Origin of the sequence: Calidithermus timidus DSM 17022, assembly GCF_000373205.1 — a bacterium.
GTDB classification, from domain to species: Bacteria; Deinococcota; Deinococci; order Deinococcales; family Thermaceae; genus Calidithermus; species Calidithermus timidus.
In genome coordinates this window covers 282,025-337,116 of the sequence record NZ_KB890687.1, presented here as the reverse complement: position 1 = coordinate 337,116, position 55,092 = coordinate 282,025, and the positions used below count along the sequence as shown (strand labels likewise).

The following is a 55,092-nucleotide window of genomic DNA, read 5'->3' as shown; positions in this document are numbered from 1 at the left end:
GGCTGGGCCAGGATCAAGGGCAAGATTGCCCGGATGGGGCGGGCGGTGCTGTGAGTTGATGGCCGTGGGGTCGTATGCGAAACGCTTGACCCTCGACAAACCGCGGGCTACAAGCTCAGGGTCTACCGCTAACCCGTTCGAGAAACTCCGCGTAAACCCACCGCAGCACCTCTTCGGCCACCGGCTGCACCACCAGGTGGCCGGGTTTTAGGGGGATGACCCAGTGCAAGCTGTCGCCCAGCTTCTTCTTGTCGCGGGCCATGTAGGGCCACAGCTCATCCCAGCTCAGGGGGGGCGGGGGAGGGGGCTCTAGCCAGCGCAGTAGCCCCTCAACCGAGACCGTCAGATCGGCGCCGCCGTGGGCCTTGCCCAGCAGGGCTGCATAGAGCAGGCCGTAGGCAACGGCGGCCCCGTGAGAAAGGGTGTGGCGGGTGGCGGCCTCGAGGGCGTGGCCCAGGGTATGGCCCAAGTTGAGCTTCCTGCGCTCGCCTTTCTCGTAGGGGTCGGCTTCGACGACGCGGATCTTCACCGAAACGGCCCGCTCGAGGTACTCCTCGAGCCCCGGCCACTCCGGGTGCAGGGACTCCAGCCGCATCAGCGCCTCGTCCGCGGCGATGATCCCGTGCTTGAAAGCCTCCACCAGCCCCTCGCGGAAGAGGGGAGGGGGCAAGGTGGAGAGGCTCTCGAGGTCGAGGTACACGGCTTTGGGCGGGTAGAAGCTGCCCACCAGGTTCTTACCCTCAGGCAGGTTGATCCCGGTCTTGCCGCCCACGCTGGCGTCCACCATGGCCAAGGTGGTGGTGGGGAAGCTCACGCAGGCGATGCCGCGCAGGTAGCTCGAGGCCACGAAGCCCCCTAAGTCGGTGAGGGTGCCACCCCCGACCACGTACAGCATGCCGTCGCGGGGAAGCCCCTGCTGCGCCAGCCAGGAAAGTACCTGGCCGTAGCATTCGAGTTTCTTGGCCTCCTCACCCCCTTCCACCCCCATGCGGTGGGGAATCTGCAAGGCTTCAGCCAGCTTCAGGGCGTAGCCCTCCACTGCCCGGTCGTACAGCAGGGCCTTGGGGCCTGGGGGGGCATCCTGTCGGGCCTGGGTCAAGAGCCCCCGGCCCAGGTAGACGGGGTAAGCAGGGGGTTGATCAACGGTCAGCTTCCGCATACTCCCACAGTTTCTCGATGATCTCTTCCACCACGTCGTGGACGTCGCGCCCGTCGGTGGAGGCGTGGATGGTGGCCTGGCGGTAAATATCCCGCCGCTGGTCCATGAGTTGCTGGATGCGGGTCAGGGGGTCGGCGCCTATGAGCAGGGGGCGCTGTCCGGGGCGGCGGCTCACGCGCTCGAGGATGGTCTGGGGGCTGGCCCACAGCGCGATCACCGGCCCACGGGCCAGCAGTCGCTCGCGGTTTTGGGGCTGGGTGAAGGTGCCCCCGCCCAGGGAGAGCACCAGGTAGTCCTTCTGCACCAGCTCGGCTACCGCCGCGCTTTCCAAGCGCCGGAAGGTCTCCTCGCCCAGATGGGTGAAGATGTCGGGGATCGACAGCCCGGTCTCGCGCTCGATATAGCCGTCGAGGTCGATGAAGTGCAGCATCAGCGCTCGAGCCAGCTCACGCCCGATGCGGCTCTTGCCCACCCCCATGAAGCCGGTCAGGGCGACCCAGGTGACGGGCCGCTCGATCTTTAGGATGTGGGGCTGGCTCATCCCGCACCCATCAGTAGCTCCGCACCCGCTCTTTGTAGCGCTCCACCCGCTCGATGAGCTCGTCTAGGGTGTCCCCGCCGAACTTCTCCAGGTAAGCCTGGGCCAGTACGATGCCCACCACCGCCTCGAGGATCACGCTGGCAGCGGGCACGGCGGTGGTGTCGCTGCGCTCGCGAGCGGCGTCGGCGGGCTCATGGGTCACCACGTCCACGGTGGGCAGGGGCCTCATCAGGGTGGCGATGGGCTTCAAGGCCGCCCGCACCACCAGCTCCTCGCCGTTGGTCATGCCGCCCTCGAGGCCCCCCGCTCGGTTGGTCTTGCGGTAATAGCCCCGCCCCTCTTCCCAGTAGATCGGGTCGTGCACCTCGGAGCCGGGCTTCATGGCGTTGTCGAAGCCACTGCCGATCTCCACCCCCTTGATAGCCGGGATGCTCATGGCCATGTGGGCGATGCGCCCGTCCAGCTTGCGCTCCCAGTGCATCTGCGAGCCCAGCCCCGGCACCAGACCCCTGAAGCGGGCCTCGATGACGCCGCCCAGGGTGTTCCCGGTGGCCTTGGCCTCGTCCACCCGGCGGATCACCTCGGCTTCGCTGGCGGGATCGGTCATGCGCACCGGGCTTTCCTCGATGCGCTCCTTGAGGCTCCAGTCGAAGGGGGTTGCGCTCCACACCCCGGCCATCCCGCTCACATAGCCCACGCTCTCCACCCCGAAAAACCACAGCAGCTTGTGAGCGATGGCCCCCACCGCCACCCGGGTGGCGGTTTCGCGGGCCGAGGCGCGCTCGAGCACGTCCCGCAAATCCTTGTGAGCGTACTTGATGCCCCCCGGCAGGTCGGCGTGGCCGGGCCGGGCCGCGGTGAGGGCCTTCTTGCGCGGCTCGTTGCCCGCAGCCGGGTCCATGATCTCGCTCCAGTTGCGCCAGTCGGCGTTCTTGATCACCAGCGTCACCGGGGCTCCGGTGGTGCGTCCCATCCTCACCCCGCTCAGAAGCTCGACCGTGTCCGTCTCGATCACCATCCGCCGCCCGCGCCCGTAGCCCCCCTGCCGCTTTCTCAGCCAGGGATTGATGTCCTCCACGGTCAGGGGCAGCCTCGAGGGCAGGCCCTCCACGATCGCGGTGAGCTGAGGCCCGTGGGATTCGCCCGCAGTCAGAAAACGCATGCCAAGAGCTTAACACACCAAAAAGCGAGCGAGGACAGGCCGCCAGCCTGTCCTCGCTCAACGCGCCGATTAGCGGGCGTCGCTGACGATGTTGGCGGTGATGATGATCAGAAGCTCCTCGTTGCGAACGCTGTTGGAGCTCTGCTTGAAGAGCAGGCCGAGCAAAGGAATATCCCCCAAGATAGGCACCTTGTTTTCCTGGTTGACGGTGGTCTGTTGGACCACGCCCCCAATCACCACGGTCTGCCCGTCTTTGATGCGCAACTTGGTGCGGTCGGAACGCTGCACCACCTCGATGCTGTTGGCGATAGGGCCCTGGCGGGGCTGCTCCCCGGTCTGGGTGAAGACATCGAGGGTAATCTGCCCGTCGGCGGTGATTTGGGGGATCACCCGCACCAGCAGGCCCACGTCGAACTCGCGGGTGGGCTCGCCCTGCACCTGCGGGGTGACGATGAGCTTCGAGCCCGACTTGACCTCGAAGTTGGGGTAGTTATCCTCGACGATTTGGGTCACGTCGCTCAGGCGGCGGGCCAGGCTCTGCTGCTCGAGGATGTCGAGTACCGCGCGGATGTTGAGCGCAGCCAGACTCTTGGAGGCGTCGAAGATCAGGTTCAGTGCTCCGTCGATGATGCTGCCGATGAGGTTTCCCCCGCTCAGGGTCTCCCAATTGATGCCGAAGCTGTTGACCACGCTGCTGTCGACCGACTGGATGCGCACCTTGAGCTGCACCTGCTTGACCGGGACGTCCAACTCACGAATGAGGGCTTCCACGCGGGCCATCTGCTCGGGGGTAGCGGTGACGATGAGGGTGTTGGTGCGCACGTCGGCGGTGAAGAAGGCCGTGCCTTTGGCCTGGGGCTGAGCCTGTCCGGCTTGGCCCTGCCCCTGGGCTTGTTGCCCACCAGCCCCGCCCTCGAGCGCCGAGCTGAGCACCTCCGCCATAGCCTCAGCGCGAGCGTGAGCCAGCTTGAAGTTACGGGTCACAGTGTCTACCTGGGCCTGGGGACGGTCGATCTGGGCCAGCAGCGCGGCGACTTCGGAGTGCTGCTTTTCGGTGGCGGTGATCAGCAGCGTAGGTTGGCCGGGCGCGATGGTGACGCGGATGCCGGGGATTTCGGCTTCCAGGAAGGTTTTGAGCGCGGTGGGGTTCCCGCTGACAGCGTAGCTGCGGCGCACGGTAGGCTCGGCGGTGGGGGTAGGCTGCTGAGTGACTTTGGGCGTGTAGCGAGAGACCACCTCGGGAGAGGCTACCACCATGACGTTGTTTTCCAGCAGGATGTAGTCGAGCTTGCCGTCGCCGTAGGTGTTGATCAGCAAGTCCCAGACCTGGCGGAAAGGCTTTTTCTCCAGCGACACCTTGACCAGGGTGTTGGGGATGTCCCGTAAGAGGGGGGTTAGGCCGACGCTGGTAGCGGTACTGCGCAAGGCATCCTCCAGCGGGATGCCGTTGGGGGCGATCAGGTCCACCGGCTGGTCGAAGCGGGCGTCCCTAGGGAGAGTGCCCGCCAGAGCCAGGCTCAACAACAAAACGATAAGGAACAGGATTCGTTGCATAAGGTATCACCGCCTCTTAGGGACTCACCAGTTCGAGCGTAAGGCTTTCTGAGCCCAGCACCAAGAGGGCTTCGCGGGCTGTTAAGGTTTTAAGAAGGACCTCGCTCTCGGGGAAATTGCGCCCTACCGGCAGCACGAAGAAGCCGTTCTTGCCCTGGAAGATTCCCACGCTGGTCGGCCCCAGCACTACCCCGACTAGCCGCAGATTCTGCTCCTGCACGAAGCGGGTCAGGGCCGGGGTAGTTGCAGTCGGTGTCTTGACAACGGGAGTGGTGGGGGTGGCCTTGGGCTCGAGGGTGGGGTTGGGCTGGCCCTGCTGGCTCACGGGGGGGAGGTTCGAGCTGGTGGCGAGGTTGGCCTCACCGGGCTGGGCCACTTGCGGCTGCGAGGGCTGGGAGGCTTGGGCGGTGGGAACTTCGCGCTCGAGCGGGCTAAGCCGTAAGGGAAGGGCTCCACCGCTCAGGCTTGGAGCAGGTGCGGGCACGCTGCCTCCGGTGCGGGGATTGGCGGCAGGAAGCCTGGCCTGACTGCCGCTGGGGGTGGCGGCGGTAGCCGTAGGCCGCGGCGTGCTCGTGGGTGCCGTCACCCGGATGTTGGGCGAGGGAAGGGCTGTCTGAGGCTGGCTGACCTGCACCCTGGGACCGCTGGGAATTGCCCGGGCTGGAGGCGGGGTCTGGGCCACAGCCACCGGTGTTGTGGGTTGCGGGCTGGGTGGGGCTTCCACCGGGAAGAGCGGGACGAAGGGGTTCGGTGGAGCCTGCACCTGAAGTCGGCCGGGAGCGGTGGGTCCGGGGCTGGCCTGGGCGGGCTGGGTCGCGCGCTCCTCGGCTTCGGGGGTCTGGCTCGAGCCGCCGGGGGCGGCTTCGCCTTTGAGGAAGGGCAGGGCCACGACCTCGAGCGGGCGCGCAGGCACGGCCCCCTCCGGTGCGGTGGTGGGTGCAACCCCGCTCTCCACAGGCTGACCCATCTGGTTGGCCACCAGGTACCACACCGCCACCAGGACCGCAAACAACAGACCAGCCAGGGCTATCTTGGTGGATTGGGGGAGCTTGCGGAGGGTGTTGCCGAGCTGGCTCATGGCTGCCCTCCCTGTGGTGCTGCGCTCTGACCGGTGTAGACGTAGACGGTCATGGTCATGCTGCTGTTGATGGCGGGGTTGCTGCTCTCGGCACCCACGGTGAGGTTGAGGCCCGAGATGGTGGCGAAGCGTTGCAGGTTCTCGAGCTGCTTGAGGAAGGTGAAGAGCTCAGGAAAGGGCGACTCAACCTGCATGGCCAGGTTGATGGTGCGCACCCCTGCGACCTCGCTGCCTCCGGTCGTGCGCCCGATGCTCTTGAGCGTGACCCCACTGCGGCGGGCTAGCTGGGTGAGGAGGGTGAGCACCTGGGAGAGGTCTTCCTGAGGGGGAAGCTCGCGGAGGAAGCGCTGGCGCTGGAGCTCGAGGTCGACGATGGTTGCCCGCAGTTGGGGTAGCGCCCGCTCGGCGGCCCGTCCGCGATCGCGCTGCACCGAAAGCTCGGCGATCTGGCTTTGCAAGGTGGCGATCTGCGACTGCATGGGCTGAATCAGGAAGATGTATAGCCCGATGCCTAGCAGCACGGAGATCACGATGACGATGATGGCCCATTCGCGTTGTCCGAGCCTAGCGAGCACCTTGCTCACCTCCCCCAGTGTTGCCGCTGCTGGGTGCTGGTTGAGGCACCTGGGTGTTGTCCACCAGCCCTATGACGGCTGAGAAGGTGTAGACCCCCCGCTGCTGATCCAGCGAGGTGTCGCGGAAGTTGATGCCGAAACGGGGTGAGGACTCGAAGGCATCCACGAAGCGGATCAGCTCGCGCTCGTTGAGGGCTTCGCCGCGCAGGTCGAACTCCACTCGAGCGCTCTTGCCGTCATAGGTCCCTGTGCGGGCAGCGTTTTGAGCTTCGCTGGGGGTCAGCAACTTGGTGCCGATGCTCTTGAGGTTAACCCCGAAAGCGCTGCCGCTAGGGGCGCTATTGCTGCGGGGGATCTGGTTGATGACAGCGGCCAGGTAGTCCGACCAGTTGACCTTGCTCTGGTCGAGTTGGGCCTTGATCGCGATCACCTGTTGCAGCTCGGTGCGCTGCTGCTCGAGGCGGCGTTGTTCGGCGATGAAGCGCTGAAGCGAGTTGACCTCGATCTGAAGCTGCTCCTGCTCCCTCTGCAAGGCGTTGCGTTGCGAGAGGGTGGAGAAGTAGAGGTAAGCCACGATACCCAGGCTCAGCCCGGCGAAGCCGATGGCGGCCAGCCGCCACCACCCCGGCTCTACCCGGCGACGCAGGGTCTTGGGTAGCAGGTTGAGCTTAATCAATTGAACCCACCCCCCGCATGGCTAGACCTACCGGCACGACGAACTCGGGCCCGAGGCCGCGCAGGTAGTCTGGATCGAAGCGGCTCTTATCATAGGAAAGATTTTTCCAGGGATCCACCACTTCCAGCGGGATGCCCAAGGTATCGGCCAGCAGCGGCACCAGGCTGCGCAGCTTGCTGCCCCCCCCGGCTACGAAGCCCTGATCGATGCCCAGGTCGCCGACTTGCACCCGGAAGAACTCGAGGCTGCGCCGCAACTCGGTGGTGAGCTCGACGAGCACCGGGCGGATGGCGTCGTACATGCGTGCCGGGTTGAAGCGCTCGCGCTCGGCGTCGAAGTCGAGGAGCAAGTCCTCGTCTTCGGTAGGGATGGTGGCCAGGCCGTAGTTCTTCTTTGCCTCCTCTGCGGCAGTGCCGTCGAGGTTGAAGGCTTTGGCGATGGCCGCGGTGAAGTCCTTGCCTGAGAGGTTGATCACACGGTTGAGCAACAGGCGCTCTCCGCGGGTTAGCACCAGCGCGCTGGACTCGGCTCCGATCTCGAAGTACAGCGTCACCAGCTCGCGCCCCCCGTCACCCACGAGCTGCGGTTCGAGCACCCGCAGCCCGGCAAAGGGCTTGACGTCGATGATCAGGGGCTCGAGGCTCGCGGCCTTGAGGGTCTCGACCAGACTGGCCACGGTCTCTTGCCGGGCTGCCCCTACCACCACGTCCATCTGCTCACCTTCCGCTACGCTGTCGAGGGGGTCCAAAGGGGCGAAGTCCATCACCACTTCGTCGATGGGGAAGGGGATGTAACGCTCCGCCTCCCAGCGCACGGCCTCCTCGAGCTGCTTGGCGGCCATCTTGGGTACCTGGAGGGTACGGGTGATGACCGCCGAGTTGCTCACCGCCGTAACCACGTAGCGCTTGCGGGTCCTGATCTCCGCCAGCATCTCGCGCAGCTCGTTGGCCAGGGCCTGTGGGTCGGCGATATTGCCCTCTTGGAAGATCCCTGGAGGGGTTGGCCGGATGGATAAGCCCCGCAGCGTAGGGGGTGTCCCCGATAACTCTACCAGCTTGAGGTTGGCCGAACCGATCTCGAGGCCGAGGGCCTCGACCCGTGGCTTCAACAAGCTGCTAAAGAACTCACGCACACTGCCCCCTTTCGATAAACATCGGTCCCCAGGACGGATTTCATTATAACATTGGTGAAATTCCTGAGGCCTTCTGCTTGCATAAGTGTAACGTAAGCCGCTGTGCTGAGAATGGTCAAATGAACTCCCGGACAGATCTCGTCCGAGAGCCAAATTTGAGCCGTTGAACTGGCCAAACTAAAGAACAAGTTAACGAACCTGGCGTTACAGCGCGGCGGCCACCGCCCGGGCAAAGGCTTCGGTGCTGGCCTCACCCCCCAGGTCGGGGGTGCGGGGGCCACTCTCCAGCACCCGGTCCACCGCGCGCTCGAGGCGCCGGGCGGCCTCGTGCTCGCCCAGGTGATCGAGCATCATGGCCGCGGAGAGGATGGTGGCGGCGGGGTTGGCGATGCCCTTGCCCGCGATGTCCGGCGCGCTGCCGTGTACCGGTTCGAAGATGGCGTGCTTCAGGCCGATGTTGCCGCTGGCCGCAATGCCCAGCCCGCCCACCAGCCCGGCGGTGAGGTCGGAGATGATGTCGCCGAAGAGGTTGGTGGTCACCAGCACGTCGAAGCGCTCGGGGCGAGTAACCAGCTGCATGGCGCAGTTATCGATGATGATGTCTTGGGTCCTGACCTCGGGGTAATTCTTGGCCTGCTCGAGCACGGTGTTGAGGAACAGCCCCTGGGTCAGGGGGAGCACGTTGGCCTTGTGGGCTACGTGAAGCTGCTTGCGCGGGCGGGTCATGGCCAGCTTGAGCGCGTACTCCCCGATGCGCGAGCTGGCTTTGCGGGTGATCACGGTGTCGGCAATGGCCAGCTCCCCGCCCAGGTAGCTGCGCTCCTGCTCGACGTAGAGCCCTTCGGTGTTCTCGCGCACAACGATGAGGTCGACGCCTTGGCGGGCGCCGGGAACCGGGTGGTACTTGGCCGGGCGCACGTTGGCGAAGAGGTCCAGGCGTTTACGCAGGTAACGGATGGCTCCGAAAAAGCCCGGCACCTTCTTGTTGGGGCTGCTGGCTGCGCCAAAGAGCGTGGCGTCGCTGGACGAGATCTTCTCCACGGTCTCCTCGGGGACTGAGGTTCCGATTCTCTCAAAGGTTTCCCAACCGGCCTCGGCCTCGATGAAGTCGAACTTCAAGCCGGTAGCCTCGAGCGCGATGCGGGCGGCTGGAATTACCTCGTGTCCGATGCCATCGCCTTCGATCAAGCAGATTTTGTAGGTGCGGCTCATTCAAATCACCGGACGCCATTCTACGCCCTTTCGCGTCCGATACCGCATGGGCTCCCCGGCCTGCCTAGGGTCTCAATCTGCATCGAAGCGGATATCGATGCTCCAATCCTGCCGCTGTCGCTTGGCCCTTAGTCCGAGCTCGAGCACCAGCGCCGCAATCCCGATGATCAGATAAACGTCGCCCAGGCTGAGTACGCTCTTGGCCCAGTAAACGGGGAGGATATCCCCTAAATAGTAGAAGGGCGTGTCCGGGCTCATGAGCGAATGCACCGCGTCCGAGCGGGCTGCGAGCCGGAGAGCCATGCCCTCGCGGGCTTCGGGCGGGACGGCCTCGAGCCACACCGGCATGTGCCCCCGGTTCGCCACGATGACCAGCGTATTGAGCGCGAAGCCCAGCCAGACGAACCACAGGCTGCGAAGGCGCAGGTTCGCCAGCAGGCCATAGCTCACGCACGCCAGCACGCCCGCCTTGGCCAGCGGCCCCCCCACCTCGGGGCTAAGCCAGCCCTGGCGGGTCGAGAACCCGACAAAGCCTTCCAGAAGGGCCCCCAGTACGAAGGCCCAAAATGCCCTTAGCTCAACTCTTTTGAAGTCACCGAAGCGGACTCCGAACGCGAGAGCGAGGGCAATTCCGACAAGGGCACTGGCGAGGTATAGCTGCGTAGGAAAACCTCCCGATCTTTCCAGATGGGATCTTGCAACCAGATCTCCTTAAAGAGCTTAACCAGTTCCGGGTCGAACTGGTCTCCGGCGAGGTCCTCGAGTTCTTGCATCGCCCGCTCGGGTGATTTAGGCGAAGAGTAGGAGCGCCCCGCCGTCATGGCTTCGTAGGCATCCGCGATGCAGACGATGCGAGCCCACAATGGGATGGCATCCCCTGCCCGCCCCTCGGGATACCCGCGCCCATCCCAGCGCTCGTGGTGATAGAGCACGATGGGCAAAACTTCCTTGAAGTAACGGGCCGCCGGCTTGAGAATCTCGACCCCTCGAGTGGTGTGGCTTTTGATGAGTTCGAATTCCTGACTGGTCAGCCGGACGGGCTTGAGCAGCACATCATCGGGAATGCCCACCTTGCCGATGTCGTGAATGCGAGCCCCGTAGGCAATTTTGCGCCGATCGGCTTCGTCAAGCCCTTTGGCTTTGGCCAGATCCACCGAAATGGCGGAAACCCGCTCGGAGTGCAGGCGCGTGAAGGTGTCCTTGGCATCGAGTGCCTGCACCAAGGTATCGATGGTAGCATTGAAGGAATCCTCGAGCTTTACTTTCTCATCCCAATAGAAGCGAGAAAAGTACAACAGCACCATGAAGACAAGAACTGTAAACCCTCCCCAGTCGCCGACCAGCGGTTTGGTGTATGCGCTTGCCAGGAAGAGGGCTATTGGGGCTAACAGGAGATAACTGGCTGAAAGCCAACTTACATTAGTAGCCCATATTTTACGTATAGCAACATTGGATGAAAGATGAATTGCGTAAACGACTAGACTCACATTCGCGATGAAATAGACCAATGAGGCCCCAATCATTGGGATTAATGAAGCGATACCACCCAAACTTAGCGCACTCAGAAGGTGCCATGCTAGAGCACTTAAACCAGCAGATAGACCAAACTGGAGACGGTTGAAAAGGTCTTTATACCATGGATTGAATTCATCCAATTTCTTGTAGCGGAATACTGCTGCCAGGATGGGGGGAATCCAGGCCGGGAAGAGCACGACGCTTGCAAGGTGGATAACAAAGGAGTGGGAAATGCTGGCAAAAAACGGAAGTTGAATACTTATTCTCGATGACCAGATGAGTAACGACCCCCAAAACAGCAGATCGATGACTCGAGGTGCATTTTCATGAGGGAGTAATGTGAGGCCATAGAACAACCCGACTAGCGCAATGACTAGGCTGAAAATATAGACGAGCACTCGACGAGGAGGCAAAGCCGGTGGCTGCATATAGCTTTCACTGTAAGGGTAAAACAAAAATTAAGGGGTGCAAGTTTCACAACTTGCACCCCTATGGCGATTATAAACTCACGACCACTCAAGGCCAGCGCCAGCAGCGAGACCGAGGGCTACGAGGCTAGCAACCAGAGCGAAGATTTTGTAGGCGAGCTTTTTCATGGTGATCCTCCTTTGAGGAAGCTGGATTTATTCCGGCTCCTTTTTCTTGAGAGGATCATAAGAGGGCAAAGACGCCCAGTCAAGATATATACCGGGTCTATAGATCGTGCCAAAACAGCGTTCTGGACACGCTTCTCTTCGCCTGGGCATTTATAAACACCCAGACCGTAACCTACAGTCAGCGGGTCGGGTGTGACATTTGAACATCGAAGGAGTATTGGGGGCACTACACTCGCAATGAGGACCCACTGCCCCGTAATCGTTACGGGCGTATCTTACTGCGTTCTTCCAATAAAAAGGAAGAGGGCAGGCCTTTTTGTTGTCTCAGGCGGCTCAGAAGCAAACTGTAGGCTGCTTTGCGCTTGGGGTTGGGATCGAGCAAGATGCGTAACTGGGCCTCGAGCAATACCGCTTTACGGTGCAGGCCGTGAATCCAGGAATAGTGAGTCTGGCTCAGTAGCAACCCCCCTCGGTAGCCTTCGGCGATGAAGCGCGGGTCGTTGGGGGTTGAGGCGCCGCCTAGGTGCAGGACCTTCCTGGGGACGAGCAGCACCTGGAAACCTTTGCGGCGGGCGCGAATACTCCACTCCATGTCCTCGTTGTAGAAGAAGAAACGCTCATCCATACCGCCTAGCTCTGGCAGGCGGTCGCGCCTGAGCACGATCAAGGCGCCGGAAATCCATGTGACGGGCCTGGGCTTATGGAGCTTGAAGTAGTGAGGAGCGTATAGCGGGCCAAAGGATTGGGGGTGGCCTTGGGGGGTTATGAGAACCGGGCCTGCCATCACGGCCTTGGGATGGGCAGTCAAAGCTGCAACGAGGGCCTCGAGGTCGCCAGCTTCCAGGTAGACGTCGCTGTTCATGATGGCGACGTAGTCCCCCACTGCCACCTCGAGACCCCGGTTCGCCGCATACGCATACCCCCGGTTGGGGACGCTAAGGGTTTGGAGGCCCGGCCACCGCTGCGCTAGCTCGAGGCTCCCATCCGACGAAGCGGCGTCTACTACCACCCGCTGGGCATGAGGGTAATGCGCCTGCAGGCGCTCGAGGCACTCCGGCAGTACCTGGCTCGAGTTGTGTGAGATGACGAGGATCGAAAGCTCCACCTGGCTCAGCTTAACGAAAAGAGCGGGCCAGAAACCCCAGCCCGCGTTTGGTGGGCGCGATTGGACTCGAACCAACGACCCCTACCGTGTCAAGGTAGTGCTCTAGCCATCTGAGCTACGCGCCCGCATACTCTACAAGTTTACCGCAGAAGAAGGAGGGGTTGGCCTCGATCTCCGGGGCTCCGTTCAAATCAGAGGGCCCGAACCCGGGCAGGGGTTGGAGTCCCTCTTTTGGAGGCGCCGGCCGGATTCGAACCGGCGAATCGAGGTTTTGCAGACCTCTGCCTTACCACTTGGCTACGGCGCCCTGTCGTCCCGTGGTTGCCCTGATCAAGGCGCTCAGGGACCGGCATCCGATACCCTAGCACAGGGATTACGGGGTGTCAACGAACGGGCTGTGGGTTGAAGTCCGAGAGACTCGAGCTGCCTTCAAAAGCCGCCGGACTCCACCTTTTTCATGGAAAAGCCGCCGTATACTGCAACCGTGCGTGAACTTTTCGTCAAGACCCCAAGAGGGTATCGTTGGCCCTTTTCCAGGGGGTTGCTGACGGAGACCCTGATGAACGCTGGCATGGGGATGGAAGCCGCGATGTCGGTGGCCCATACCGTCGAGGAGCGGCTGAAGGCCCGTAAGAAGGCGGAGATCTCTGCTTCAGCCCTCAAACGTCTGGTGGTCAGCGAGGTCGAGCGGGCCTTTGGGGCTGAACTGGCGGCGAAACTGCGCAAGCAGACCCATACCTTCGAGGACATCTTGGTCAATGAAGGCTATCGACGGCGGCCCTTCTCCAAGGGAGTTCTGGCGCGTAGCCTCGAGGACGCCGGCTTTGCGCTCAAAGAGGCCTATACGCTGGCCAAGGCCCTGGAAACCGACATGCGCCAGGAAGGACTCACCGAGATCACCGCGGAGGAATTGGAGCGGCGAGTGCTGCGCGAAGTAGAGCGCCGCTATGGCCGCTCGGCCCGCAGGCGCTACATGGGGCGGCACAACCTGGCGGGCGAACTCTTCGTGGAAGAGGCCGAAGGGGAGCCCAGGGTACCCTTTTCCAAGGGGGTGGTGGCCCAGTCCATGATGGAAGCGGGCCTGGCTCCCGACGCGGCTTACCGCCTGGCCCGCATCTTGGAGGGGCGTTTACGCGAGGAAGGGAACGGGGTGGTAAGCCGCTCGAGGTTGCGCGAGATGGTGATGTTGCTGCTTGCCGACGAGGCCGGTGAGGACATCGCGCTGCGTTACCAGACCTTGCGCGCGATCAAGCGCACGGTCCGGCCCATTCACCTGCTCATTGGTGGGGTCACCGGAACGGGGAAGAGCCTGCTGGCTTCGGCCCTGAGCTACCGCCTGGGCATCACTCGCTTAATCTCTACCGACACCATCCGTGAGATTTTGCGGGCCACGGTGCCCGCCGACTTGGTACCCACCCTGCACACCAGCAGCTTCGACGCCTGGAGCGCCCTGGCCCTGCCCAAGCAAGCCCAGCCCGACGATTCGCTGATCCTACAGGGCTTCCGCGACCAGGTAGCGCGGGTAGCGGTGGGGCTGCGGGCCATCCAGGAGCGCGGGGCCCAGGAGCGCACCTCGCTGGTGGTCGAGGGTGTTCACGTGGTTCCGGGTTACCTCTCGCACCCCTGGCAGAGTGAGGTGATTCAGATCCCGCTGATGCTGGTGGTGAACGACGAGAACATTCACCGCGACCGCTTCATCCTGCGCGAGAAGGAGACCCAGGGCAAACGTCCGCGCACCGACTACCTGCGGCATTTTCACGAGATTCGCATGATCCAGAACCACCTCATCGAGCTCGCTGGCAACGCCCGCATCCCGGTGATTCCCGGTGAGGACTTGGATCAAGCCATCGAGAAATGCCTCGAGGTCATCGTGCAGCGCATGCAGGAAGCCTATCACCAGGCCATACCGGGGATCCGCTGAAAGTGAGGGTGGCTTGAAGACGGTGCTTGGAGGGTTGGCCCTGTGGTTGTTGCTGACGGTGGGTATGGCCCAGCCGGATGCCTACTCGCTGCGCTTCGAGCAGGCCTGGAGGCTGATTCACGAGCGCTACTGGGACAGCAACCATCGCGGCGTGGACTGGAATGCAGTGGGGGAGAAATACCGTGCGCGGTTACCCCAAATCGCCAGCTGGGACGAACTGTATGCGCTCATCTCCGCTATGTACGACGAGATCGGCGACCAGCACACCGACTTCTTGAGCCCTGAAGAGGCGCGGCGCTACTTGGCGGGAGCCCAGTGCTATCCGCTGCCCTTTGAGGGGGAAGCCCCCTCGAGCTCACCCTCGTCCGCCGCGCCTTCGCCCACAGCCAAACCCACCAAGCCTGAAAAGCCCACGGCCAGGCCGGAGGAGGCGGCACCGGCACCGGCCTTCCCTCCCTCCAGGGTGGAATATACGGAGCGCATCGTGGTGTTCCGGCTGAGCAACCTGGTGGACGCCAGCGGCCCGCAGATGCTGCGACAGGCCATCGGACGCTATGACGCCCAGGCCATCGGCTACGTGCTCGACCTGCGGGGTAATCCCGGTGGCCTGGCCATCCGGATGGCCGAGGTGGCGGGCTATTTCATGCGCGGGGTACCTTGGCGTTTGGTGACCAGGGCTTTTGGGGTCTCACCCCTGCCCACCACCCCCCTCTTCGGTCAGCCCCTCACCCACAAACCGCTGGTGGTCCTGATCGACGCAGAGGTCAACTCGGCAGCCGAGGGGTTGGCCGGGGCGCTCAAGAACGCCAGGCGGGCTTACCTCATCGGCACCCGCACCGCGGGAAATACCGAAATCCTGCTGCCGTACTGCTTCTCCGATGGCGCCGTAGCCCTGGTGGCCTCGGGGGTGCTGGCTCCCTTCAGTGGCCCCACCTGGGAAGGCCGGGGCGTGGAGCCCGATTGGGTGGTCGAGAAGGATCCGCTGGCAGCGGCGATGGAGTACCTCAAGCGCTTGCGCTGATTGCCAAAGCCCGGGGGCTGCCGTAGGCTCTGTTCGGCATGATCGCGGTCGAGGATTTCTTCGTGGCATTGGCGCTGGCGGGGTTGGGCTTCGCCGTGGTGCGCTTCACACGGCTCAATTGGGGCGTGGCTGGGGCCTGGCTCAACCTGCTGTGGTTCGTCTACCAGACCTCCTTCGGCTCAGGCTGGATAGGCTACCACCATGGGTTGGGGGTAGCCTTTGTGCTGGCAGCGGGATGGGGGCAATATGGGCTGGCTTGGGCCTTGATACCCTGGCCCTTGCTGATCTATTTACGCCTCGAGCTCGGCACTTACTGGCCCTACCTACCTAACATGGCCGAGGGGATGCTGCTGGGGGCGGCGGCCTACTTGCTCACCGGTTGGGCGAAAAGGTCGCCGTAGAGGTCGCGACGACGCTCGGAGAGCACGGGAAACTGCTGGCGAAGCCGTTTGGGCAGGGTGGGGTCGAGTTCGACCACCAGTAGCCCTTCCCTCTCGAGCCGCCCCAGTACCTCACCCAGTGGGCCTACCGCCAGGCTGGGGGCCCCGAAGGGGGGCTCGGCGTGGTTGACCGCTAGCAGATAGGCCTGGTTCTCGGCGGCCCTGGCCCGCGTCAGCAGCTCCCAGGCCGCGGCCCGCTCGGCGGGCCAGGCCGAGGGCACCAGGAAGAGGTCGGCGCCCTGTACCGCGTAACCCCGGTACAGCTCGGGGAAGCGCAGGTCGAAGCAGATGCTCAGCCCGGCGGTGAAGCCGCCGAGCTCGAGCGCCACCGGCTTTTCGCCAGGAATCATGGTGTGCGGTTCGTCGAAGGCGGGGATGAGGTGCAGCTTGGTGTAGACCGCACGCTCGCCCTCGGGCGCGAGCACCCGCAGGCGGTTGGCATGGCGTTCACCCGCCTGCTCGAGCACCCCGCAGGCTATGGTTACCCCGCTGCGGCGGGCGAAGTCCTGGAGCTGGGCCAGCACCCAGGGGGTCTTGGGGGCATCGGCGTAGCGGTAGCCGGAAGGGAACAGCTCGGGCAGCAGGGCCAAGTCGGCACCCTGGGCGTGGGCTTGCTCGAGCCAGCCCAAGGCAGCCTCGAGGGTTGCTTCTGGAGTTTGGCGGGTGGCCAGATGGACGAGTGCGCTTTTCAAGGCGTGCTCCTTTGCCTCAGGTATAGCAGATAGGGTAAGGCCAAACCCAGCGCCAGGCCACCCACGTACCCCAGGAAGTGCCCGACGAAGAACTGGGTGAACGCCAGCAGGCCGCCCACCCAGGCATACAAGGGCAGCACGAAGGGTCGCTGCCCCTGCGGGTACTGCACGATGGCTGCGCCCAGCATCACGCCCAGCCCCAACCCCACCAGCGGGGGACTGGAGCGCAGGAAGTAGCCCACCGCGAAAGCCGCCACGCCAAGCAGCGAGAGGGTTTGGGCAAAGCGGTGGGGCGACATGGGGCCCGCCTCAGGACTTGATGAACAGCTTGACCACGAGCTGCGACAGGATTAGGCCCACCCCGCCCCAGGCGACCTGGGGCTCACCCCCGGCGAAGCCCATCAGGGTACAGAACACCCCGGCGGCCAGAAACCACAGCGCGTACTTGGGATTGACCGTGAGGCCCAGGCCCAGCGCCACCAAAAAGCCCGAGGTGGCGGGGGAGAGGCTGCTGCCTACCAACACCACGCCGATCAACAGGGCCAACGTGATGGCGAGGCCGACGATGTAGGCTCCAGGAAAGGGCTCTTTGCTGGTTTTCTCCTTCGACTCCATGCCCAGTAGTCTACGCGATCCGGGTGAAAGGGGGTGTGGGGGATGGGTGGCTTGTGGCCTGAGCTCGAGGGCCAAGGCCTCCTGCGCCCGCGGCGTCTAGTACCCCGCATCTCAACTCAGCAACACCTGCCTGAGCGCTTGCAGCGAGGGTTCGACGGTCGTCACCTGGGTCTCCCGCTGCCACAGCGTCTCGAGCGCTTCCTCCTTGGGTACGGCGATGCCCAGGGCGCTGGATACAGCGTCGGGGAACTTGGCGGGGTGGGCGCAGGCCAGCGTGATAAGCGGGGTGCGGTCGCCGGTCTGGGCGCGGTAGCGGGCCAGGGCCTCCAGGCCCACCGCGGTGTGGGGGCAGGCCAGGTAGCCGTAGGTCCGGTGGGTCTCGCGCATGCGCTCGAGGGTGGCCTCGTCTGAGACGGTGGTGCCCCAGAACCACGCCCGCATGCGCTCGGGGCCGAGCAGGTGTAGCAGGCGCTCGAAGTTGCTGGGTGAGCCCACGTCCATGGCGTTGGAGACGGTGGCGATGGTGGGGTGGAACTCGTAGGCTTCCACCTTGCCAGCCAGGAAGTCGGGGAAGAAGTGGTTGGCGTTGTGGGCGGCGAGGAAGCGGTGCACGGGCTGGCCCATCAAAGCGGCCAGAACCCCGCCGGTGAGGTTGCCCAGATTGCCACTGGGAACGCAGAAGTTCACCTGGTTTGGATCGAGGCCGCGCTGCGCAAGCTGCCGGACGGCCCAGAGGTAGTACAGCGATTGCGGCAGCAGCCGCCCGATGTTGATGGAGTTGGCGCTGCTGAGGGGCAGGTGGGCCAGTTCGCGGTCTACAAAGGCTTCCTTGACCATGCGCTGGCAGTCGTCGAAGCTGCCCCGCACCGCCAGCGCCCGCACGCCGGGTCGGCGCACGATGAGCTGGCGCTCCTGCACGTCGCTGACCTTGCCCAGCGGGTAGAGCAGCACCACCTCGATGTTGTCTTGGCCGGCGAAGCCGTCGGCCACGGCGCTGCCGGTGTCGCCGGAGGTGGCGACCAGGATGATGCGCCGCTCGCCGCGCTGGCGCAGAAAGTGCTGCATCAGGCGCGCCATGGTGCGGGCTGCGAAGTCCTTGAAGGAGAGGGTGGGACCGTGGAAGAGCTCGAGCACGAAGAGGTCTTCGCTGAGCTGTACTAGGGGGCAGGGGAAGTCGAGGGCGTCGTGCAGGATAGACTCGAGCGCGCTCAGGGGGACCTCAGGCTCGAGCCAGCGGCGCAGGACGCTTACCCCGAGTTCGGGCAGGGAGTCGGCGCTCAGCCAGTTGGTGGGGTCGAGGGATGGAATGCCGTCGGGGACGTACAAACCCCCATCGGGGGCCAGGCCCTTGAGCAGGGCATCCTCGAAACGCACAGGGGTCTTGCGGGGGTCGCGGGTGCTGTGGTAGCGGATCATCTTCAGGCTTCTTCCAGCGCCTCAACCCGAGTACCGGGCAGGGGCAGGGCATTGGGGATGGGCAGGTGGCCGGGCTGGCCCGCCACCAGGCGGTAGAGGTCCCCCAGCACGGCACTGGCGGTGACGTGACCGCCCGCCCCCGCGCCGGAGAACACCAGCTCGCCCGCCTCTTGGGTGCGGCAGAGCAGGGCGTTGCGCACGCTGCCCATGAGGGCCAGGGGGTGGTTAGCGGGCAGGCGCACCGGGCGCACCTTGCCCACCCAGCGCCCGCCTTCGGGGAAGAGGCTTGCGACCAGCCGGATCACCTGGCCGTTGGCGCGAGCTTCGTTGAGCAATTCGGGGGTGAGGTGCTCGATGCCGCGGGTGTTGGCCCGGACCTCCTCCCAGGCGAAGTCGGGGTCTACGGTGAGCCTCGAGAGCACCGTGAGCTTGTGGGCCGCGTCGAAACCGCCCACGTCGAGCGTGGGGTCAGCCTCGGCGTAGCCCTTGTCCTGGGCTTCCTTGAGGGCCTGGGGGTAGGGGATGCCCGCCTCGAGGCGGTTCAGGATGTAGTTGCAGGTGCCGTTGAGGATGCCGTGCAGCTCGAGCAGGCGGTTTCCCCACAGGCTCTGTAGTGCGCCGATTACCGGGGTTCCGGCCATCACGCTGGCTTCGTAGTACAAGAGGCCATCCTCGGCATAGCCCCTCAGCTCGCGCCAGCGCTCGGCCAGCAGGGCCTTGTTGGCGGTGATCACCGGGGTGTCGGCCTCGAGGGCTCTCAGCACCAAGTCTCCTGCTAGCTTGCTTCCTCCCATCACCTCGATCAGCACGTCGGCCTCGGCTACAGCGCCGGGATCGGTGGTCAGCAGGTGAGGGGGGATGCCGGGGCGGGGTTTGCCGGCGTCGCGCACCAGCACCGAGACCAGCTCGGGCCGGTAGCCGAGGGCCTCGAGGCGCTTTTGGTGAGCCTCCAGCAACTCGACCAGGGAACCACCCACGGTTCCAGCACCCAAGAGGGCTATGCGTAGCGTCTCCACGGGGGGATTATATCGGTGTGGATGTCCGGGATGCCCTGGAGGGCTACGCGCGCGAACAGGGTCTGCTCAGCGCCTGGGCCGCGCTCGAGCTGCCCGAGCGCATACGGCGGCGTTACCGGGATTGGATCGAACAGGGGGGCCACGCCGGGATGGATTACCTGGGTCGGCGGCTGGAGGAGCGGCTCGAGCCCTCCCGTCGCTTCGCCTGGGCGCGCAGCGTTCTGGTGTTGGCTGCCGCGCACGCCTACCCCGACCCCGGCCTCCCCGATGGCGGCCTGCGGCTGGGGCGGGTGGCCCGCTACGCTTGGGTGCGCGATTACCACGAACTGCTCCGGCCCCACCTGGCCGCGCTGGAAAGCCTGGCCCGGCAGTCCGGCGTTCAGGCTAAAGGCTATGTCGATCACGGGCCGCTGTCCGAGCGCAGCTATGCTGCTTTGGGTGGGTTGGGCTGGATCGGCAAGAACGGCATGTGGATGCGGATGGAGGAAGGCAGCTACCTGACGCTGGCCGTCTTGCTCACCGAGCTCGAGGCCCCACCCGCCTCGCTTCACCCCAACCGCTGCGGTCGCTGCGCCCGCTGCCATCGCGCCTGCCCGACCCAGGCTCTGCCCGGTGATGGCACCCTGGACGCCCGGCGCTGCATCAGCTACTGGACCATCGAGCACCGGGGGCCGATCCCACAGGCGCTGTGGGCTGGCATGGGCGATTGGCTGCTGGGTTGCGACGTCTGCCAGGAGGTGTGCCCCTGGAACCGCAGGGCCGCGCTCTTCTGGCGGGGCTTTACCCCCGAGCCCGAGTTGGCCCACCCCGACCTGTGGGCTTTCCTGGAGCTCTCGAGCCGGGCTTTCGCCCGCCGCTTCGAGGGCACGGTGTACACGCGCCCAGGCCGCGCTGCGCTGGCCCGCAATGCGCTCATCGTGCTCTTTAACACGGGGGATGACGCCTACTTGCCCTACTTCCGCCGTGCACTGCAGGACGTCAACCCGGTGGTCCGGGCCACGGCGGCGGCGGCGATGGTGCGCCTGGGAAGGGCCGCCGAGGCCGAAGCTGCCCTGCGCGATCCCAGCGCGACGGTGGCGAGCTACGTGCGGGAGGCGCTGGAAGGGATGCCGGACACGGGCCACACCCTACTGAAGGTTGACCGCGCCCCTCACCCCGGATAACGCCCCAGCCGGATTACCTCGGCCACGATGGGCGGCAGCTCCCAGGCGGTGAGGTCGAAGATGACCTGGCCGAAGTCGTAGGGCACCTTGAGGAAGCGGATGTTGAGCCGGCCCTCGAGGTCTTCTTCCAGGATCAACACGTCGGCACCGGGTTCACCGCCAAGGGTCAGGCCCACCGAACCCGGGTCGATCACCAGGCCGTCGCCTACGCGCCGATAGAAGGGGATGTGTCGCCCGGCGAACACGCCCCAGCGGGTGCGCAGCTTGCCGAACACCTCCAGGATGTCACGCACGTTGGCCTCGGTGTCGAGCTTGGCCTCCGGGTCGTCGGGGAGGCCGTGCAGTGCGGTGAGGCGGCCCCCTTTGAGCTCGATGCGTTGGCGGGGGCGCAGGCTGCGCAGGAATTGCAGCTCCCGCTTGCTGAGCTGTTCGCTGGTCCAGGCCAGGATCGAGTCGGCGACACCCTCGCGCTGCATGCCCATCATGGCGAAGGCCACCTTGAGGTCGGCAGAACCAGGGACGCAGGGAATGCCTTCTTTGTCGAGCCGACGCAGCACCTGGCGGGGATGGGGCCCGTAACCTACCAGATCCCCCACCGCCCACACCTGATCTACGCTTTCGTGGCGCGCGGCCTGCAAAGCGGCCTCGAGCGCGGGCAGGTTGGCGTGTATCTCGGCGAGGATGGCCAGACGCATCGCTGTACATTTTTCCATGAATCGCTTTTGGCGGTACGGTTATTCACAGGGGTGCCACGCAACTCACGAGGGGGGCTGGGTATACTTCAAGCCGTGCGCTTCGTCGCGGCTGGCCTGGCCTTAGCCCTTACCCTCCCCCCGTTCCCTTTGGGTTTCCTAGCCCCTGTGCCCCTGGCTTTTTTCCTACTTCAGGGGGGTTTTAGGGTGGGTTTTCTGGCGGGGCTGGGCTTCTGGGCTTTGCATCTGATCTGGCTGCCGCAGAGCTTTACCCTCAATTTTGGACCCTGGGGGGCAGTGCCCTTCATCCCTTTGATCCTGGTCAAGGCTGCGCTGTGGGGGCTTGTGTTTGGCTTCACCGTGCGGCGGCCCCTGGCCAGGGTGGGCGGCTGGCTGCTGTTGGACTACTGGACCACCCTCACCGAGGTCAAGTTCCCCTGGGGCTTCCTGGGCTACAGCATGGTCGATGCGCCAGGGCGGGTACTGGGGGCGCTGGGCGGGGTATTCCTGCTGACTTTGATCGTGCTGTTGATGGCCTGGGCCATCGCCCGCAGGCAGTACTGGGCCCTAGCGGCCTGGGCTTTTTTCTGGGTCATGCCCTTGCCCGTTCAGCAGCCCGATCACCAGGCCCTGCTGGTGCAGGGTAACGTAGACCCGCTGCGTAAGCGGATGGGCCTGCCCGACGACGAGCTTTACCTGCGCCTGACCCAACGGGGCCTGGCCGAGTATCCCGAGGCCCGCCTGGTGGTGTGGCCAGAGACGGCGGTTTACCAGTTCCCCCAGGGTCTCGAGGCCGTTCTGGGCTGGCGCGACCTGGTGGCCGGCTTCAACGACGGACCGGCCAATGAGATGCGCCTGTGGCGCGAAGGGCGGGTGGTCGCTACCCATCTCAAGACCCGCCTTACCCCCTTTGGGGAAGCCTACCCCTGGCGCAGGGCCTTGGATGGGGTCTACAACTTTTTCGCGGAGGCCTTCTTTGGGCCAGGCAGCCACTTTGGGGATCGGGAGGCGGGGCAGCGCCCGGTGGTGCTCGAGCGCTACGGAGCCTACATCTGCTACGAGTCGGTGTTCCCTGCTGTGGCCCGCGACCTGGTGGGCCAGGGCGCCCAGGTGCTGGTGCTGGGCACCAACGACGCCTGGTTCGGCCCCAGCTTCGGGGCCGAGCAGCACTTTCAGATGGGCCGGATGCGGGCAGTGGAGACCGGGCGCTGGCTGCTCAGGGTGGGCAACGATGGGGTGACGGCCTCGGTTGACCCCTGGGGGCGGGTGGTGAAACGCCTGCAGCAGCACGTCGAGGGGGTTTTACTCGCCCCTTACGCGCTGCGCGAGGGCCAGACCCTCTACGTTCGCCTGGGGGACTGGGTTGTCGCGCTGGCGGCGGTGCTAATGGCTATTGGCTTGCGCATGCGGCCAAGAATGCGTATCATCTGAAGTCGCTGGGCTTGTGGGCCGAGCCAATACGCCGGGATGGCGGAATCGGTAGACGCACTCGACTCAAAATCGAGCGGTTAACAGCCATGGGGGTTCGAGTCCCCCTCCCGGCACCAGAATGAGCGAGGCCCCTGGGCTCGATGGAGGAAGCTAGTGGAAATCTTGCATACCCTGTTCGTCATCGGCTACGTGCTGATAGCCGCCCTTTTGGTCTATCTGGTGCTCAACCAGGAGCCCAAAACCACCGGGGCGGGCGATCTGCTGGGCGGAAGCGGCGACCTGTTTAGCGCCAGGGGAGTCACCGGTGGGCTTTACCGGCTGACCGTGGTGCTGGGGGCAGTTTTTGTCCTAGGTGCGCTGGTCTTGGGAATTTGGAGAATTTGATCGGGAACGCTCTGTGAGAGGGGGTGCCCACGGGCACCCCCTTTTCTCCACCAAAAGGTGGATCAAGCCCTCATTCTGCCAACCGAGCCTGTGGCCGCACAGCCTTGACATACGGCAGCCAGGCCGATAGCGTTGAACCAAGTCCAATCCCTTGCGCCTTACTCAAGTCATGGTGCTTGGGTTTTTTTGGACTGTCGCTTTGGAGGCTCAGATGAGAAGAATCCTGGTGCTAAGCATGCTGGCTTTAGCGGGGTTGGCCCTGGCCCAGCCCAAGGTGTTCAAGGGGGTAGAAGCGGGCAAGGCGGGTGGCAATTACCGCGTCACCGCCATCTCCGATCCCCGCACCTTCAACCCCTTTGTGGCGCGGGAAACCTCGTCTACGGACGTCATAGGGCTCTTCCTACCCTACCTGACTGGCTACAATCCCTACGACCTCAAGCCCGAGGGCTACCTGGCTCAGTCCTGGGAAGTGCGCAATAACGGCCTGACCGTGATCTTCAAGCTGCGTCAGGGGGCTAAGTGGTCTGACGGGCAGCCCATCGACGCCGACGACGTGATCTTCAGCGCCACCGCCCACGCCGACCCCAAGGTCAACTCCAACTCGCGCAGCAGCTTTATCCTGGATGGTCAGCCCATCAAGTGGAGCAAGGTGGATCAGTACACCGTGCGGGCCGACTTCCCCAAGCCCTACGCCCCGTCCCTGATCCAGGGCTGGTACATCGCGCCCGAGCACATCTTCGGTGAGGCCTACAAAGCGGGCAAGATCGCTGAATTGTGGACCCTCGATACTCCCGTCAACCGCATCATCTCGGGCGGCCCCTTCATGCTCGAGTCCTACTCCAAGGGCGAGCGCGTGGTGCTCAGACGCAACCCCAACTACTGGGGGGTGGACGACAAGAACAGCCCGGTAGCCTACCTCGAGCGCTACACCTTCACCACCGTCTCCGACCTCAACGCCTCGCTGGCCAAGTTCCTGGCGGGTGAGTCCGACCTGTACGCCGCCGCCAACGCCGACCAGGTAGCCCAGATCCTCGAGCGCATCCGCTCGGGCGGCCTCAAGGGCGAGATCTTCCCCAACGCCGACGTGACCACGGGCACCAACTTCATCGTCTTCAACTGGAACCACAAGGATGCCAACAAGGCCAAGCTCTTCCGCCAGGTGAAGTTCCGTCGGGCCATGGCCCACCTGATGGACAAGAAGTCCATGATCGAGGTGGCCCTGGGCGGCTTGGGCCAACCCCAGTGGAGCCCCATCTCCATTCCCGTAAAGCAGTTCTTCACCGACGACGTGGCCAAGTACGACTACAGCCCACAGAAAGCCGCCGCGCTGCTGGCCGAGCTGGGCTTCCGCAAGAAGAACGCCCAAGGCTTCTTGGTCGACGCTGCGGGCAAGGTGCTGGAGTTCAACCTCGTCACCAACCAGGGCAACAACATCCGCGAGAAGATCGCCCAGATCTTTGCCGAAGACGCTCGGAAAATCGGCATTAAGGTCAACTACCGTCCCATCGACTTCAACGAGCTCGTGCGCCAGCTCACCCAGCCCGCCGCCGACGGCACCCGCGACTTTGACGCTATCCTCATCGGCCTGACCGGCGGCATCGAGCCGGCCTTTAGCCGCAACGTCTGGCAGCTCAACGGCAGCCTGCACGCTTGGAACCTGGGCGTGGGCGGTCAGGCCCCCAAGCAGATTGAGTCCTTCGAGGTGCTCATCGATAAGCTGATGACCCAGGGGGCCACCACCCTCGACCCGGCCAAGCGCCGCGAGATCTACGTGCAGTTCCAGAAGGTGGTGGCGGAGAATGTGCCGCTGATCTACACGGTGGCTCCGGCTTACAACCCGGCCCGCAACGCCCGTATCGGTGGCTTGTTCCCTAAGGGGCAGATCAACTCCATCGTGGGCCAGTACCCCTACATCGAGACGGTGTTCGCCAAGGAGTAGCCCTCCTTCGGCGCGGGGGGCGGCAGGTGCCGCCCCCCAAAGCCTAGAGCCATGTGGAACTACATCGCCCGCCGTCTTTTGCAACTCATCCCTACCTTCGTAGGGGCTACGATCCTGGCTTTTGTGATCATTCAGATTGCCCCAGGAGACGCGATTACCCGCTTTGAGCTCGATCCAACGGTCGACCGCGAGCAGATCGAGCGCTTGCGGCAGCAGTTCGGCCTCGATCAGCCCATCCCTGCGCAGTACGCCAAGTGGCTCAGCGGTGTGCTCTTCCACGGCTATCTGGGGATTTCGTTGGACTACCGTTCGGACGTGTGGAGCGTCATCCGGCAGCCCATCCTCAACTCGATGGTGCTGGTGGGGCTCTCCACGTTGCTGATCTACCTCGTGGCCATTCCCATCGGGGTCTACTCCGCCGTGCGTAAGTACTCCCTGGGAGACCGCACCCTGACCTTCCTGGCCTTCTTCGGCCTGGCCATCCCCAACTTCTTCTTCGCGCTCATCATGCTCTACTTCGCCATCTGGGTCAACGATCACGCGGGGATGAGGCTTCTGCCCATCGGGGGTATGACCGATCAGTTCTTGGGCGGGGTGCCCCGGCAGGAGGCCCCCTGGATCGCCCGCACACTCGACGTGTTGTGGCACTCGATCCTGCCGGTCATCGTGGTGGCGACTTCGGGCATGGCCGGCTTGGTGCGCATCATGCGGGGGCAGATGCTCGAGGTGCTCTCGCAGGACTACGTGCGCACCGCGCGGGCCAAGGGGGTCGCTGAGCGCATGGTGATCTACAAGCATGCCCTGCGCAACGCGGTGATCCCTCTGGTGGCGGGGATCGGGGGGCTGCTGCCTGGCCTCATCGGTGGGGCGGGATTGGTAGAGGTGGTGATGGCCTGGCCCGGCATCACGCCGGCCTTCTTGCAAGCGGTCTCGGCTATCGACATCTACGTGATCATGGGACTCATCACCATCAGCACCTTTCTGCTCATCGTCGGCAACCTGCTCTCCGATCTGCTCTTGGCCTGGGTAGACCCCAGGATTCGCTATAACTAGGGGCGGCCATGACGCGCAAGATCGAAGCTAGATCGCAAGGAGCGCTTCAGAGCCGCAGCTTCTTCCAGGAGGCCTGGATCCGTTTTCGCCGCCACCCTTTAGCCCGTTTGGGTGGTGGGGTGCTGCTGGTGCTGTACCTAGGTGCCCTCTTCGCCGACTTCCTGGCGCCCTACCCGGAGACCAAGAGTTTTCGCGAGCTCACTTTTTCTCCGCCCACGGTGGTTCACTGGCGTGATGAGAACGGCCGGTTGACCCGCCCTTACGTCTGCACCGTCGAGCGTAAACGCAACCTCGAGACCTTCAAGCTCGAGTTCGTCCAGGACTGTACTCAGAAGTACACCATCTACTTCTTTGTCCAGGGCGAGCCTTACAGGTTCTTAGGTTTCATCCCCGCCAATCTGCGCCTGATGGGCGGGGAGTGGTTGCAAAACGAGCAGGCCCACCTGTTCCTGTGGGGCACCGATGACTTTGGTCGCGACCTGTGGGGGCGCATCTGGTACGGAGCGCGGGTAAGCCTCACCATAGGCATCTTCGCCACTGCGCTGGCCCTGTTGATCGGGGTGTTCATGGGCAGCCTCTCGGGCTTTTTCGCCGGGAAGCCCTTGACGCTGAGCATCGGGCTGCTCAACCCCGCCTACCGGGAGTTCGTCTCCAGGAACCCCTTGCCCAGCTTGCTCAAGACCCTCCTGTGGCTGGCTTTGTGGGGGGGGCTGGCCTGGCTGGTGTGGGTCATGCTCAGCGGCTTCTGGGCCACCACCCGTGGTTTTGAGGCCGTGGTCTTCGGGATTGTGGGAGTGGGTATTCTCCTGGCGATTGCCTACGCCATCCTCTTCCCCCTGATCAAGATCGATCTCGACACCCTCATCATGCGCACGACCGAGATCCTGGCGGCCATCCCCGACTTGTTCCTGCTCATCACCCTCTCGGTGCTCATCCCCCAGGGGATCCCCCCGGCCATGCGTTTTTACCTGGTGGTCTGCATCCTCTCCTTCGTCAACTGGGGTGGTTTGGCCCGGGTCATGCGCGGGCAAATCCTCCAGCTTCGGGAGATGGAATACGCCCAGGCCGCTCAGGCTATGGGGGCCTCGGATAGTCGGGTGATCGCCTTGCACATTCTGCCCGGAACCTTCACCTTCCTCATCGTCAGCGTTACCCTGGCCATCCCCGGCTTCATCCTGGCGGAGTCGGGCCTGTCGTTCATCGGGCTGGGTATTCAGGAGCCGGCTTCCTCCTGGGGCCTGCTGCTCTCCAAGGCCCAGGCCCAGGGCATCACTGCCTTCGTGGACCGCCCCTGGCTGCTGATCCCTGGTCTGTTCATCTTCATCGCCATCCTCTCCTTCAACTTCATGGGCGATGGTCTGCGAGATGCGCTCGATCCCAGGGCCAAACGCTAGCACCTTAGCGATTACCCCTCTGCCTTGTGGTGGAGGGGTGATCGGATGCTCGGTGGATGCTACGGCTGGAAAAAGCCTTGTTTATGGGCTTCAGGCTTTATTTTTGCTCCACCATGGCGTATAACCTATGCAGAGTTCCATGCGGTAGAATGCCGCTGTTACACTCAAGGAGTTCGGATGGACGAAAAAAGGCTGCTCGAGGTCAAGGACCTGAAGGTCCACTTCTTCACCGATGACGGCGTGGTCAAAGCCGTAGATGGCGTTTCCTTCCACATCGACAAGGGCGAGACCCTGGCCGTGGTGGGCGAGTCGGGCTCGGGCAAGAGCGTGACCAGTCTGGCCATCATGCGCCTGATCCCCAACCCGCCCGGGCGCATCGTGGGCGGGGAGATGCTGTTTCGGGGGAAGGATGGGCAGGTCAAGGACCTGGCCAAGCAAGACGAGGCCGCCATGCGCAAGATCCGTGGCAACGACATCGCCATGATCTTTCAGGAGCCCATGACTTCTTTGAACCCCGTATATACCGTGGGCGACCAGATCGCCGAGGCTATCATGCTGCACCAGGGCAAGAGCAGGAGGGAAGCCCTCGAGCTCTCCGCCGAGATGCTCGACCTGGTGGGCATCCCCGAGCCTCGCAAGCGCCTGTCCAACTACCCCCACCAGATGTCGGGCGGGATGCGCCAGCGGGTCATGATCGCCATGGCCCTCTCCTGCAACCCCTCCCTCCTCATCGCCGACGAGCCCACCACCGCGCTCGACGTGACCATCCAGGCGCAGATCCTCGAGCTGATGTACAAGCTGCAAGAAGAGATCGGCATGAGCATTCTGTTCATCACCCACAACCTGGGCGTGGTGGCCGAGATGGCCGACCGGGTAGTGGTGATGTACGCGGGGCGGGCGGTGGAAGAAGCCGACGTGACGGCTACTTTCAAGCGCTCCAAGCACCCTTACACCATGGGCCTGCTCAACTCAGTCCCCCGCTTAGACCTGGCCGCCGAGCACCGCCAACGCCTGGAAGCCATTCCCGGCAACGTGCCCAACCCCTTGCACCTGCCCGCGGGCTGCGCTTTCCATCCCCGCTGCAAGTACTTCCAGGAGGGTCGCTGCGATACCGATATCCCGGTGCTGCAGGATACCGGCGGCGGGCATATGGTGCGCTGCGTGCGCTGGGCCGAGATTCAGGCTGAACTGGGGGTGAGGGCATGAGCGTGCCGACTCCCACTGCCGTCGCCACCAGCCTGGTCGAGGTGCAAAACCTGAAGAAGTGGTTCCCCATCCGCGGCGGCATCCTGAGCCGGGTGGTGGCCAACGTCAAGGCCGTCAACGACGTGAGCTTCGACGTGAAGAAGGGGGAGGTGCTGGGCCTGGTGGGCGAATCGGGCTCGGGCAAGACCACCGTAGGCCGCACCATCTTGCGCCTGATCGAGCCCACCTCCGGCACGATCAAGTTCGACGGCCACGACATCACCCACCTGCCCAAACCCCAACTGCGGGCCTACCGCCGGAAGATGCAGATCATCTTCCAGGACCCCTTCGCCTCCTTGAACCCCCGCATGACGGTGGGGGACATCATCGCTGAGCCGCTGGTGATCCACAACCTCGAGGGCTCTGCCCAGGCCCGCACCGAGCGGGTGGCCGAGCTCCTGCAGATGGTGGGCCTCAACCCCGACCACATCCGCCGCTACCCCCACGAGTTCTCCGGAGGACAGCGCCAGCGCATCGGCATCGCCCGCGCCCTGGCGGTGCGCCCCGAGTTCATCGTGGCCGACGAGCCGGTCTCGGCGCTGGACGTGTCGATCCAGGCCCAGGTGGTCAACCTCTTGCAAGACCTCAAGGAGCAGCTGGGCCTGACCGTGCTCTTCATCGCCCACGACCTGGCGGTGGTGGAATACATCTCCGATCGCATCGCGGTGATGTACCTGGGCAAGGTGATGGAGCTGGCGACCTCCAAAGACCTCTACCGCTCACCCAAACACCCCTACACCGAGGCCCTGCTCTCGGCCATCCCCGTGCCCGATCCCACCGTCAAGCGCGAGCGCATCGTGCTGCAGGGCGATATTCCCAGCCCCATCAACCCCCCCTCGGGCTGCGTGTTCCGCACCCGCTGCCGCTACGCCATCAAGGAGTGCGCCGAGGTGGTGCCCGAGCTGCGCGAAGTCGCGCCCGGCCACTTCAAGGCCTGCATCCGCGACGACATCCTGTAAAGCTCATTGGCCGATACGCAAGACGCTGTGTGGGGCGGGCTCGAGCCCGCCCCACACTTTGCTTTGGGGCTGAAACTCGGAAGCTTTCTCATCGGGTCTTACTGCTGAGGTGTTTTACTTAGCTCATGAAAAAGCAGCTATTGGCCGCGCTGGCGCTGGCCCTTGGGGTAGCCGTCGCGCAGGAAGCCACCGTCTACCGCGCTTTCGCCGAGGTGCGCCTGCCGGTGACGCTACCGGCAGGTAGCTGGACCTGGGAACCTTCGCAGGTCGTGTTGCGCAACCTGATCGCGGGAACCCTCGAGCTCGGCGGCGTAGAGGAACTCTCCCGCCAGGTGCAGCTATTGCCTCAGAGCAGCCCCCTGGCCGCGTACAGGGGCAAGAGGGTGCAGTTCTACTGGGAGGGGCGGTGGCGCGAGGCCACCGTGCTAGACCCCGACCGCCCGATCTTCGAGTACGAGGGTCGCTACCTCACCGCCCTGCCCGGCCTCATCGCCTATCCCGATCCCGACGGCTTGCGGCCTGGGCCTGCGGCCCGCGTCAGCTTCAGCTACCGGGGTAGTGGCCCGGCCTCTTTGAGCTACCTCAGCCGGGGGCTCACCTGGAAGCTTTACTACACCCTCGAGGGAAGCAACCTTACCGGCTGGGCCGCCCTGGAAAACAATCTGGGGCAGGTGCTGGAGTTCAAACAACTCGAGCTCGTCGCCGGCAGCGTGCCGGTGCTCGAGGGCGGCTTCGACCAGCCGGTTCCGAGCACCCTCGAGTCGCGTGCGGCGGCGCTAGAGAAGGCCGGGGCGGAGTTCGTGGGCGAAGTCGGGGGCACTTACCGCTACCGGCTGCCTGGCGCGCTCACCCTCCAGCCCGGACAGACCGAATTGCCCTTCCTTCAGGCCAGGGTGCAGCCTACTTATATCTGGCGCTGGCAGTCGGGCTTTAGCAGCGCCCCCGAGATCCGCTTCGAGCGCGGTTATCGCTTCGCGGCCCCCGAGAATTTGGCAGGCGGATTGGTCAGCGTTCGTGACCGGGGTGTGTTCGTGGGCCAGTCCTTTGTGCAGGAGACCGCCAAGGGCGGCCCGGTAACCCTCTCGCTGGGCCCCGACCCCGAGGGCAGGGCCCAGCGCAGGATCGAGGTGCTGGCGCAAAACCGCTTCCGGGTGAGCACCACGGTTAAGAACCCCAAGCAATATGGCCTCGAGGTGGAGTTGAGCGAGTCCTTCCCCCAACCCTTTACCCTCGAAATCAGCGGTGCCGAGCGCACCCCTGAGGGCTACCGGGCCCGCTTCACCCTGGCCCCAGGGGCCAGCCGGGTGCTGACCTACACGGTCACCTTGCCGCGCTGAGGCAGAGACGAAGGGCGTTTTGCGGCGATGTGGGACGTATTTGCCTTAGATTGATACCGTGCAGCCCGACATCCTCTACCAACTGCGCTTCATCTCCAACCTGAGCGAAGGCCCTCTGGGCAGGCCGCTGTTCGTGCTCACCGATATCGAGCGCTCCGAAGGCGATAAGGAGCCGCCCAAATATCGCCCCCGCCTGGCCATGTGGGACGGCGGCCTCAAGATCCTGACCCAAGGGGAGGCCCGCAACCCGCAGTGGAAGGGTGAGTACTACTACTTCACCCGCAAGGTGGATAAGGCCAACCAGCTCTTCCGGCTTCCCGTGAACGGGGGAGAGGCCGAGCAGATCACCTGGTTCAAAGCGGGCGTAAGCGGCTACAAGCTGAGCCCGGACGGCTCGAAGATTGCCCTGCTAAGCGCGGGCGACCGCGAGCCACCCAAGGCCGACCAGCCCAGGAGCTTCGAGTCCTGGCCCTTCAAATTCGAGCAGCGGGGGCTTTTGGAGGACACCCCAGCGGCTTTGTGGTTGTGGGAGGGAGGCAGCCTGCGGCAACTGCATCAGCCGCCTCTGGAGATCAGCGAGCTGGCTTGGAGTCCCGATGGCCAGAAGCTTTATTTCGTGTCCTCGAGCAACCTTCGCGAGCGCCTGGAGGGCAAGCAGCGGGTCTACACCCTCGACCTGCAGGGGCGGGTGCAGGAGTGCTTCGGTGGAGAAGGGCCGATCAGCGGCCTCGAGCCCACCCCCGACGGCAAGGGCCTGGTCTACCTCACCCACGCCTATGAGCGTGGCCTCGCCACCGATGCCCGCCTGACCTACCGGCCCCTGGAGGGCGAGCCTAGGACGCTGGCCCAGGGCAATTTCACCAACAGTATCAACTCCGATTGCCGCTATGGCACCTATGCCCAGACCCCCAAGTTCGGTCCCGACGGTCTGATCTACCTCGTAGAGACCAAGGAGGGTCACGCCCGGCTGCGCAGGGTATCGCTGGAAGGTGAGGTCGGCAAGGTTCATGGCGTGGGGGAAAGCGTGCTGGCCTTTGCCTTCTGCGGACGCGAGCTTTACACCCTCACCGAAGCCGCCACCCTCCCTCCGCGCCTGAGCCGTCCTGGGGAGGTGCTGTTTGACCCCAACGCCGAGGTCCCGCTCTCCCTGAGCAATCCCGAGCCAGTGGTTTACCGTGCGCCTGAGGGCCATCCGGTGCCCGGTTGGGTGCTCCTGCCCGAGGGCGAAGGCCCCCACCCGGTGATCCTCTACATTCACGGTGGTCCCCACACTGCCTTTGGCAGCGCGGTGATGCTGGCCCACCACCTCTTCCGCGAGGCGGGGTTCGCCGTGGCCTACTGCAACCCCAGGGGCTCGAGCAGCTATGGCGAGGCCTTCGCCGACTTGGGACACCAATGGGGGGAGATCGACCAGGCCGACCTGCTGGGCTTCCTGGATACGGTGCTGGAGCGCTTCCCTCAACTCGACCGCGCTCGAGTCGGGGTGGCGGGCGGCAGCTATGGCGGCTACATGACCAATTGGCTCACCGCCCGGGTGCCCGAGCGCTTCAAGGCTGCCGTCACCGACCGCAGCATCTGCAACTGGACCAGCTTCTTCGGCGCTTCTGACATCGGGCCGCGCTTCGTGCAGCTTCAGCTTGGCGCCAGCGTGTGGGAGCGGCCCGAGGTGCTGTGGGCCAAGAGCCCCCTGAGCCTGGTGCATAATGTGAGAACCCCTACCCTGGTGGTGCACTCCGAACAGGATCACCGCTGTCCCATCGACCAGGGCGAGACCTGGTATACCGCTCTGCTGCACCGGGGCATCCCTACCCGCTTCTTCCGCTGCCCCGAAGAGGGTCACGAGCTTTCCCGCTCAGGTCGTCCCGACCGCCGAGTGGCCCGCCTCGAGGCCTATTTGGATTGGTGGCGGCAGCATCTGTAGCGCGGGGGCGTTGAGCCGTCAGCGTGTGGCTGGTGATCTGCCGAGGGTCAAAAGTCAAGATGGGGGGCGTACGTCCTACGCCCCCTAGCTTTCCTCTTCCTCGGGCTCGAGGTTTTTGAGCAGTTCCTCCAGGCTGGCCTTGCCCTCTTCCAGGTCCTGGGCGATTTTCTGGATCGCCAGGCGCACCACTTCCGACTTGGAGACCAGGCGCTCAGGGTTGGAGAGTTCATAGGCAGCCTTGGTCAGCAGCGCGTCCTGCTCGTCGCTGATGACCACCTGGAGCCTTTTTTTCTCTTTCTTTGCCATTGCGCTCCTGCTTGCACCCACGACCTTACTGCATCGAGGGCTTTCGTGGGTACTTAGCTCATCACGCGGCAGTGTAGCACAGTGCAGTAATGCTTGACAACGCAAAAAATACTCCATACACTCATATTGAGCATCATGTGTAACATGCTGCTAAATACATAAGCTCTAGGAATAGGGTGATCTATAGATATGGAACAGGCCATATGGGTGCGGGGCGGAACGCCGCTGGGCGGCGAGGTTCGGGTTTATCCGGCCAAGAACTCGGCGCTCAAGCTTATGGCGGCCAGCCTCCTGAGCGCCGATCCGATAACGCTGCTGGAAGTTCCACGCCTGCGCGATGTCGACGTCATGCTCGAGCTCTTGTCCCACCTGGGCACCCGCTATGCCTGGGAGGGTCGGACCCTGCACCTCCACACTCCCGAGATCATCAATACCGTGGCTCCTTATGAGCTCGTCAGCAAGATGCGGGCGAGCTTCAATCTGTTGGGAGCGCTGGTGGCCCGCGCCGGCGAGGGCACGGTTCCCCTGCCCGGTGGCTGCACTTTTGGTCCGCGTCCGGTAGACCAGCACCTCAAGGCCCTGCGGGCCCTTGGGGCTGAGGTCACCGAGGATTCCGGCTACTTCACCGCCCGCCGGGTGCGACCCCTGTCGGGCCGGGTGGTCTTCGACATGCCCACCCTCGGCGGTACCGAGCAGGCCCTGCTAGCAACGGCCCTCGGCGGCGAGGCCACCCTGATCCTGACCGCCCAGGAGCCCGAAATCGAAGACCTATGCCACTTCCTGGCGGCCATGGGGGCGGAGGTTCGGGGTATTGGCAGCAGCATCCTCCACATCAAGGGGGCGAAGCAGCTCAATGGGGTGAGCTACCGGATAATCCCTGACCGCCTCGAGGCGGCGACCTTCCTGTTGGCCGCAGCGGCTACCCGCGGCAGCATCACCCTCACCGACGTGGAGCCCCTGCACCTCGACGCTCTGCTGGACAAATTGGCCCAGGCCGGGCACCGCCTCGAGGTCGGCCCCGACTGGATTCGCCTCGAGGCCACCCCCGAACCCAAACCCTTCAACATCGAAGCCCGCGAGTACCCCGGCTTCGTCACCGACATGCAGCCGCTGGCGGTGGGCTATCTGGCTACGGCGCAGGGTAATGCGCTGGTCTCCGACCGCATCTACCCCGACCGCTTCACCAACGTTCCCGAGTTGCTGCGCATGGGCGCCGACCTGACCCTCAAGGACCGGGTGCTCTCGATCAACGGCAAGAAGTTGCACGGGGCCACGGTCAAGGCCGCCGACATCCGCGCTGGGGGTGGCTTGGTGATCGCGGCACTGGCTGCCGAAGGTGAGAGCCGCATCGAGGGAGTGCAATACCTCGAGCGCGGTTACGAGCAACTCCCCGAGCGCCTGCGCAGCCTGGGGGCTCACGTGGGCCTGGTTAGCGACGAGCCCATGCTGGCCATCGCCGCCGACTAAGGCTTTCTCGAAAGGAGGAGCGCCCGGGAACCCCGGGCGCTCTCACGTCGCGACAGCTACTTAGACTTCGCGTTCGCCGCAGCGGGCTTGAGGTCGCCCAGGCTGCGCTTGATCAGCCACTGCTGGGCCAGGGTGATCAGCATCGAGAGGATCCAGTAGATCGAGACGCCGGAGGGGAAGCTGAAGATGATGAACACGAACACCAGGTTCATGATCATGCCCTGGCGCAGGGCGTCGGGGTTCCCGGCAGCCGAGAGGTAGGTCGAGGCGATGGTGGTGAGCACGTAGAGGATCGGCAGGATGTAGAGGGGGTCGGGCAGGGCCAGATCGGGGATCCAGAGCACCCCCTGGCCGAACTCGTAGTTGGCGATGACCTTCCACAGCACAAACAGTATCGGAAGCTGAAGGAACAGGGGAAGGCACCCGGCAAAGGGGTTGATCTTGTGTTCCTGGTACAGCTTCATGGTCGCTTCGGTGCGCTTCTCCGGGCTGTCCTTGAACTTCTTGTTGATCTCCTGGATCAGCGGCTGGATCTTATTCATCTCGGCCATGCTCTTGTACTGCTGGTGCATCAGCGGCCACAGGAGCAGGCGCACCAGGAGGGTCAAGAGCACGATGGCAAAGAACCAGCTCCCCGTCCAGCGGTGCCCCTGCTCCATCACCCACAGCAAAGCCAGCGAGAGCTGACCCCAGATGTCGGGGCGGAACAGGCCGGGCAGCTCGAGGTACTTTTCCACGTGCAGTCGCACCATCTCGTTGGCGCCACCGTAGGCCCGGAAGGAGGTGACCTGAGCGGGTGGGATGGTGACCTCGAGGGTGGCCGAGTCGCCGCTGGGCGAGCGGGTCAGCTTGGCCTGGCCGAAGCCCTGGATGGGCTGGATGATCATGGCGTAGCCCTTGGTGGGGGATTGCTGCCAAGCCACATACACCGGTTTGCCGCTGCCGGTTTCGCTGGGCTGGGTGTTGCCGGGAGTGAGCCACTTGGTGAGCGGGCGTTCACTGCCGCCAATCCCGCTCCAGCTCAGCACCCTAGGGCTGCCCGACTCCACGCTGACTTCGATGGAGAGAAACAGCGGGTCGATGACGTAGGTCAGCTTGCCATCGCCTTCGGTGAAGCTTGCGCTGAGCTTGCCCCCCTTGCTGCCGTTGGGCGCTTGGCTGAACTCGGCCTGGGGGGCGTTGAAGCCGGAGAGGGTTCCCGGCAGGGGCACGCCCGAGCGGACGAGGTTGAATTTGCCGCTGTAGTTGCCATTGAAGTCGGTACCGCGCACCTGCTTGGGGTACCAGCCGACGATCTGCCCCTGAGCGTTGAAGGCGATATCGGCGAGGTTGGTTACGGCGACCTTCTCTTGCTTACCGTCGCCGTTGACATCAGCATCGCGCCACTGGGCTTTGAGGGCGAGGGCGGGGGAGAGGGCGAAGAGCAAACCTAAGGTCAATCCCAGGGCCAGCTTGACCAGCCTGGGGCGGCTACTGTGGTTCATCGTTCCTCCGTTAGGGTGGGCCAGAAATTGATGCGGGGGCGTTGCTGCGGCACGGGGTCGAGGCCACCGGGGTGGAGGGGGTGGCACTTGAGCAACCGCCGTACCGTGAGGTAGCTCCCCCAAAAAGCTCCGTGGCGCTCGAGAGCCTCCAGAGCATAGCAGCTACAGCTCGGGTAAAAACGGCAGGTAGGCGGCTTCAGGGGCGAGATGAAGCGCCGGTAAAACCGCACCAAACCGATCAGCAAGGGCTTCACACGATCTCCGTTCCTGCGGCTCCCAACCCCGCTGGCTTGCTCAGCCATGGGAGGGTGGTTGACCCGCACGCGCGTCATTGTATCAGCCCGGATTTCTTCAGGGTGAAAGCCAGGTCGCGGTATAGCTCGGCATAGCCGGCGGTCGCGGCTTCGGGTTGAGCTACGACCATCAAGTCGCAGGGTGGAAGCAGCATGTGGCGCAGGATTTCCCGCATGCGACGACGGATTTTATTGCGCAAAACGGCTTTCCCAACCTTCTTCGAGACCACCAGCCCCACCTTGACGGGGCCGGTGCGGTTGGGCAGCCAGCGCACGGAAACCAAGCGACCCCTAGCTGCCCGCCCCTTCTTGAGCCGGGCGAAGGCCCACTCTCCTTTGAGCGACTCCAGCCGCGAACCGCTAGGATCCCTGCCTTCTTCTTTCCGCACAGCCTTATTCATCGTTGCAGGCTGCACGGTGCCAGCTCCCGAGTTCGCGAGGGCTGGCCTGCGGCGGCGTGGCTTGGAGGGCGTCATAAAGAACAACCTCCCGCTGACCCAAGGGGCGCAGGAGGCTCAAGAGGGGTTCACGCCTTAACCCGAAACGGACAGCCGAACACGGCCTTTAGCACGGCGACGAGCGATGACTTTGCGGCCATTTTTGGTCTTCATGCGCACGCGGAAGCCGTGGGTCTTGGCCCGCTTGCGCTTATTGGGTTGCCAGGTGCGTTTCATTGCAAGTCCTCCAAACCCGGTGCTAAACCGGCAGCCCAAGAAGTCTATCACAAGAACTGAGCGAGCGCAAAGCCTGGGGTTTACGAAATTGAAAGCATGTGCTAAGGTTATGTCTTGCGGGTTCGATCCCCGCTTGAGGGCAAGGCCCCATCGTCTAGCGGCCTAGGACGCCGCCCTCTCACGGCGGTAACAGGGGTTCGAATCCCCTTGGGGTCACCAAACCAAAGCCCGGCCTCGAGGCCGGGCTTATGGGCGCTTAGCTCAGCTGGTAGAGCACATCCCTTACAAGGATGGGGTCGGGGGTTCGAGTCCCTCAGCGCCCACCAGTAAAAACCCCCGGTTCACGCCGGGGGTTTACCCATGTCCGTCGCGGTAGTGGGCGGGCGCTCCTCGAGGGGCTGCCCTGGCCGCGGGCCCGCTCGAGCGCCTTGGCGGCCCTTCTATCCGAGCGGGAGGAAGGGCGTTGAGGTCTTTGAAGCTCGGCTTACCCGCGAGCAGTGGGCCCACCTCAAGGGAGCCTTGGTGGACAAGAAAGAGGACATCCTCGCGGTTTACTTTCTTCCCTCCGAGGCCGTGGGTCGGACCTGGCGGGTTGGTTACGAAGGGCTCAAACGCCTTGAGGACCCCGGCTTCGTATAGCGAACGCGAGGGTCACCTTATACAAGACCCCGATAGCCAAACCAAAGCTTTCCTCGCCCTGGACAGTGCTCTAACCGTATGCAGAGAGACCTCGAGGCCACCGTCGCGTACGCACAGCACCTCGAGGACAAAAACCCCCTCTCCCTCCCCAAGCACCCTAGCTCTACTTGTGCATAGTACCCTCGCGTGCGAAAATGACCCTAGCAGGATCATCCAGCACAGTGTTCGCAGGAGGATCTGTTGCGAAGCTTGCTAGCCTCGTAGAGGATTGAAACGTTTACTCCCCTCCTCCTTCCACCAGCTCCACCAGCGTTGCGAAGCTTGCTAGCCTCGTAGAGGATTGAAACAGTTGAGGTAGAGGCTGCCGGGCCGCAGCAATGGTTGCGAAGCTTGCTAGCCTCGTAGAGGATTGAAACATGGGGATCTCGCTCGAGGAGGCCCGGCGGGCCGTGGGTTGCGAAGCTTGCTAGCCTCGTAGAGGATTGAAACAGCCTCGAGTCCTCCCTCTCTCTCACCCTCAGGGTTGCGAAGCTTGCTAGCCTCGTAGAGGATTGAAACATGAATATCAGCAACAATCCGATCAGTGTCGTTGCGAAGCTTGCTAGCCTCGTAGAGGATTGAAACACTTCGCCTTTATGGCCGATCCCGGCTAGGCAATGCGTTGCGAAGCTTGCTAGCCTCGTAGAGGATTGAAACGTTGCGCCGTAGGGCCAGGAAGTCCCGCTCGAGCTGGTTGCGAAGCTTGCTAGCCTCGTAGAGGATTGAAACATGTTTATGCTGCATCATAACTTCCTTGCGTTGGGTTGCGAAGCTTGCTAGCCTCGTAGAGGATTGAAACCCCGTCATCCCCTCGCTATAACCCGCTCCAACCGCCTTATCCCCTCGAGCAGCCCCTCCTCGGGATAGTAGGCGAAGCATAGCCGCAGGGCGTGACGGAAGGAGCCGCTGGGCGAGAAACGCACTCCTGGTTGGAAGGCCACCCCTTCCTCACGGGCCTGCTGGAGCAGCCGGGCGGCGTCTTGCTCGGGGGGAAGTTCCAGCCAGACGAAGTAGCCCCCCTGGGGAGGCTGGAACCGCACGGGTAGTCGGACTGCGCTCAGCGCCTCGAGCAAGGCCGCCAGCCGCCTGCTGTAAACCTTCCGCAACCGCTGTAGGTGGCTCTCCTGCAATCCCATGGCCATGGCCTGGGCCACGACCCGGCCTGTGAAGGGGTTTAGCCCGCCCCCGCTCTGCACTACCCCAGCCCGCTCCAGGCGCTCCAGCAAGCCGGGTGTCGCCTGGACCCAGCCCAGCCGCAGGCCGGGGGCCAAGATCTTGGAGAATGATCCCAGACTGATCATCCGTTCGCTGGCCATCGTTCCCAGCGGCGGTGGGGGCGGGGGGCCATAGCTGAGGAGGTGGTAGACCTCGTCGGCTATCACCCAGAAGCCGTACTCCTCGGCCAGGTGCAGCAGCTTTTGTCGCTGCTGGTGGGAGAGGCTGGCGCCGGTGGGGTTGTGGAAGGTAGGTACGGTGTAGTAAAGCACCGGGCGGTGGGTGTGAAGGGCAGCCTCGAGGGCTTGGAAGTCCCCCCGCGGTACCCCCACCACCTGCAGGTTGCGCTCGCGAAAGATGCCCAGGGCCAAAAAGTAGGTGGGGTCTTCCACCAGCACGCTCTGGCCAGGCTGGGTCAGGGTGGCGCAGAGCAGGTCCAGTGCCTGGGAGATACCCCCGCTGATGAACAGCCGCTCCGGCGGCACCGGGGCGCCGTAGTGGTGGGTGAGGAAACGGGCCAGCTCCCGGCGTAGCTCGGGGTCGCCCCCCTCGGCTCCGTACTGCAGGAAATGGGGTTCGCTCTGGGCGAATAGGGCTTGGCTAGCCTGGTGAAGGGCCTCGAGGGGGAGGAGCTCGAGGCCGGGGTGGCCTACCCCTAAGTCGATAAAGCCCTGGGGGATGCGGGTCTGTGTGATGCTCAGCATGGCTAGGGGTGCAGCAGTCGCTGCAGAAAGCTGCGGGTTCGCTCCTGACGGGGCGAGGCGAAGACTTCTTCGGGCCGCCCTTCCTCCACTATCTCCCCCTGGTCCATGAAGACCACCCGGTCGGCCACCTCGCGAGCGAAGGCCATCTCGTGGGTCACCACCAGCATGGTCATGCCGCTTTTAGCCAAGTCGCGCATCACCGCCAGCACCTCGCCCACCATCTCCGGGTCGAGGGCGCTGGTGGGCTCGTCGAAGAGCATCACCCTGGGCTCCATGGCTAAGGCCCTGGCGATGGCCACGCGTTGCTGCTGTCCGCCGGAGAGCTGGGCCGGGTACTTGTGGGCTTGATCGGCGATGCCTACACGCTCTAGCAGGGCCAAGGCCTTGCGCTTGGCTTCCTCCGGCTCGAGGCCCCGCACCCGCAGAGGAGCCAGGGTCACGTTCTGCAACACGCTCATGTGGGGGAAGAGGTTGAATTGCTGGAAGACCATGCCCACCTCACGCCGCACCGTGCTAAGCTTCCTGGCCTCCTTCAGGGATATCCCATCCACCACCACCTCACCCCGCTGGAACTCCTCCAAGCCGTTGAGGCAGCGGATCAAAGTGCTTTTGCCGCTCCCGGAGGGACCGATGATGACCAGTTTCTCTCCCGCTAGCACCTCCAGGTGGATGCCCCTGAGCACCTGGTGCTTGCCAAACCATTTTTCCAGGCCGCGGATGCGGATGATGGGCTCCATCAGCCCTCCTTGTGGCGCAGAGCCAGCAGGGAGATGAACTCGTAGATCAGGTTGGCGGCCAAGTAGGGGGTGATCTCGCCGGGGTCGATGGTGGGGAGCACCTCCACCACATCGGCCCCTTTGAACTCCAGCCCCTTCAGCCCCCGCACCAGGGCTACGATCTCCCTGGAGGTGAAACCCTCCACCTCGGGGGTGCCGGTCCCCGGGGCGTAAGCCGGATCCACGGCGTCGATATCCAGGCTGATAAAGCATGCCCGCTGTCCCACGCGCTCGTGGATGCGCTTTAGCGTCTCCTCCAGGCCGATGCGCTGCACCTCGTACATGGGGATTAGCTCGTAGCCCAGCGCCCGGCTTCCCGCGTAGTCCTCGGGGCCGTAGTTGGAGCCGCGGATGCCCACTTGTATGGAGTGGGCGGGGTCCACCAACCCTTCCTCCACCGCCCGGCGGAAGGGGGTGCCGTGGTTGTACTTTCGCCCGAAGTACTGGTCCAAGGTGTCCAGGTGGGCATCGATGTGCACGAGGGCTAAAGGGCCATAGACTTGGGCCAGCCCCCTCAGCTCCCCCAGCGTCACCGAGTGATCGCCTCCCATGGCCAAAGGGATCACCCCGGCCCGGGCAATGCGCTCGAACTCGGCTTGGATGCGGGTGTAGGTGTCCTCGAGGTAGCCGGGGACCACCGGCACGTCCCCATAGTCCACCCCCGAGAGGTAGTCGAAGATCTTCACGTCCCAATAGGGGTTCCAAGGACGCAACATGATGGAGGTGCGTCGGATGCTCTCCGGGCCGAAGCGGGCCCCGGGGCGGTGGGTGGTGGCGTCGTCGAAGGGAATGCCCAGCACCACGAAATCCACCTCCTCCAATGTGCGCAGGTGGGGGAGGCGCATGAAGGTGCGTACCCCGGCGAAGCGGGGGGACTCGAGCGAGCTTGCGGGTTGATGCTTCATGGGGAAACCTCTTTAAGGAGCAGGGCACAAGACCCAGATCACCACCGTGGGTGTGGGGCCGGGGTTGCGCCAGGTGTGGGGGTCGCGCCCCGAGAAAGTCAGGCTATCGCCCGGCCCCAGCCGGTACTCCTCCTCCGCCACCCACACCGTGAGCTGGCCTTTGAGCACGGTGATGAAATCGGTATTGGCGGGAAAGCGGTAAGGCTCTTTACCCCCGTGCCCGCCGGGGGCGATCTCGGTGCGCAGCACCATGACCTCGCCCTCCAGCCCCCGCGAGAGGATGTGGTCTTGTACCCCCACCCCGCCGAAATGGGCCGCTACCGCCTCATCCTTGCGCACCAGGCGGGTCTTGGGGGCCTCGAAGAGGACGCCGGGCTGGATGCCCAAGGCCGCGCAGACCTTGAGCAACGAGGCCACGCTGGCTGCTGTCGCCTCGCGCTCGAGGCGGCTGAGGAAGGACTTGTCCAGCCCGCTGCGCATTGCGAGCTGCTCCAGGGTGAGGCCCTGGGCCTTGCGGATGCGGCGCAGCCGGGCCCCAATGCCTGTCTCGGTGGGGGAAGAGGCGCGACTCATCAGTGAGGGACGCTCCAGCGGCGCTCGAGCCCGCGCGAGACCCATGACAGCAGCAGGGTCATCCCCAGGTAGAGCATGGAGACTGCCAGGTACATCTCGAAGGGCTTGAAGGTGCGACTGGCTACCAGTTGCCCGGCGCGGGTGAGTTCGACTACCGCGATGGCCGACAACAGCGAGGAGTTCTTCAGCAGGCTGATGCCCTCGTTGACCAGCGGGGGGATCACCCGCGTGAAGGCCTGGGGCAAGATCACGTAGCGCAGGGTTTGGCTGGGACTCAGGCCCAAAGATAGGGCGGCCTCACGCTGACCTTTGGGGATGCTCTGGATGCCCGAACGCAGGATCTCGGCCACGTAGGCGCTGGAGTTGATGCTAAAGGCCAGCACTCCGGCTGCGAACTCGTTGATTTGCTGCTGGATGAGCTGGGGCAGCCCGAAGAAGATCAAGAAGATCTGCACCAGCAAGGGCGTGCCCCGCAGCAACTCGATATAGCCCAGGGTGAGGGCGGAGAGCCAGCGTAAAGGGGACATCCGAGCCAGGGTTACCAACGTTCCCAGCAGGATGCCGAAGAGAAGGGAAAGCGCCGTGACCTTTACGGTGATCCAGGCCCCTTGCAGCAAGAAGGGCAGGTTGTCGCGGATGAGCCCGAAGTCCATGGGTTATTTGAACCAGCGGGCCACGAGCTCTTCGAGCTTACCGCTGCGCTCGAGCTTCTCCATGGCTACGTCCACCGCCTGGCGCAAGTCGGCGCACTCCTTGCGGAGGGCCAGCCCGGTATCCACCGAATTCAGCTCGGCCACCACCTGCAGGTCGGGGTACTGCTGAATGAAGGCCCGGCCCACCGAGCGGTGCACGATGAGGGCGTCGGCTTGACGGGTCTGTACGGCCAGGGCCGCTTCGGTGTAGAGGTTGTAGGACTTGACGATGGCCCCCTTCACCCCCTGGGCGATCTTCTCTTGAGCGCTGCCGATCTGCACTGCCACCCGCTTACCCGCGAGGTCTTCGAGCTTGCGAATGCCAGGCGTGTCTTTGCGGGTGATGATCACGTTAGGCCCGGAGATGTAGGGGCGGGAGAAGTCCACCGACTTCTTGCGCTCTTCGGTGATGGTTAGGCCCGCTGCCACAACGTCGATTTTCTTAGCCAGCAGGGCCGGGATGAGCCCGTCGAAGCTTTGGGTGATCCAATTGACCTTGATCCCCAGTTCCTTGGCCAGCAGGTTCACCAGGTCGATGTCGAAGCCGACGATCTTGTTAGCGTTGTCCAGGAACTCGAAGGGGGGGTAGTCGGGGCTGGTACCCACGTTCAGGCCTCGAGCCTTTACCTCGGCCAGACAGCTCTGGGCCAGAGCCCCAGGCAGGGCCAGCAAAACCACCAAAACCACCATCCCGAACTTGCGCATATAGCCTCCTTCTCGCTAAAGCGATTGGCCCTACACTAGCACGCGTTTGCATATTACGCAACAAAAGTTGCATGGAAGATTAAGAGCGTCCGGAACGGCGGTTGGTTCGGCCCTCTATGGAGCTAATCGGACGGGCTTGAATCTATACCGGCTTCCAACATCCTAGGCTACTTCCGAACTGCCAGGCTTGTTCAGGACTGTAATACCAGATTCGGTTAGTTTGTCACCGAATGGTGACGCCGCCCCGCCCTGGCGGGGCGGTCGACCGAAGGGAGTGCTCTGGGATTCAAAAAGATAGCCTCTGGGTTTTGGTTTTGAAGAGTATCTTTTTGAATCCGGTATAAAAACAAGTACATGGGCGGGGGTTTTTCGCTAAAGCAACAGCCACCTCGAGCACGTGGCCTCGAGGTGGCTTGCGGGTTATGCGAGTCTTCAGCGCACCGAGGAGTTGTAGCGTGCGATGGCCTCGTTAGACTTGGCCGCAGCAGCGTTCAGCGCCTCTTCTACCGTGGCCTTGCCCGCGATCGCCAGCTCCATGGCCTCTTCGATGTGCTGGCGGATTTGCGGCATCACCCCGGCTACTGCACCCTGGCTGGATTTGGTGGGCGGGCTAGACAGGATGATGTCGATGGGGGTCTTGGCGTTGGGGTTTTCCTTCCAGTAGGCCTTGGTCTGGGGAAGCTCGAGGGTTGCACGGGTCACGGGGTAGTAGCCCGTAGCCTTATGCCACTCGAACTGCACCTCGGGCGAGATGGCGTACTTGACGAATTTCCACGCGCAGTTGATCTCGTTATTTGGATGGTCTTTGAAGATGTAGAGCGCGGCTCCCCCGATTGCCGTGCCGCCCTTGGTCCCCGCGGGCCGAGGCAAGGAGGTGGTGCGGAACTGGAAGCGGCCCCCGACCTCGCGAGTGACAGCTCCCAGGGCGGCGGTGGACTCGATGAACATGGCGGCTTTGCCCGAGGTAAACGCCTGGCGCTGGGCAGCGCCATCGCGCCCGACGTTGATGTTGATGCCTTCGCGGGTCATGTCCACGATCCACTTGACAGCCCTCACTCCGGCTGGGCCGTTGTACTCTACCGCGGTAGCCCGCTTGGTGCGCCCGTTCTCGTTGTTGACCACGTAGCCACCCTGGTTGTAGATCAGCTGCTCGATAAACCACCCGTACACCCGGATGCTAGCCCCATACTGGATCACGTTGCCGCTGGCGTCCTTCTTGGTGAGCTTGCGGGCGTAATCGACGAATTCCTCGAAGGTTTTGGGTGGGCGGGTAAGCCCAGCCGCCTTGAAGGCGTCGACGTTGTAGTAGAGCTCCGCCGTGGAGGCGTTGAAGGGCACGCCGTAATACTTGCCATCGAGGTTGTAGTAGCGGGCCAGCGGGAACAGGATGCCCGAGAGGTCGTACCCATCGCGCCGGGCGAGATCGGAGATGGGAACAACCTGGCCCGATTCGGCAATCCCCTGTAGGCCCAGGTCGTAGATTTGCTGGACGTGGGGTGGGTTCTTAGCACGTAAAGCGGCTTGCAGCTTGGTCAGCCCATCGTCATAGGAACCTACGTAGGTCGAGACCGCCTCGCACTCTTTTTGCGAGGCGTTGAAGCCCTTGACGATCCTTTCGGTGGCTTCGCCGTTGACTCCACCCATCGAGTGCCAGAAGTTGATCTTGACCTGTGCCATGGCCGTGCTCGCCGCCAGGATGCTTAAGCCGACTGCCAGAGCTTTGCCCTTCATACAACCTCCTTTTCCTCTCGTTGGACGCACATATCCTAACCAAGCATTGACCGCTTCGGTCAATAAGCCGTCAGCCTATCCTTTGATTCCACCTAGCGAAATTCCCCGCACGAAGGCTCTCTCGAGCAGCATGAAAGCGATCAGGGTAGGAGCGAGGACCAAAATCGCCCCGGCGGCCACGAAGCCGTAGTTCGAGCCCTCCTGATCGACAAGGAAGAAGCGCAGCCCGATCTGGGCGGTGCGCCAGGTGGGTTCGTTGGTGACGATGAGCGGCCAGAGGTACATGTTCCAGGTGTTGAGGAAAGTCAGCAGCGCCAGTGAGGCGATGGCTGGGCGGGCCAGGGGCAGCGCCACAAAGCGCAGTTGTTGCAGCGGCGTAGCCCCGTCGATCTTGGCGGCGTCGAAGTATTCTTCGGCAATCTGCAAGAAGCTTTGCCGCAGCAGAAAAATGCCAAAAGCTCCCGCCAGGAAGGGCAGCACCAGGCCCCAATAGCTGTCGAGCAGCCTGAGGCTGGAGATGGTGAGGTAGTTGGGGATGAGGGTCAGTTCCCAGGGGACCATGTAAGTAGCCAGCACCGCCAGGAAGAGGCTGCGCTTGGCGGGGAAATTCAGCCGAGCGAAGCTGAAGGCCGCCAGAGCCGAGGTCAGCAGTTGCCCCAACGTGACCCCGAGCGAAACTAGCAGGGTGTTCCACAAGTAGCGCAGCAGAGGGGCTTTTTCCAGCGCGCCCTGGTAGTTCTCGAGCGAAAAGCTTTTAGGCCAAAGCCGGGGCGGGTACTCAAAGACGTCTCCTGCCGGTTTGAGCGAGGCGCTCAGCAGCACCAGGATGGGGAAGATGACCACGAAGGAGAGCAGGGTCAGGCCCAGGTACGACCAAAAAAGTTCCCCCCACCTGACCCGTCTGCGGTTGAGTGATGGTTTTGTGGCGTCCATGGCTCTATTGGTAGTGCACCCGCCGCTCGAGGCGGCTTTGCAGGATGGTGAAGCCCAGGATGACGATGAACAAGACGACGGCCTGGGCAGTGGCGTAGCCGAAGCGGAAGTTGATAAAGCCCTCGGTATAGATACGATAGACCGCTACCTGGGTCGCGTTGGCGGGCCCGCCCTGGGTGAGCAGGTGGATGGGGCCGAAGGTGGTCATGGCGTGAATCATTCCCACGATGGAAGCGAAGTAGAGTGTGGGGGTGAGCAGGGGTAGGGTGATGCTGCGGAAGATGCGCGCGGGGGTGGCCCCGTCGAGGCGGGCCGCTTCGATGAGTTCCTCAGGGATGCTTTGCAGCCCGGCCAGCAGCAGAATGGCATTGAGGCCAAGGTTTTGCCAGGCCACCGCCATCGCCAGGGCGGCTAGGGCGATGCTGGGGTCTTGCAGCCAGGAAACCGGAGGCAGGCCCACCAGGCCGAGGGCATAGTTGATGTAGCCGACGCTGGGGTGGTAAAGCCAGCGCCAGGCGATGGCGGCGGTCGCGGTGGGCACCGCGACGGGCAAGAACAAGAGCACCCGGTACACGCGAATCCCCGGTAGGCTGCGGTGCAGCAGCACCGCCGACAATAGCCCCCCGCCAATTGAAACGGGCACGGTGAGCAAGGTGAAGTACAGCGTCGTCAGCAGGCTACTGTGGAAGTCGCGGTCCTTGAGCAGGTCCTGATAGTTGCGCAGGCCAACCCAGATCGATTCTCCGGAGAACGGAGCCTCGGTGTGCAGCGAGAGCCACAGAGCGCTGAAGGCCGGATATACGGTGAACAGGCCCATCAGCAGCAGCGCCGGAGCCAGGAACCCGAACCCCTCTAGATTTACCCGGCGGGTTCTCCGGACTCCGCTATACGGGATAGCGGTACGCTGATCCATGCTTGAAGCAATATACCTCACTCGAGCGCGGCGTGGGCACTTACAATGATCGGGGGAGGGAATGAATCCCCTGAAGCTATGGCACGCAGCAGCTATACCCTGGAGGACGTCGCCCGCGAGGCGGGGGTTTCGCCCAGCACGGTGTCGCGGGTGATCAACGGCAGCGCCAGGGTGCGCCCGGGCAAGCGCAAGGCGGTGCTGGAGGCCATAGACCGCCTGGGGTATCAGCCCAACCTCATGGCCAAGGGCTTGGCCCAGGGCAAATCCCTGACCATCGGGGTGATGGTCCAGGAGATCTCGAGCCCCTTCTACGGCGAGGTCATCAAGGGCATTGAACAGGGGCTCGAGGGCACGCTCTACCACCCGGTGTTCTCCACCGGGCACTGGCAGGTCGAGCAGGAGATGGAAGCGCTGCGGGTGCTCAGCGCGCGGCAGATCGACGCCCTGATCGTGCTGGACGGCTTGGTATCCGAGGACTACCTGCTGGGGTTGGCCAGGAAGATGCCGCTGGTGCTGTTTGGCCGCCGCATCAAGGGCCTGGAGCGCAACACCTTGCTGGTAGACAACCTCCAGGGGGCTTACCGGGGAACCCGCCACCTCATCGAGCTTGGCCACAGCCGCATCGTTCACATCGCTGGCCCGGCCTATCATCCCGACGCCAAAGGCCGCCTCGAGGGCTACCGCAAGGCCCTGGAGGACGCTGGAATCCCCTTTGATCCGGAGCTGGTGGTGGAGGGCGATTACCTGGAGACTTCCGGGGTGCTCGCTGTAGAAAAGCTGCTTTCGCGGCGGCTGCAATTCAGCGCGATCTTTGCCGCCAACGACCAGATGGCCATGGGGGTCATGCTGGCCCTGCACCGCCGAGGGATTCGCGTACCCGAGGACATTTCGCTGGTGGGCTTCGACGACCTGCCGGGCTCGAGCTACATGACCCCGCCCCTGACCACGGTGCGCCAGCCGACCCTCGAGCTGGGCCGCGAAGCGGCCAGAGCGGCCTTGGCGATGCTCGCGGGCCAGCCCTACGAACCACCCGTGTTCAGTACCAGCCTGGTAGTGCGTGAGTCCACGGCGATGCTGCGCGTGGGCCGGGTGGTCGGCTGGGGAAGGTAAGAAGTCGGCCCCGCGGCTTCACGGATGCGCTAATATTCTGACAAAGGTGAAGGAGCGGCTATGGGCTCGGTGCGCAAAAGTGCCTGGATGATCGCCACTGTGGGGCTCGGGCTGCACCTGCTGGAGCAAACGGGGCTCCTGCGCTTGGCTTTCTCCGAAGCCTGGCTGATGATCGCGCTAGCTACCCTCACCTCGGTGCTGGGCTACCGCTGGGTCTTGCCACTGGTTGCGGGAGCTGGCCTCCTGGACGCGCTGCTGGGGGTGCGTCAGACCCTGCTCGAGCTGCTCGTGCTCTACGCTAGCTCCAGCCTGCTCGCGGCCTGGTTTGGAGCCCGGCTGCGGCGTGCTTACACCGAACGAAAACGAGGTTCGCACCTTATTGCCTTGCTGGTGCGTGGACAGAAGGAACTCTATGGCCTGAGCACTTGCAGTGCCGTGCTGGAGGCGCTACCCGCCATCCTGGAGGGCTATGGCCAGGGTCGCGTAAGCGTGTGGGAGCCGGAGGCGCCGGACGGGAGGTTCAGGCGGATCGCGGCTTCGCGCAGCTTCCCTCAGGACTGCCAGGTGATCGCCGGGCACGGGATCGTGGGGCAAGCCTTCGGGGAGAAGCGCCCCATCTACCTGCCCGACGTGCGCTCCGATCCGAAGTACCTGCCTGCCTCCGCCTCGGGTACGTGGCCCCTGTGCGAACTGGCGCTGCCGCTGTTCAAGCAGGGCGAGGCCATAGCGGTGCTCAACCTCGAGTACCCTGAGCCCCTGAGCGAAGAGAGCCTGCAAGCCCTCGTGCACTTTGCCCAGGGGGTCAGCCGCCACCTCGATCACCTCTCCGAGCACCGTGCGCTGGCTTTGCTGGAGGAACTCAACCGGGCGATGTATTCCGCCCAGGATCTGGCCGGGCTGGGCGAGCGGGCTTTGGCCTTGCTGGGGCAGGTGCTCGAGCTCGAAGGTGGATCCCTGGTGCAGCAAGACGGCAGCCGGCTGCGCGCGCTGGCTTTTTGGGGCGATGTGCTCCCTCAGGAGAGGGCTTTGCTCGAAGAGGGTATCCCCTTCGGTCAGGGCCTGGCCTGGGAGGTTCTGCACACGGGTCAGCCCCTCTTCAGCGATCGCTACGCTGCCGAGGAGGGGGCCCTACCCACACTCAAGGCCACGGGGGTTCAAGCCCTGCTACTGCACCCGATTGTGTTGCCTGGAGTTCAGCGGGTACGCTTCATCCTGGGCTTCCAGACCCGTCAGCAGCGCCGCTGGCGGCAAAGCGAGAAGGAACTGCTGGCGCGGGCCTGCCGGGTGGTGGGCCTGGCCCTGGAGGGTATGCTCGAGCGCCAGCGCATTAAAACCCTCCTGAACTTGCAGCAATCGCTGCTCGAGCTCTCCCCCGAGGCAGCCTATGGGCAAATTCTCCAGGTCGCGGTGGCCATGGTGCCCGGAGCCGAGGCCGGAAGCTTGATGGTGTGGCGGGATGGGGCGTTTGAGTTTAGGGCTGTGCAGGGCTACGACCTGGAAGGCTTGCGCGGGGTTCGTTTCAGCTTGGAGCAGCAGCAAGCTTGGCACGGTAACCTGGCGGGCTGGCAGCGGGGCCTCCCTCGCATCCGCTCCAGTGCCCTAGCCGAGACCAGCCTCGAGACGGGTCTGCCGGAGGACAAGAGGGAGGCCGCCCGCCTGGAGGAGATCAAGACCAACCTCCATCTGCCCATTCGCTACGCCGAGGAGGTGCTGGCCTTGCTCAACCTCGACAACCTGCACGACCCCCTGGCCTTCGATCACGATTCCCTGCAAGCCGCCGAGCTTTTCGCCCCGGTGGTGGCCACGCTGCTGCACGACCTGCGCTACCGCCAGCGCCTCGAGGAAGCCGCCCTTACCGATGTACTCACCGGCCTGTCCAACCGCCGGGCCTTCGACCTTCGCCTGGCCGAGGAACTCGAGCGCGCCCGGCGTTATGCCTACCCCCTGTCCTTGCTGGTGATGGACCTCTCGGGCTTCAAAGCCATCAACGACCGGCTGGGTCACAAGGAGGGGGACCGGGCTTTGCAAGCAGTGGCCAGCGCCCTCAGAGAGCAGCGACGCAACGGCGATAGCCTCTATCGCTGGGGAGGCGACGAGTTTGCCGCCATTCTGCCCCATGCCGACCTCGGGGGGGCCATTGCGGCGGCTACCCGTTACCACCGCGCCATCGGCGCGCTGAAGATCGGGGAGATGGGGCTGGGCGTCAACATCGGCGCGGCCTGCTTTCCCAAAGAGGCCCAGGACGCCGAAGCCCTGCTGCGCCTGGCCGATGAACGCATGTACGAGGCCAAGTCGCGCAAGGTGCCCCTCGCCTTGGATTAAGCGCCCAGCAGTTGGCGCGCCAGGCGCACGCGGTGACGCACGGCTTGGGTTTCCTGGCGATCCTGGGCCAGCCGCCTGCGGGCCAGGCGCAGGTGGCGCTCCTGGGCCTGGGGGGCTACCCCACCCAGCACCTGGCGGCGCTCGAGGAAGCGCCGGGGCTCGAGGGCGGCCTGCAACTCGGGGGTGCTGTAGCCCAGGTGGGTTTGCAGGTCTTCGGGGGTGGTCTGGGCCAGGGTGCGTCCCTGTGCGCTCAGGTGGGCCAGCAGGTCCTTGACCCGGCGGTAGGCCTCGCCCAGCGGCCAGTAACCTCCGGCCACGAGCACGTCCACTAGCTCGGAAGCCAGCACCGAGCGGTCCTCCATACCCCTCAGTAGGCCCTCGGGCCGGAACTCGCTTTCCTCCAGGGCCACCCGCAGCAGCTCCAAGGCCCCCTCGGCCATCTCGCACAGCCGGTCCAGCGGTTCGACCACCCCGGTGGAGTGGTCGTTGAGGTCGCCGAAGGCGGTGGAGTGGTTGAGTTGGGTCAAGAGGCTGGCCCCACCGATGAGCTCGGCCACGAGGACCCGGGCGTGCTCGAGGATCACCGGGTTGTGCTTTTGCGGCATGATCGACGAGCCCTGCGCCACGCGCTCCCCCACCCGGAAAGCCCCGCCCTCGGCCCAGGCCAGCAGGTCGCGGATCAGTCGTGAGAGGCTGGTGCCCAGAGCGGCCAGGGCCTGGGCGAGCTCGAGGGCCCAGTCTCCGGCGGCGATCGCGTCGTAGGTGTTCTCGACCACCCCGCCAAAGCCCAGCCAGCGGGCCATGGCCTCACGGTCCACGGGATAGGGGCTTCCGGCCAGCGAACTCGCCCCAAGCGGGGAGCGGTCGGTGGTTTCCAGCGCGGCCCGCAGGCGGCGAAAGTCCCGGCTCAGCAGGTTCTCGAAGGCCGCCAGGTAGTGACCCAACGAGCTTGGCTGGGCGGGTTGGTGGTGGGTGAAGGCGGTCATCAAGGTGTCCCGGTGGCTCTCCGCCAGCACCAACAGGCGCTGGCGCAGCCGCAGCAGGTCGCCCATCACCGAGAGGATCTGGTCGCGGGTGTAGGCCCTGAAGACGGTGAGGTCGAGGTCGTTGCGCGAGAGCCCCCGGCGCAGCGCCCCGGCCACCTCGGCCCCGGCCATCTCGTTGAGTTGGAGGTCGATGGCGAAGAACACGTCCTCCGCCAGACCGCTAAAGCCGGGCAGGGGAAGGGGCCGCAGCAAGCGCAGGGCCTGCACCGCTTCCGCGGCGAAGGGTATGCCCAAAGCCGCCAGGCCCTTGGCATAGGCGCTCAGGGCATCGAGGAAGTGGGGCACCAGCCGCTCTCTGGCAAAGCGGTAGTGGCGCATCAGTACGCGGCGTCGGTAGGTGGTATTCCAGCGGGGCATAGTTAGTTGGTGTTCAGCCAAAACTCAGCCGGGCTTCAGGTAGTCGAGGCAAGCTTTAAAGCGTGAGGGTCACGCCACAACCCCCTCACCTCCCTTAGACCGCCGGAGCGGCACTCCGGCGGATTTTTTTCTCTGGCCACGGCCCAGCACTTGCCCAGTTTAGCCAATCGTGGGCTCGAGGTGGGTGATACCCAAGTTCGGGTTCCATCCCGACCAGATGATTATTCGTCGGTATAGCCGTCTCGCGGTTGGCTTTCGGCCAGTTGAACCATAGGGACGTGGGGCGGCAGTCCCCGACCAGACCTCTATTAGGTTGGTCAGTGAAGGGCCATCCGGCCCCCGGCGATGCCGGTACTCAAGTGAAGGGCCATCCGGCCCCCGGCGATGCCGGTACTCAGGGGAAGGATAGCCCCACGTCGCCGAAGGCGGCTACTTTGGGGGCTTGCGCTGCCCCTGGATGTATTGCTTGAGCACCTCCAAGGGCGCCCCGTCCGCTGTCATGAGGGCGTAGGAACCTGACCATAGCACAGGCTTCCAATAGAACTTGCTGAGGTGTTCGGCGTGGCGCTTGCGTAAGGCGCGACTGGTGACGGTTTTGAGGCTGTTGACGAACTTTGCAGGTTCGACAGTCGGAGTGGCCTCGAACAGTAGGTGTACGTGGTCGGCTTCGCCGGAGAACTCGACCATCTCGCAACCCCATTGCTCGCACACCTGGGCGACCTTCTCCCGCAACTCCTCCAACATCAGCCCGGTCAAACACTTGCGTCGGTATTTGGTGACCAGAACCAGGTGATACGAGAGACGGAAGACGGCGTTGTTGGCGGTCTTCAGCTTGACCATAACCGTATGGTACAATGGGCGCGTGTAGACTCTCCAGGTGCGGTACAAACTCTACCCGAACCAAGCTCAACTTGAGACCTTGGAGCGGTGGAACCGCCTGCACTGCGAGCTGTACAACGCCTGCATCGAGCAGCGCCGCCGGGCTTGGGCCAAAGGGAAGAGCCTGAGCTACTACGACCAGCAGAACGAGCTTCCTGCGCTCAAAGCGGTCATGCCTGAGTACGAACCGTTGGGCAGCCACGCCTTGCAGGAAACCGTACGTCGGGTAGACCGGGCCTTCCAAGCCTTTTACCGTCGGGTCAAGAGGGGTGAGAAACCGGGCTTTCCTCGCTACAAAAGCCCTAAGAGCTTTGTGGGCTTTTGCTACCCCGACCGGGCCGGGTGGAAGTTCGAGCGGGGGCCGAACGGCAAACACGGGATTCTGCACCTCTCCAAGCTTGGCCCCATCAAGGCCAGGGGCAAGCCCCGTCAATGGGGCGAACTCCGCCAGGTGGTGCTGACCCGCACCTCTCACGGCTGGTATGCCACCATTACCCTTCGTTGCCAGCCTGTCCGGGAAACGGGGAACGATGCTGTGGGCGTAGACCTGGGGGTGGACGCGGTCGCCACGCTCTCCGACGGTACGAGGGTGGGAAACCCCCGCTTTCTCAAACAGGCCAGCCAGAAACTCAAAGGGTTGCAGCGCCGACTTGCCCGTAGAAAGCGCTTTGGCAGCAACTGGAAGCGCACCAAGCAGCAGATAGCTCGACTGCACCTCAAAGTAGCGAACCAGCGTAACGATTTTCAGCATAAGCTCACCTCGCTTTGGGTTTCCAGGTACGGACTCATCGCCACCGAGGAGCTGCGGGTCAAGAATATGACGGCAAACGGCGGGAGCAGAAAGGCAGGTCTCAACCGAGCGATGCTTGACGTGGGGATGCGGGGCATCCTGCAAAAGCTGGCGTACAAAGCGGAAGAGGCTGGTACGCGGCTGGTAGAGGTGCCCACCCACAAGGTCAAGCCTTCGCAGACCTGTCCTGTCTGCTTACGCCAGGAAAAGAAAGCGCTCGCTCAGCGGGTGCATCGGTGCCCCTGTGGGTGCGAGATGCCCCGCGATCAGGCCGCTGCTTTGGTCATGCTGAGGTGGGCCTTAGACCCCTGGGTGTACGGGCGGCCGCCCGTCCCGCAGGGGATCTACCCCTGGGAACTAGGGGGCGGGGAGGGGCTGAGGTTTGGCCCCGACGAACCGCGAAACCCCGACCACACCGCGATAGCGGTTGGTCAGGGGTAGTTCATCATCTGTAGCGTTACACATTCACGTAGTGTTGAATAGGGGGCGTGGAGCCAGACAGCGACCTGATGCAGCAGGTAGCGCAGGGAGAAGAAAGCGCCCTCGAGGAGCTATACCGACGCCATGGAGGGAAGGTTTACGCCCTGTTGCTGCACATGCTGGGCGGGCGTGAGGAGGCGGAAGAAGTTTTGCAGGACAGTTTTGTACAGCTTTACAAGGAGGCTCGGCGCTACGATCCGCAGCGCGGCAGCGTGAGCACCTTTTTGTTCACCATCGCACGCAACCTGGCCCTCTCGAGGCTGCGCGCGCGCAGGGTGCGGCCCCAGAAGGCCCTGGAGTACGACCTGCACGACCCCGAGCAGGAGCTGGGCCTGTGGCACGAGCATGACCCCACCGACCGGGTTCTGGTGGAGCGGGCCTTAGCCCGACTGTCGCCCGAGGAGCGCAGGCTGCTCGAGGAGTCGTTTTACTGGGGTTACAGCCATAGCGAACTCTCCGAACGCCACCAGATGCCGCTGGGAACCGTGAAGACGAAGGTGCGCCGCGCTTTGCTGCGACTGCGGGAGTTCCTCGAGGGCAAAGTGCGCGACGGAGGCGAGTGATGGAGCTTCGCGACCTGCTTCCCGATTACCTGCTGGGGCAGCTCGATCCCCAGGAGGCCGGACAGCTCGAGGCCCAGCTCGAGCGCTCGCCCGAGCTGCGGGCCGAACTCGATTCCCTCCGCGCAGCGCTGTTCAAGCTGCCCGAGCGCTTGGCCCCCGTGCCCCCGCCACCCAGGGCCTGGCAGCGCATCCAGAACCGGCTTCATGGGCGCAGGCTGCTGCTGTGGCCTCGGATCGCTACCGTAGCGGCTGCTCTGGCGCTGCTCTTCGCTGGGATCGGGCTCTACCAGTTCCAAAGCCTCCGCACCCTGCAGGCCGAGCAGGCCAAGATCGCGCGTTGGCTGGCGATCCCCGAGGGCAAGTGGCGGGCCATCAAGAACGCCCAGGGCGAGGGGATCGGCACCATGGTCTGGCTCGAGGACGGTAGCTGCCTGATCGTGATGAAAGACCCCGCTCCAAGGGGTAGGGTCTACCAGGCCTGGGGCCGCAAGGACGGCCAGTCGGTCTCGCTGGGCATCTTCCAGGGGAGGGTCTACGAGACCCGCTACACAA

General features: G+C 64.0%; 55 protein-coding genes, 5 tRNA genes and 1 CRISPR repeat array (2 of these 61 cut by a window edge). Of the genes, 24 read left to right on the top strand and 36 right to left on the bottom strand.

What is annotated here, in order from left to right; all coding sequences use genetic code 11:
• On the top strand, positions 1-54 hold the 3' portion of the coding sequence (gene rsmF / locus B047_RS0101590; protein WP_018465209.1) for a 16S rRNA (cytosine(1407)-C(5))-methyltransferase RsmF. It extends 1,308 nt beyond the left edge of the window; 54 of the gene's 1,362 nt are visible here — the last part of the coding sequence; its start codon lies beyond the left edge, outside the window; its stop codon occupies positions 52-54.
• 61 nt (positions 55-115) lie between these two features.
• On the opposite strand, the gene B047_RS0101585 is transcribed toward rsmF, so the two are convergent.
• The 14 genes from B047_RS0101585 to B047_RS0101520 all read right to left on the bottom strand — a co-directional run bounded on the left by B047_RS0101585 (position 116) and on the right by B047_RS0101520 (position 12,612).
• Positions 116-1,159, bottom strand: a complete 1,044-nt coding sequence (locus tag B047_RS0101585) for a 3-dehydroquinate synthase (protein WP_026234483.1) — start codon at positions 1,157-1,159, stop codon at positions 116-118.
• Entirely contained in the window at positions 1,140-1,700 is a 561-nt protein-coding gene (locus tag B047_RS0101580) for a shikimate kinase (RefSeq protein WP_018465207.1), read from the bottom strand. The genes B047_RS0101585 and B047_RS0101580 overlap by 20 nt, the downstream gene beginning before the upstream one ends.
• 10 nt (positions 1,701-1,710) lie before the next feature.
• Positions 1,711-2,862, bottom strand: coding sequence for a chorismate synthase (gene aroC, locus B047_RS0101575; RefSeq protein ID WP_018465206.1), 1,152 nt, complete (start codon positions 2,860-2,862; stop codon positions 1,711-1,713).
• A gap of 69 nt (positions 2,863-2,931) precedes the next feature.
• Positions 2,932-4,416, bottom strand: a complete 1,485-nt coding sequence (locus B047_RS0101570; protein ID WP_018465205.1) for a type II secretion system protein GspD — start codon at positions 4,414-4,416, stop codon at positions 2,932-2,934.
• A 16-nt stretch (positions 4,417-4,432) separates the two neighbouring features.
• Entirely contained in the window at positions 4,433-5,494 is a 1,062-nt protein-coding gene (locus B047_RS0101565) for a hypothetical protein (RefSeq protein WP_020571947.1), read from the bottom strand.
• Positions 5,491-6,078, bottom strand: a complete 588-nt coding sequence (locus B047_RS0101560) for a type IV pilus inner membrane component PilO (protein WP_018465204.1) — start codon at positions 6,076-6,078, stop codon at positions 5,491-5,493. The genes B047_RS0101565 and B047_RS0101560 overlap by 4 nt, the downstream gene beginning before the upstream one ends.
• On the bottom strand, positions 6,059-6,745 hold the full coding sequence (locus B047_RS0101555; protein ID WP_018465203.1) for a hypothetical protein: 687 nt from the start codon (positions 6,743-6,745) through the stop codon (positions 6,059-6,061). Before B047_RS0101555 ends, B047_RS0101560 begins: the two co-directional genes overlap by 20 nt.
• Positions 6,738-7,877: a type IV pilus assembly protein PilM gene (gene pilM, locus B047_RS0101550; RefSeq protein ID WP_018465202.1), complete on the bottom strand. Its 1,140-nt coding sequence runs from the start codon at positions 7,875-7,877 to the stop codon at positions 6,738-6,740. The genes B047_RS0101555 and pilM overlap by 8 nt, the downstream gene beginning before the upstream one ends.
• A 204-nt stretch (positions 7,878-8,081) precedes the next feature.
• Complete coding sequence (locus B047_RS0101545; RefSeq protein WP_018465201.1) at positions 8,082-9,089, bottom strand: isocitrate/isopropylmalate dehydrogenase family protein; 1,008 nt, start codon at positions 9,087-9,089, stop codon at positions 8,082-8,084.
• 72 nt (positions 9,090-9,161) lie between these two features.
• Positions 9,162-9,629, bottom strand: a complete 468-nt coding sequence (locus B047_RS16000; RefSeq protein WP_245533685.1) for a DUF5317 domain-containing protein — start codon at positions 9,627-9,629, stop codon at positions 9,162-9,164.
• A 32-nt stretch (positions 9,630-9,661) separates the two neighbouring features.
• Positions 9,662-11,002, bottom strand: a complete 1,341-nt coding sequence (locus B047_RS0101535; RefSeq protein ID WP_245533672.1) for an HD-GYP domain-containing protein — start codon at positions 11,000-11,002, stop codon at positions 9,662-9,664.
• A 460-nt stretch (positions 11,003-11,462) separates the two neighbouring features.
• Positions 11,463-12,305, bottom strand: a complete 843-nt coding sequence (locus B047_RS15995) for a glycosyltransferase family 2 protein (protein WP_245533671.1) — start codon at positions 12,303-12,305, stop codon at positions 11,463-11,465.
• Between the two features lie 48 nt (positions 12,306-12,353).
• Positions 12,354-12,430 (bottom strand) — tRNA-Val (locus B047_RS0101525).
• 107 nt (positions 12,431-12,537) lie between these two features.
• Positions 12,538-12,612, bottom strand: a tRNA-Cys gene (locus B047_RS0101520).
• A 177-nt stretch (positions 12,613-12,789) separates the two neighbouring features.
• Here B047_RS0101520 and B047_RS0101515 point away from each other — a divergent pair.
• Genes B047_RS0101515 through B047_RS0101505 form a run of 3 tightly spaced genes read left to right on the top strand, consistent with a single transcriptional unit; the run spans position 12,790 to position 15,648 of the window.
• Positions 12,790-14,226: a 2-phosphoglycerate kinase gene (locus B047_RS0101515; protein WP_040778767.1), complete on the top strand. Its 1,437-nt coding sequence runs from the start codon at positions 12,790-12,792 to the stop codon at positions 14,224-14,226.
• 22 nt (positions 14,227-14,248) lie between these two features.
• A complete protein-coding gene (locus B047_RS0101510; protein ID WP_245533684.1) occupies positions 14,249-15,247 on the top strand; it encodes a S41 family peptidase in 999 nt (332 codons plus the stop codon).
• 38 nt (positions 15,248-15,285) lie between these two features.
• Positions 15,286-15,648, top strand: a complete 363-nt coding sequence (locus tag B047_RS0101505; RefSeq protein ID WP_018465196.1) for a hypothetical protein — start codon at positions 15,286-15,288, stop codon at positions 15,646-15,648.
• On the opposite strand, the gene B047_RS0101500 is transcribed toward B047_RS0101505, so the two are convergent.
• The 5 genes from B047_RS0101500 to B047_RS0101480 all read right to left on the bottom strand — a co-directional run bounded on the left by B047_RS0101500 (position 15,612) and on the right by B047_RS0101480 (position 19,426).
• Complete coding sequence (locus B047_RS0101500; RefSeq protein ID WP_018465195.1) at positions 15,612-16,379, bottom strand: nitrilase-related carbon-nitrogen hydrolase; 768 nt, start codon at positions 16,377-16,379, stop codon at positions 15,612-15,614. The two genes, B047_RS0101505 and B047_RS0101500, sit on opposite strands and share 37 nt — an antisense overlap.
• Entirely contained in the window at positions 16,376-16,678 is a 303-nt protein-coding gene (locus B047_RS0101495) for a hypothetical protein (RefSeq protein ID WP_018465194.1), read from the bottom strand. The genes B047_RS0101500 and B047_RS0101495 overlap by 4 nt, the downstream gene beginning before the upstream one ends.
• Positions 16,679-16,688: 10 nt before the next feature.
• Entirely contained in the window at positions 16,689-16,994 is a 306-nt protein-coding gene (locus B047_RS0101490) for a hypothetical protein (RefSeq protein WP_018465193.1), read from the bottom strand.
• A 111-nt stretch (positions 16,995-17,105) separates the two neighbouring features.
• Positions 17,106-18,410: a threonine synthase gene (gene thrC / locus B047_RS0101485; protein ID WP_018465192.1), complete on the bottom strand. Its 1,305-nt coding sequence runs from the start codon at positions 18,408-18,410 to the stop codon at positions 17,106-17,108.
• Positions 18,411-18,412: 2 nt separating this feature from the next.
• Positions 18,413-19,426 carry a homoserine dehydrogenase gene (locus B047_RS0101480; RefSeq protein ID WP_018465191.1) on the bottom strand — a complete coding sequence of 338 codons (1,014 nt, stop codon included), beginning with the start codon at positions 19,424-19,426 and terminating at the stop codon, positions 18,413-18,415.
• 17 nt (positions 19,427-19,443) lie between these two features.
• On the opposite strand from B047_RS0101480, the gene queG reads away from it, so the two are divergent.
• The gene (gene queG, locus B047_RS0101475) at positions 19,444-20,589 is read left to right on the top strand and encodes a tRNA epoxyqueuosine(34) reductase QueG (protein ID WP_018465190.1); all 1,146 of its coding nucleotides are present in this window, start codon (positions 19,444-19,446) and stop codon (positions 20,587-20,589) included.
• On the opposite strand, the gene B047_RS0101470 is transcribed toward queG, so the two are convergent.
• Complete coding sequence (locus B047_RS0101470; protein ID WP_018465189.1) at positions 20,577-21,284, bottom strand: metallophosphoesterase family protein; 708 nt, start codon at positions 21,282-21,284, stop codon at positions 20,577-20,579. The two genes, queG and B047_RS0101470, sit on opposite strands and share 13 nt — an antisense overlap.
• 93 nt (positions 21,285-21,377) lie before the next feature.
• Between B047_RS0101470 and lnt the strand changes: the two genes are divergently transcribed.
• From lnt to B047_RS0101420, 10 genes are all read left to right on the top strand, one after another.
• Positions 21,378-22,712: an apolipoprotein N-acyltransferase gene (gene lnt / locus B047_RS0101465; RefSeq protein WP_018465188.1), complete on the top strand. Its 1,335-nt coding sequence runs from the start codon at positions 21,378-21,380 to the stop codon at positions 22,710-22,712.
• 30 nt (positions 22,713-22,742) lie between these two features.
• A tRNA-Leu gene (locus tag B047_RS0101460) sits at positions 22,743-22,828 on the top strand.
• A 37-nt stretch (positions 22,829-22,865) separates the two neighbouring features.
• Entirely contained in the window at positions 22,866-23,096 is a 231-nt protein-coding gene (gene secG, locus B047_RS0101455) for a preprotein translocase subunit SecG (protein ID WP_018465187.1), read from the top strand.
• A gap of 211 nt (positions 23,097-23,307) precedes the next feature.
• Positions 23,308-25,035, top strand: a complete 1,728-nt coding sequence (locus tag B047_RS0101450) for an ABC transporter substrate-binding protein (protein WP_026234479.1) — start codon at positions 23,308-23,310, stop codon at positions 25,033-25,035.
• Between the two features lie 51 nt (positions 25,036-25,086).
• Positions 25,087-26,088 carry an ABC transporter permease gene (locus B047_RS0101445; RefSeq protein WP_018465185.1) on the top strand — a complete coding sequence of 334 codons (1,002 nt, stop codon included), beginning with the start codon at positions 25,087-25,089 and terminating at the stop codon, positions 26,086-26,088.
• An 8-nt stretch (positions 26,089-26,096) separates the two neighbouring features.
• On the top strand, positions 26,097-27,482 hold the full coding sequence (locus tag B047_RS0101440) for an ABC transporter permease (protein ID WP_018465184.1): 1,386 nt from the start codon (positions 26,097-26,099) through the stop codon (positions 27,480-27,482).
• Between the two features lie 177 nt (positions 27,483-27,659).
• Complete coding sequence (locus B047_RS0101435; protein WP_018465183.1) at positions 27,660-28,688, top strand: ABC transporter ATP-binding protein; 1,029 nt, start codon at positions 27,660-27,662, stop codon at positions 28,686-28,688.
• Positions 28,685-29,686: an ABC transporter ATP-binding protein gene (locus B047_RS0101430; protein ID WP_018465182.1), complete on the top strand. Its 1,002-nt coding sequence runs from the start codon at positions 28,685-28,687 to the stop codon at positions 29,684-29,686. The genes B047_RS0101435 and B047_RS0101430 overlap by 4 nt, the downstream gene beginning before the upstream one ends.
• Positions 29,687-29,811: 125 nt before the next feature.
• The gene (locus B047_RS0101425) at positions 29,812-31,023 is read left to right on the top strand and encodes a DUF4139 domain-containing protein (protein ID WP_018465181.1); all 1,212 of its coding nucleotides are present in this window, start codon (positions 29,812-29,814) and stop codon (positions 31,021-31,023) included.
• A gap of 58 nt (positions 31,024-31,081) precedes the next feature.
• Positions 31,082-32,944, top strand: coding sequence for a S9 family peptidase (locus B047_RS0101420; RefSeq protein ID WP_018465180.1), 1,863 nt, complete (start codon positions 31,082-31,084; stop codon positions 32,942-32,944).
• An 84-nt stretch (positions 32,945-33,028) separates the two neighbouring features.
• Here B047_RS0101420 and B047_RS0101415 read toward each other — a convergent pair whose 3' ends face one another.
• Positions 33,029-33,250 carry a hypothetical protein gene (locus B047_RS0101415; protein WP_018465179.1) on the bottom strand — a complete coding sequence of 74 codons (222 nt, stop codon included), beginning with the start codon at positions 33,248-33,250 and terminating at the stop codon, positions 33,029-33,031.
• A 189-nt stretch (positions 33,251-33,439) separates the two neighbouring features.
• On the opposite strand from B047_RS0101415, the gene murA reads away from it, so the two are divergent.
• A complete protein-coding gene (murA, locus tag B047_RS0101410; RefSeq protein WP_018465178.1) occupies positions 33,440-34,717 on the top strand; it encodes a UDP-N-acetylglucosamine 1-carboxyvinyltransferase in 1,278 nt (425 codons plus the stop codon).
• Between the two features lie 56 nt (positions 34,718-34,773).
• Here the strand turns inward: murA and yidC are convergent, their stop codons facing one another.
• The 4 genes from yidC to rpmH all read right to left on the bottom strand — a co-directional run bounded on the left by yidC (position 34,774) and on the right by rpmH (position 37,168).
• A complete protein-coding gene (gene yidC, locus B047_RS0101405; protein ID WP_018465177.1) occupies positions 34,774-36,201 on the bottom strand; it encodes a membrane protein insertase YidC in 1,428 nt (475 codons plus the stop codon).
• Positions 36,198-36,503: a membrane protein insertion efficiency factor YidD gene (gene yidD, locus B047_RS15990; RefSeq protein ID WP_420805363.1), complete on the bottom strand. Its 306-nt coding sequence runs from the start codon at positions 36,501-36,503 to the stop codon at positions 36,198-36,200. The genes yidC and yidD overlap by 4 nt, the downstream gene beginning before the upstream one ends.
• A 26-nt stretch (positions 36,504-36,529) precedes the next feature.
• Entirely contained in the window at positions 36,530-36,895 is a 366-nt protein-coding gene (gene rnpA, locus B047_RS0101395) for a ribonuclease P protein component (protein ID WP_018465175.1), read from the bottom strand.
• Positions 36,896-37,027: 132 nt separating this feature from the next.
• The gene (gene rpmH / locus B047_RS17395) at positions 37,028-37,168 is read right to left on the bottom strand and encodes a 50S ribosomal protein L34 (RefSeq protein ID WP_084784904.1); all 141 of its coding nucleotides are present in this window, start codon (positions 37,166-37,168) and stop codon (positions 37,028-37,030) included.
• Between the two features lie 143 nt (positions 37,169-37,311).
• Between rpmH and B047_RS0101390 the strand changes: the two genes are divergently transcribed.
• The 3 genes from B047_RS0101390 (at position 37,312) to B047_RS18255 (ending at position 37,807) form a co-directional block, all read left to right on the top strand.
• Positions 37,312-37,387 (top strand) — tRNA-Glu (locus B047_RS0101390).
• A gap of 31 nt (positions 37,388-37,418) precedes the next feature.
• A tRNA-Val gene (locus tag B047_RS0101385) sits at positions 37,419-37,494 on the top strand.
• A 34-nt stretch (positions 37,495-37,528) separates the two neighbouring features.
• Entirely contained in the window at positions 37,529-37,807 is a 279-nt protein-coding gene (locus B047_RS18255) for a CRISPR-associated endonuclease Cas2 (RefSeq protein WP_018465174.1), read from the top strand.
• A 239-nt stretch (positions 37,808-38,046) separates the two neighbouring features.
• Positions 38,047-38,645: direct repeats of the CRISPR family, unit length 36 nt; unit sequence GTTGCGAAGCTTGCTAGCCTCGTAGAGGATTGAAAC.
• A 4-nt stretch (positions 38,646-38,649) separates the two neighbouring features.
• On the opposite strand, the gene B047_RS0101375 is transcribed toward B047_RS18255, so the two are convergent.
• The 9 genes from B047_RS0101375 to B047_RS0101335 form a co-directional block, all read right to left on the bottom strand.
• The gene (locus B047_RS0101375; RefSeq protein WP_018465173.1) at positions 38,650-39,765 is read right to left on the bottom strand and encodes an aminotransferase-like domain-containing protein; all 1,116 of its coding nucleotides are present in this window, start codon (positions 39,763-39,765) and stop codon (positions 38,650-38,652) included.
• A 2-nt stretch (positions 39,766-39,767) separates the two neighbouring features.
• Positions 39,768-40,502 carry an amino acid ABC transporter ATP-binding protein gene (locus tag B047_RS0101370; RefSeq protein ID WP_018465172.1) on the bottom strand — a complete coding sequence of 245 codons (735 nt, stop codon included), beginning with the start codon at positions 40,500-40,502 and terminating at the stop codon, positions 39,768-39,770.
• Entirely contained in the window at positions 40,502-41,446 is a 945-nt protein-coding gene (speB, locus tag B047_RS0101365) for an agmatinase (RefSeq protein ID WP_018465171.1), read from the bottom strand. The genes B047_RS0101370 and speB overlap by 1 nt, the downstream gene beginning before the upstream one ends.
• 12 nt (positions 41,447-41,458) lie before the next feature.
• Positions 41,459-42,019, bottom strand: a complete 561-nt coding sequence (locus B047_RS0101360; RefSeq protein WP_018465170.1) for a helix-turn-helix domain-containing protein — start codon at positions 42,017-42,019, stop codon at positions 41,459-41,461.
• Positions 42,019-42,672: an amino acid ABC transporter permease gene (locus B047_RS0101355; protein ID WP_018465169.1), complete on the bottom strand. Its 654-nt coding sequence runs from the start codon at positions 42,670-42,672 to the stop codon at positions 42,019-42,021. Before B047_RS0101355 ends, B047_RS0101360 begins: the two co-directional genes overlap by 1 nt.
• 3 nt (positions 42,673-42,675) lie before the next feature.
• A complete protein-coding gene (locus B047_RS0101350; RefSeq protein ID WP_018465168.1) occupies positions 42,676-43,416 on the bottom strand; it encodes a basic amino acid ABC transporter substrate-binding protein in 741 nt (246 codons plus the stop codon).
• A gap of 432 nt (positions 43,417-43,848) precedes the next feature.
• Entirely contained in the window at positions 43,849-45,147 is a 1,299-nt protein-coding gene (locus tag B047_RS0101345) for an ABC transporter substrate-binding protein (protein WP_018465167.1), read from the bottom strand.
• Positions 45,148-45,222: 75 nt separating this feature from the next.
• A complete protein-coding gene (locus B047_RS0101340) occupies positions 45,223-46,080 on the bottom strand; it encodes a carbohydrate ABC transporter permease (RefSeq protein ID WP_018465166.1) in 858 nt (285 codons plus the stop codon).
• 4 nt (positions 46,081-46,084) lie between these two features.
• The gene (locus tag B047_RS0101335) at positions 46,085-46,993 is read right to left on the bottom strand and encodes a carbohydrate ABC transporter permease (RefSeq protein WP_026234475.1); all 909 of its coding nucleotides are present in this window, start codon (positions 46,991-46,993) and stop codon (positions 46,085-46,087) included.
• 78 nt (positions 46,994-47,071) lie between these two features.
• On the opposite strand from B047_RS0101335, the gene B047_RS0101330 reads away from it, so the two are divergent.
• Positions 47,072-48,103, top strand: a complete 1,032-nt coding sequence (locus B047_RS0101330) for a LacI family DNA-binding transcriptional regulator (RefSeq protein WP_018465164.1) — start codon at positions 47,072-47,074, stop codon at positions 48,101-48,103.
• A 60-nt stretch (positions 48,104-48,163) separates the two neighbouring features.
• On the top strand, positions 48,164-50,425 hold the full coding sequence (locus B047_RS0101325; protein WP_018465163.1) for a sensor domain-containing diguanylate cyclase: 2,262 nt from the start codon (positions 48,164-48,166) through the stop codon (positions 50,423-50,425).
• Here the strand turns inward: B047_RS0101325 and B047_RS15980 are convergent.
• Positions 50,422-51,828 carry a lyase family protein gene (locus B047_RS15980; RefSeq protein ID WP_040778761.1) on the bottom strand — a complete coding sequence of 469 codons (1,407 nt, stop codon included), beginning with the start codon at positions 51,826-51,828 and terminating at the stop codon, positions 50,422-50,424. The genes B047_RS0101325 and B047_RS15980 overlap by 4 nt on opposite strands.
• A gap of 429 nt (positions 51,829-52,257) precedes the next feature.
• A complete protein-coding gene (gene tnpA, locus B047_RS0101315) occupies positions 52,258-52,668 on the bottom strand; it encodes an IS200/IS605 family transposase (RefSeq protein WP_018465161.1) in 411 nt (136 codons plus the stop codon).
• 37 nt (positions 52,669-52,705) lie between these two features.
• On the opposite strand from tnpA, the gene B047_RS15975 reads away from it, so the two are divergent.
• The 3 genes in view from B047_RS15975 to B047_RS0101300 are tightly spaced (at most 47 nt apart) and all read left to right on the top strand, a layout consistent with a single transcriptional unit that may run on beyond the window.
• Positions 52,706-53,938 carry an RNA-guided endonuclease InsQ/TnpB family protein gene (locus tag B047_RS15975; RefSeq protein WP_052605987.1) on the top strand — a complete coding sequence of 411 codons (1,233 nt, stop codon included), beginning with the start codon at positions 52,706-52,708 and terminating at the stop codon, positions 53,936-53,938.
• Between the two features lie 47 nt (positions 53,939-53,985).
• On the top strand, positions 53,986-54,540 hold the full coding sequence (locus B047_RS0101305) for an RNA polymerase sigma factor (RefSeq protein WP_018465160.1): 555 nt from the start codon (positions 53,986-53,988) through the stop codon (positions 54,538-54,540).
• Positions 54,540-55,092, top strand: the 5' portion of a protein-coding gene (locus B047_RS0101300; RefSeq protein ID WP_018465159.1) for an anti-sigma factor. It continues 101 nt past the right edge of the window; only the first 553 of its 654 coding nucleotides appear in the window; the start codon lies at positions 54,540-54,542; the stop codon falls past the right edge of the window. Before B047_RS0101305 ends, B047_RS0101300 begins: the two co-directional genes overlap by 1 nt.

Excerpts from the sequence above, each read along its gene's own strand:
- B047_RS0101585 (WP_026234483.1), bottom strand. The coding sequence starts at position 1,159 with ATGCGGAAGCTGACCGTTGATCAACCCCCTGCTTACCCCGTCTACCTG.
- B047_RS0101580 (WP_018465207.1), bottom strand. The coding sequence starts at position 1,700 with ATGAGCCAGCCCCACATCCTAAAGATCGAGCGGCCCGTCACCTGGGTC.
- aroC (WP_018465206.1), bottom strand. The coding sequence starts at position 2,862 with ATGCGTTTTCTGACTGCGGGCGAATCCCACGGGCCTCAGCTCACCGCG.
- B047_RS0101570 (WP_018465205.1), bottom strand. The coding sequence starts at position 4,416 with ATGCAACGAATCCTGTTCCTTATCGTTTTGTTGTTGAGCCTGGCTCTG.
- B047_RS0101565 (WP_020571947.1), bottom strand. The coding sequence starts at position 5,494 with ATGAGCCAGCTCGGCAACACCCTCCGCAAGCTCCCCCAATCCACCAAG.
- B047_RS0101545 (WP_018465201.1), bottom strand. The coding sequence starts at position 9,089 with ATGAGCCGCACCTACAAAATCTGCTTGATCGAAGGCGATGGCATCGGA.
- B047_RS0101505 (WP_018465196.1), top strand. The coding sequence starts at position 15,286 with ATGATCGCGGTCGAGGATTTCTTCGTGGCATTGGCGCTGGCGGGGTTG.
- B047_RS0101495 (WP_018465194.1), bottom strand. The coding sequence starts at position 16,678 with ATGTCGCCCCACCGCTTTGCCCAAACCCTCTCGCTGCTTGGCGTGGCG.
- B047_RS0101490 (WP_018465193.1), bottom strand. The coding sequence starts at position 16,994 with ATGGAGTCGAAGGAGAAAACCAGCAAAGAGCCCTTTCCTGGAGCCTAC.
- thrC (WP_018465192.1), bottom strand. The coding sequence starts at position 18,410 with ATGATCCGCTACCACAGCACCCGCGACCCCCGCAAGACCCCTGTGCGT.
- B047_RS0101470 (WP_018465189.1), bottom strand. The coding sequence starts at position 21,284 with ATGCGTCTGGCCATCCTCGCCGAGATACACGCCAACCTGCCCGCGCTC.
- B047_RS0101450 (WP_026234479.1), top strand. The coding sequence starts at position 23,308 with ATGAGAAGAATCCTGGTGCTAAGCATGCTGGCTTTAGCGGGGTTGGCC.
- B047_RS0101445 (WP_018465185.1), top strand. The coding sequence starts at position 25,087 with ATGTGGAACTACATCGCCCGCCGTCTTTTGCAACTCATCCCTACCTTC.
- B047_RS0101440 (WP_018465184.1), top strand. The coding sequence starts at position 26,097 with ATGACGCGCAAGATCGAAGCTAGATCGCAAGGAGCGCTTCAGAGCCGC.
- B047_RS0101435 (WP_018465183.1), top strand. The coding sequence starts at position 27,660 with ATGGACGAAAAAAGGCTGCTCGAGGTCAAGGACCTGAAGGTCCACTTC.
- B047_RS0101430 (WP_018465182.1), top strand. The coding sequence starts at position 28,685 with ATGAGCGTGCCGACTCCCACTGCCGTCGCCACCAGCCTGGTCGAGGTG.
- B047_RS0101425 (WP_018465181.1), top strand. The coding sequence starts at position 29,812 with ATGAAAAAGCAGCTATTGGCCGCGCTGGCGCTGGCCCTTGGGGTAGCC.
- B047_RS0101415 (WP_018465179.1), bottom strand. The coding sequence starts at position 33,250 with ATGGCAAAGAAAGAGAAAAAAAGGCTCCAGGTGGTCATCAGCGACGAG.
- murA (WP_018465178.1), top strand. The coding sequence starts at position 33,440 with ATGGAACAGGCCATATGGGTGCGGGGCGGAACGCCGCTGGGCGGCGAG.
- yidC (WP_018465177.1), bottom strand. The coding sequence starts at position 36,201 with ATGAACCACAGTAGCCGCCCCAGGCTGGTCAAGCTGGCCCTGGGATTG.
- yidD (WP_420805363.1), bottom strand. The coding sequence starts at position 36,503 with ATGGCTGAGCAAGCCAGCGGGGTTGGGAGCCGCAGGAACGGAGATCGT.
- rnpA (WP_018465175.1), bottom strand. The coding sequence starts at position 36,895 with ATGAATAAGGCTGTGCGGAAAGAAGAAGGCAGGGATCCTAGCGGTTCG.
- rpmH (WP_084784904.1), bottom strand. The coding sequence starts at position 37,168 with ATGAAACGCACCTGGCAACCCAATAAGCGCAAGCGGGCCAAGACCCAC.
- B047_RS18255 (WP_018465174.1), top strand. The coding sequence starts at position 37,529 with ATGTCCGTCGCGGTAGTGGGCGGGCGCTCCTCGAGGGGCTGCCCTGGC.
- B047_RS0101375 (WP_018465173.1), bottom strand. The coding sequence starts at position 39,765 with ATGCTGAGCATCACACAGACCCGCATCCCCCAGGGCTTTATCGACTTA.
- B047_RS0101370 (WP_018465172.1), bottom strand. The coding sequence starts at position 40,502 with ATGGAGCCCATCATCCGCATCCGCGGCCTGGAAAAATGGTTTGGCAAG.
- speB (WP_018465171.1), bottom strand. The coding sequence starts at position 41,446 with ATGAAGCATCAACCCGCAAGCTCGCTCGAGTCCCCCCGCTTCGCCGGG.
- B047_RS0101360 (WP_018465170.1), bottom strand. The coding sequence starts at position 42,019 with ATGAGTCGCGCCTCTTCCCCCACCGAGACAGGCATTGGGGCCCGGCTG.
- B047_RS0101355 (WP_018465169.1), bottom strand. The coding sequence starts at position 42,672 with ATGGACTTCGGGCTCATCCGCGACAACCTGCCCTTCTTGCTGCAAGGG.
- B047_RS0101350 (WP_018465168.1), bottom strand. The coding sequence starts at position 43,416 with ATGCGCAAGTTCGGGATGGTGGTTTTGGTGGTTTTGCTGGCCCTGCCT.
- B047_RS0101345 (WP_018465167.1), bottom strand. The coding sequence starts at position 45,147 with ATGAAGGGCAAAGCTCTGGCAGTCGGCTTAAGCATCCTGGCGGCGAGC.
- B047_RS0101340 (WP_018465166.1), bottom strand. The coding sequence starts at position 46,080 with ATGGACGCCACAAAACCATCACTCAACCGCAGACGGGTCAGGTGGGGG.
- B047_RS0101335 (WP_026234475.1), bottom strand. The coding sequence starts at position 46,993 with ATGGATCAGCGTACCGCTATCCCGTATAGCGGAGTCCGGAGAACCCGC.
- B047_RS0101330 (WP_018465164.1), top strand. The coding sequence starts at position 47,072 with ATGGCACGCAGCAGCTATACCCTGGAGGACGTCGCCCGCGAGGCGGGG.
- B047_RS0101325 (WP_018465163.1), top strand. The coding sequence starts at position 48,164 with ATGGGCTCGGTGCGCAAAAGTGCCTGGATGATCGCCACTGTGGGGCTC.
- B047_RS15980 (WP_040778761.1), bottom strand. The coding sequence starts at position 51,828 with ATGCCCCGCTGGAATACCACCTACCGACGCCGCGTACTGATGCGCCAC.
- tnpA (WP_018465161.1), bottom strand. The coding sequence starts at position 52,668 with ATGGTCAAGCTGAAGACCGCCAACAACGCCGTCTTCCGTCTCTCGTAT.